General features: G+C 68.9%; 51 protein-coding genes and 2 pseudogenes (1 of these 53 cut by a window edge). 30 read left to right on the top strand and 23 right to left on the bottom strand.

The window, feature by feature from the left end; all coding sequences use genetic code 11:
• Positions 1-168 carry the 3' end of an SDR family oxidoreductase gene (locus AruCF_RS13875; protein WP_049073596.1) on the top strand. The gene continues 717 nt to the left of window position 1, outside the view, so 168 of the gene's 885 nt are visible here — the last part of the coding sequence; its start codon lies beyond the left edge, outside the window; it ends in the stop codon at positions 166-168.
• A gap of 28 nt (positions 169-196) precedes the next feature.
• Here AruCF_RS13875 and AruCF_RS13870 read toward each other — a convergent pair whose 3' ends face one another.
• Both AruCF_RS13870 and AruCF_RS13865 read right to left on the bottom strand, forming a co-directional pair.
• The gene (locus tag AruCF_RS13870) at positions 197-817 is read right to left on the bottom strand and encodes a DUF4142 domain-containing protein (protein ID WP_049073595.1); all 621 of its coding nucleotides are present in this window, start codon (positions 815-817) and stop codon (positions 197-199) included.
• A 30-nt stretch (positions 818-847) separates the two neighbouring features.
• Positions 848-1,435, bottom strand: a complete 588-nt coding sequence (locus AruCF_RS13865) for a hypothetical protein (RefSeq protein WP_049073594.1) — start codon at positions 1,433-1,435, stop codon at positions 848-850.
• 127 nt (positions 1,436-1,562) lie between these two features.
• On the opposite strand from AruCF_RS13865, the gene AruCF_RS13860 reads away from it, so the two are divergent.
• Positions 1,563-1,850 carry a DUF378 domain-containing protein gene (locus AruCF_RS13860; RefSeq protein WP_049073593.1) on the top strand — a complete coding sequence of 96 codons (288 nt, stop codon included), beginning with the start codon at positions 1,563-1,565 and terminating at the stop codon, positions 1,848-1,850.
• Between the two features lie 61 nt (positions 1,851-1,911).
• Here AruCF_RS13860 and AruCF_RS13855 read toward each other — a convergent pair whose 3' ends face one another.
• On the bottom strand, positions 1,912-2,193 hold the full coding sequence (locus AruCF_RS13855; RefSeq protein WP_049073592.1) for a hypothetical protein: 282 nt from the start codon (positions 2,191-2,193) through the stop codon (positions 1,912-1,914).
• A gap of 153 nt (positions 2,194-2,346) precedes the next feature.
• Between AruCF_RS13855 and AruCF_RS13850 the strand changes: the two genes are divergently transcribed.
• Entirely contained in the window at positions 2,347-2,742 is a 396-nt protein-coding gene (locus AruCF_RS13850; RefSeq protein ID WP_053086002.1) for a hypothetical protein, read from the top strand.
• Between the two features lie 22 nt (positions 2,743-2,764).
• On the opposite strand, the gene AruCF_RS13845 is transcribed toward AruCF_RS13850, so the two are convergent.
• Positions 2,765-4,135, bottom strand: coding sequence for a sigma-54-dependent transcriptional regulator (locus tag AruCF_RS13845; protein WP_049073591.1), 1,371 nt, complete (start codon positions 4,133-4,135; stop codon positions 2,765-2,767).
• 201 nt (positions 4,136-4,336) lie between these two features.
• Between AruCF_RS13845 and AruCF_RS13840 the strand changes: the two genes are divergently transcribed.
• Positions 4,337-5,257 (top strand): sigma-54 interaction domain-containing protein, encoded by a 921-nt coding sequence (locus AruCF_RS13840; RefSeq protein WP_049073590.1) that lies wholly within the window; start codon positions 4,337-4,339, stop codon positions 5,255-5,257.
• A gap of 327 nt (positions 5,258-5,584) precedes the next feature.
• Positions 5,585-7,024 (top strand): RNA polymerase factor sigma-54, encoded by a 1,440-nt coding sequence (locus AruCF_RS13835; RefSeq protein WP_049073589.1) that lies wholly within the window; start codon positions 5,585-5,587, stop codon positions 7,022-7,024.
• Positions 7,025-7,103: 79 nt separating this feature from the next.
• Here AruCF_RS13835 and AruCF_RS13830 read toward each other — a convergent pair whose 3' ends face one another.
• The 3 genes from AruCF_RS13830 to AruCF_RS13820 all read right to left on the bottom strand — a co-directional run bounded on the left by AruCF_RS13830 (position 7,104) and on the right by AruCF_RS13820 (position 11,443).
• A complete protein-coding gene (locus AruCF_RS13830) occupies positions 7,104-7,457 on the bottom strand; it encodes a hypothetical protein (RefSeq protein ID WP_049073588.1) in 354 nt (117 codons plus the stop codon).
• Between the two features lie 125 nt (positions 7,458-7,582).
• Positions 7,583-10,594, bottom strand: a complete 3,012-nt coding sequence (locus AruCF_RS13825; RefSeq protein WP_049073587.1) for a PAS domain S-box protein — start codon at positions 10,592-10,594, stop codon at positions 7,583-7,585.
• Positions 10,595-10,726: 132 nt separating this feature from the next.
• Positions 10,727-11,443: a DUF2325 domain-containing protein gene (locus AruCF_RS13820; RefSeq protein WP_049073586.1), complete on the bottom strand. Its 717-nt coding sequence runs from the start codon at positions 11,441-11,443 to the stop codon at positions 10,727-10,729.
• 293 nt (positions 11,444-11,736) lie between these two features.
• On the opposite strand from AruCF_RS13820, the gene AruCF_RS13815 reads away from it, so the two are divergent.
• Positions 11,737-12,039 carry a flagellar transcriptional regulator FlhD gene (locus AruCF_RS13815; protein WP_049073585.1) on the top strand — a complete coding sequence of 101 codons (303 nt, stop codon included), beginning with the start codon at positions 11,737-11,739 and terminating at the stop codon, positions 12,037-12,039.
• Here the strand turns inward: AruCF_RS13815 and AruCF_RS29160 are convergent.
• Both AruCF_RS29160 and AruCF_RS13810 read right to left on the bottom strand, forming a co-directional pair.
• Positions 12,036-12,185, bottom strand: a pseudogene (locus tag AruCF_RS29160) (VOC family protein); the annotation flags it as partial. The gene AruCF_RS13815 and the pseudogene AruCF_RS29160 sit on opposite strands and share 4 nt — an antisense overlap.
• A gap of 46 nt (positions 12,186-12,231) precedes the next feature.
• Positions 12,232-13,530 carry an MFS transporter gene (locus AruCF_RS13810; protein ID WP_049073584.1) on the bottom strand — a complete coding sequence of 433 codons (1,299 nt, stop codon included), beginning with the start codon at positions 13,528-13,530 and terminating at the stop codon, positions 12,232-12,234.
• Positions 13,531-13,635: 105 nt separating this feature from the next.
• Here AruCF_RS13810 and AruCF_RS13805 point away from each other — a divergent pair, with 105 nt between their 5' ends.
• On the top strand, positions 13,636-14,538 hold the full coding sequence (locus AruCF_RS13805; RefSeq protein WP_049073583.1) for a LysR family transcriptional regulator: 903 nt from the start codon (positions 13,636-13,638) through the stop codon (positions 14,536-14,538).
• Positions 14,539-14,707: 169 nt separating this feature from the next.
• Complete coding sequence (locus AruCF_RS13800; protein WP_049073582.1) at positions 14,708-16,354, top strand: mucoidy inhibitor MuiA family protein; 1,647 nt, start codon at positions 14,708-14,710, stop codon at positions 16,352-16,354.
• Between the two features lie 25 nt (positions 16,355-16,379).
• Here AruCF_RS13800 and AruCF_RS13795 read toward each other — a convergent pair whose 3' ends face one another.
• Positions 16,380-17,561 (bottom strand): EAL domain-containing response regulator, encoded by a 1,182-nt coding sequence (locus AruCF_RS13795; RefSeq protein WP_463666918.1) that lies wholly within the window; start codon positions 17,559-17,561, stop codon positions 16,380-16,382.
• Positions 17,562-17,804: 243 nt separating this feature from the next.
• Here AruCF_RS13795 and AruCF_RS13790 point away from each other — a divergent pair, with 243 nt between their 5' ends.
• Entirely contained in the window at positions 17,805-18,932 is a 1,128-nt protein-coding gene (locus AruCF_RS13790) for a 3-deoxy-7-phosphoheptulonate synthase (protein ID WP_083036781.1), read from the top strand.
• 64 nt (positions 18,933-18,996) lie between these two features.
• Here AruCF_RS13790 and AruCF_RS13785 read toward each other — a convergent pair whose 3' ends face one another.
• Positions 18,997-20,232: an NAD(P)/FAD-dependent oxidoreductase gene (locus tag AruCF_RS13785; protein WP_049073579.1), complete on the bottom strand. Its 1,236-nt coding sequence runs from the start codon at positions 20,230-20,232 to the stop codon at positions 18,997-18,999.
• 127 nt (positions 20,233-20,359) lie between these two features.
• Here AruCF_RS13785 and AruCF_RS13780 point away from each other — a divergent pair, with 127 nt between their 5' ends.
• From AruCF_RS13780 to asd, 7 genes are all read left to right on the top strand, one after another.
• Positions 20,360-20,962, top strand: coding sequence for a GNAT family N-acetyltransferase (locus tag AruCF_RS13780; protein ID WP_049073578.1), 603 nt, complete (start codon positions 20,360-20,362; stop codon positions 20,960-20,962).
• 128 nt (positions 20,963-21,090) lie between these two features.
• Positions 21,091-21,591 carry a hypothetical protein gene (locus tag AruCF_RS13775; protein WP_049073577.1) on the top strand — a complete coding sequence of 167 codons (501 nt, stop codon included), beginning with the start codon at positions 21,091-21,093 and terminating at the stop codon, positions 21,589-21,591.
• 379 nt (positions 21,592-21,970) lie between these two features.
• Positions 21,971-22,690, top strand: coding sequence for a response regulator transcription factor (locus tag AruCF_RS13770; protein WP_049073576.1), 720 nt, complete (start codon positions 21,971-21,973; stop codon positions 22,688-22,690).
• 10 nt (positions 22,691-22,700) lie between these two features.
• Positions 22,701-23,585, top strand: a complete 885-nt coding sequence (locus tag AruCF_RS13765; protein ID WP_049073575.1) for an HpcH/HpaI aldolase/citrate lyase family protein — start codon at positions 22,701-22,703, stop codon at positions 23,583-23,585.
• A gap of 262 nt (positions 23,586-23,847) precedes the next feature.
• Positions 23,848-25,482 (top strand): ATP-binding cassette domain-containing protein, encoded by a 1,635-nt coding sequence (locus tag AruCF_RS13760; protein ID WP_049073574.1) that lies wholly within the window; start codon positions 23,848-23,850, stop codon positions 25,480-25,482.
• Positions 25,483-25,590: 108 nt separating this feature from the next.
• Positions 25,591-26,559: a cupin domain-containing protein gene (locus tag AruCF_RS13755; protein ID WP_049073573.1), complete on the top strand. Its 969-nt coding sequence runs from the start codon at positions 25,591-25,593 to the stop codon at positions 26,557-26,559.
• Positions 26,560-26,729: 170 nt separating this feature from the next.
• Positions 26,730-27,596 carry an archaetidylserine decarboxylase gene (gene asd, locus AruCF_RS13750; protein ID WP_049073572.1) on the top strand — a complete coding sequence of 289 codons (867 nt, stop codon included), beginning with the start codon at positions 26,730-26,732 and terminating at the stop codon, positions 27,594-27,596.
• Here the strand turns inward: asd and AruCF_RS13745 are convergent.
• The 5 genes and pseudogenes from AruCF_RS13745 to AruCF_RS29915 form a co-directional block, all read right to left on the bottom strand.
• Positions 27,593-28,168, bottom strand: coding sequence for a DUF3304 domain-containing protein (locus tag AruCF_RS13745; protein WP_157809386.1), 576 nt, complete (start codon positions 28,166-28,168; stop codon positions 27,593-27,595). The two genes, asd and AruCF_RS13745, sit on opposite strands and share 4 nt — an antisense overlap.
• An 8-nt stretch (positions 28,169-28,176) precedes the next feature.
• The gene (locus AruCF_RS13740; RefSeq protein WP_167385877.1) at positions 28,177-30,336 is read right to left on the bottom strand and encodes a T6SS phospholipase effector Tle1-like catalytic domain-containing protein; all 2,160 of its coding nucleotides are present in this window, start codon (positions 30,334-30,336) and stop codon (positions 28,177-28,179) included.
• Entirely contained in the window at positions 30,333-31,199 is an 867-nt protein-coding gene (locus tag AruCF_RS13735) for a DUF4123 domain-containing protein (protein WP_049073569.1), read from the bottom strand. Before AruCF_RS13735 ends, AruCF_RS13740 begins: the two co-directional genes overlap by 4 nt.
• Positions 31,192-32,526 (bottom strand): type VI secretion system Vgr family protein, encoded by a 1,335-nt coding sequence (locus AruCF_RS29920; protein WP_254431199.1) that lies wholly within the window; start codon positions 32,524-32,526, stop codon positions 31,192-31,194. The genes AruCF_RS13735 and AruCF_RS29920 overlap by 8 nt, the downstream gene beginning before the upstream one ends.
• A 542-nt stretch (positions 32,527-33,068) precedes the next feature.
• Positions 33,069-34,064: pseudogene (locus AruCF_RS29915) on the bottom strand (type VI secretion system Vgr family protein); the annotation flags it as partial.
• Between the two features lie 440 nt (positions 34,065-34,504).
• Between AruCF_RS29915 and AruCF_RS13725 the strand changes: the two are divergent.
• Together AruCF_RS13725 and AruCF_RS13720 are read left to right on the top strand one after the other, a co-directional pair.
• Positions 34,505-35,713, top strand: a complete 1,209-nt coding sequence (locus AruCF_RS13725; RefSeq protein WP_049073567.1) for an alpha-hydroxy acid oxidase — start codon at positions 34,505-34,507, stop codon at positions 35,711-35,713.
• Between the two features lie 102 nt (positions 35,714-35,815).
• Positions 35,816-36,979: a metallophosphoesterase gene (locus AruCF_RS13720; protein ID WP_049077779.1), complete on the top strand. Its 1,164-nt coding sequence runs from the start codon at positions 35,816-35,818 to the stop codon at positions 36,977-36,979.
• A gap of 31 nt (positions 36,980-37,010) precedes the next feature.
• On the opposite strand, the gene AruCF_RS13715 is transcribed toward AruCF_RS13720, so the two are convergent.
• Positions 37,011-37,466 carry an Lrp/AsnC family transcriptional regulator gene (locus AruCF_RS13715; RefSeq protein ID WP_049073566.1) on the bottom strand — a complete coding sequence of 152 codons (456 nt, stop codon included), beginning with the start codon at positions 37,464-37,466 and terminating at the stop codon, positions 37,011-37,013.
• 92 nt (positions 37,467-37,558) lie between these two features.
• Between AruCF_RS13715 and AruCF_RS13710 the strand changes: the two genes are divergently transcribed.
• The gene (locus AruCF_RS13710) at positions 37,559-38,770 is read left to right on the top strand and encodes an MFS transporter (RefSeq protein ID WP_049077778.1); all 1,212 of its coding nucleotides are present in this window, start codon (positions 37,559-37,561) and stop codon (positions 38,768-38,770) included.
• A 7-nt stretch (positions 38,771-38,777) separates the two neighbouring features.
• Here the strand turns inward: AruCF_RS13710 and AruCF_RS13705 are convergent, their stop codons facing one another.
• Both AruCF_RS13705 and AruCF_RS13700 read right to left on the bottom strand, forming a co-directional pair.
• Positions 38,778-39,749, bottom strand: coding sequence for a GGDEF domain-containing protein (locus tag AruCF_RS13705; RefSeq protein ID WP_049073565.1), 972 nt, complete (start codon positions 39,747-39,749; stop codon positions 38,778-38,780).
• Positions 39,750-39,890: 141 nt separating this feature from the next.
• Entirely contained in the window at positions 39,891-40,712 is an 822-nt protein-coding gene (locus tag AruCF_RS13700) for a MetQ/NlpA family ABC transporter substrate-binding protein (protein WP_144419128.1), read from the bottom strand.
• A gap of 153 nt (positions 40,713-40,865) precedes the next feature.
• On the opposite strand from AruCF_RS13700, the gene rocF reads away from it, so the two are divergent.
• The gene (gene rocF, locus AruCF_RS13695) at positions 40,866-41,804 is read left to right on the top strand and encodes an arginase (RefSeq protein ID WP_049073564.1); all 939 of its coding nucleotides are present in this window, start codon (positions 40,866-40,868) and stop codon (positions 41,802-41,804) included.
• Positions 41,805-41,808: 4 nt separating this feature from the next.
• Here rocF and AruCF_RS13690 read toward each other — a convergent pair whose 3' ends face one another.
• On the bottom strand, positions 41,809-42,549 hold the full coding sequence (locus AruCF_RS13690; RefSeq protein WP_049073563.1) for an IclR family transcriptional regulator: 741 nt from the start codon (positions 42,547-42,549) through the stop codon (positions 41,809-41,811).
• Between the two features lie 185 nt (positions 42,550-42,734).
• On the opposite strand from AruCF_RS13690, the gene AruCF_RS13685 reads away from it, so the two are divergent.
• The 4 genes from AruCF_RS13685 to AruCF_RS13670 all read left to right on the top strand — a co-directional run bounded on the left by AruCF_RS13685 (position 42,735) and on the right by AruCF_RS13670 (position 46,487).
• The gene (locus AruCF_RS13685) at positions 42,735-43,955 is read left to right on the top strand and encodes an ABC transporter substrate-binding protein (RefSeq protein ID WP_049073562.1); all 1,221 of its coding nucleotides are present in this window, start codon (positions 42,735-42,737) and stop codon (positions 43,953-43,955) included.
• Between the two features lie 23 nt (positions 43,956-43,978).
• Complete coding sequence (locus AruCF_RS13680) at positions 43,979-45,040, top strand: alcohol dehydrogenase (RefSeq protein WP_049073561.1); 1,062 nt, start codon at positions 43,979-43,981, stop codon at positions 45,038-45,040.
• An 83-nt stretch (positions 45,041-45,123) separates the two neighbouring features.
• Complete coding sequence (locus tag AruCF_RS13675) at positions 45,124-45,501, top strand: DUF423 domain-containing protein (protein ID WP_049073560.1); 378 nt, start codon at positions 45,124-45,126, stop codon at positions 45,499-45,501.
• A gap of 77 nt (positions 45,502-45,578) precedes the next feature.
• Complete coding sequence (locus AruCF_RS13670) at positions 45,579-46,487, top strand: DMT family transporter (protein ID WP_049073559.1); 909 nt, start codon at positions 45,579-45,581, stop codon at positions 46,485-46,487.
• Between the two features lie 73 nt (positions 46,488-46,560).
• Here the strand turns inward: AruCF_RS13670 and AruCF_RS13665 are convergent, their stop codons facing one another.
• Entirely contained in the window at positions 46,561-47,199 is a 639-nt protein-coding gene (locus tag AruCF_RS13665) for a glutathione S-transferase family protein (protein WP_049077775.1), read from the bottom strand.
• A gap of 5 nt (positions 47,200-47,204) precedes the next feature.
• Entirely contained in the window at positions 47,205-48,383 is a 1,179-nt protein-coding gene (locus tag AruCF_RS13660; RefSeq protein WP_372364335.1) for a PQQ-dependent sugar dehydrogenase, read from the bottom strand.
• 111 nt (positions 48,384-48,494) lie between these two features.
• Here AruCF_RS13660 and AruCF_RS13655 point away from each other — a divergent pair, with 111 nt between their 5' ends.
• Positions 48,495-49,109 carry a glutathione binding-like protein gene (locus AruCF_RS13655; RefSeq protein ID WP_049073557.1) on the top strand — a complete coding sequence of 205 codons (615 nt, stop codon included), beginning with the start codon at positions 48,495-48,497 and terminating at the stop codon, positions 49,107-49,109.
• A 90-nt stretch (positions 49,110-49,199) separates the two neighbouring features.
• Here the strand turns inward: AruCF_RS13655 and AruCF_RS13650 are convergent, their stop codons facing one another.
• Positions 49,200-50,153, bottom strand: coding sequence for a LysR family transcriptional regulator (locus AruCF_RS13650; RefSeq protein WP_049073556.1), 954 nt, complete (start codon positions 50,151-50,153; stop codon positions 49,200-49,202).
• A gap of 120 nt (positions 50,154-50,273) precedes the next feature.
• Here AruCF_RS13650 and AruCF_RS13645 point away from each other — a divergent pair, with 120 nt between their 5' ends.
• The 5 genes from AruCF_RS13645 to AruCF_RS13625 all read left to right on the top strand — a co-directional run bounded on the left by AruCF_RS13645 (position 50,274) and on the right by AruCF_RS13625 (position 56,028).
• Positions 50,274-51,254: a Bug family tripartite tricarboxylate transporter substrate binding protein gene (locus AruCF_RS13645; RefSeq protein WP_049073555.1), complete on the top strand. Its 981-nt coding sequence runs from the start codon at positions 50,274-50,276 to the stop codon at positions 51,252-51,254.
• Between the two features lie 8 nt (positions 51,255-51,262).
• Positions 51,263-52,759 (top strand): N-acyl-D-amino-acid deacylase family protein, encoded by a 1,497-nt coding sequence (locus AruCF_RS13640; RefSeq protein ID WP_049073554.1) that lies wholly within the window; start codon positions 51,263-51,265, stop codon positions 52,757-52,759.
• 46 nt (positions 52,760-52,805) lie between these two features.
• Positions 52,806-53,495: a cysteate racemase gene (gene cuyB / locus AruCF_RS13635; protein WP_233639140.1), complete on the top strand. Its 690-nt coding sequence runs from the start codon at positions 52,806-52,808 to the stop codon at positions 53,493-53,495.
• Between the two features lie 95 nt (positions 53,496-53,590).
• Entirely contained in the window at positions 53,591-54,040 is a 450-nt protein-coding gene (locus tag AruCF_RS13630; RefSeq protein WP_235432651.1) for a lysozyme inhibitor LprI family protein, read from the top strand.
• A gap of 632 nt (positions 54,041-54,672) precedes the next feature.
• Positions 54,673-56,028 (top strand): IS110 family RNA-guided transposase, encoded by a 1,356-nt coding sequence (locus tag AruCF_RS13625; RefSeq protein WP_049073553.1) that lies wholly within the window; start codon positions 54,673-54,675, stop codon positions 56,026-56,028.
• Positions 56,029-56,046 lie beyond the last annotated feature (18 nt).

Raw genomic sequence — 56,046 nt, 5'->3', positions numbered from 1 at the left:
GCCGATCGCGACGCCGAGGAAATCAAGTCGTTTGGCCAGGATACCGAACTGGGTCGGCCGGCCCAGCCGGAGGAAATCTCGCCGGCCTATGTGTTCCTGGCCGCGCCCGCCTGCTCCAGCTACATCACCGGCATCGTGCTGCCCATCACCGGCAGCGCCGGCGACTGAGGCGGCGGCCGCCGCCGTTTCACTACTTCTACTTCTGCGGAGCCACCGAAGCGGGCGCGTTGCGCTCGGCCGGAGACACCGCCGGCGGCTCGCCGTGCGCGGCCGGCGGAACCTGGGTCGGATTGGCCGCGGGGTCGCGCTTGAGCGCGCGCGCCAGCGCCAGGTGGTCGGCCAGCGCGGGCTGGTGGCGGGCGGCAAATGCCCGGATCTGGGCATCGGCGGCCTGGGTGGCCGCCGTGCGGTACAGCATTTCCGCCTGGACGTGCGCGGCCAATGCGACCTGGTCGATGTAAAGCGCATCGAAGGCCGTGCCGGTCTTGCCCGCCAGGGCTTCCAGCGTGCGCTGGTCCGACGGCTCGGGCTTGGAAGGCAGCGGCACCCGCTTGTCGCCCGCCAGGCGCCTGAGATCGGCATCCAGTTCCTGGTGGCGTGCCTGCATCTTGCCCGCGAAGGTGCGTACCTCGGTGCTGCCAGCGCGTTTCTCGGCGGCTTGCGCGGCCAGCACCTGAAACGCATTGGCGGCGGCGGCGGCCTGCAGGAAATGGCTGTCCGCCGCGCTTGGCTGCGCGGCGCGGGCCGCCAGCGGCGCGGCCAGCAAAGCGAGCAGGCAGGCCGCCAACAGGCTGCGCCACAGCGTTTTCTTGTTCATGTCTGTCTCCCATCCCGCCCTGTCGGCGGGTCATTGCGCGCCGGAAGGCGCCTCGACGTGGCGCGGCGGCTTCAGGGGATCGAAGTCTTCCCACTTGCCATCCAGCCAACGGCCCTGGGCCCGCTCGATGTCGTGCCCGCCGGCATCGCGCAGGACCTGCCGGGCCGCGGCTTCACGGTCGGGCGGCACGGGCAGCGCCAGCATCACCCCGGCCTGCCGCAGCGGCGGGTGCGCGTCAGGGGCTGCGGGGGCCCTCGACCGCGGCCTGCCCCGGCCCGCCACCCGCAAGGCGCCCGCCAGCGCGCCGATATAGGCGCCGGCGCCGGCGGCCACCACGATCACCAGCGTGGCCGCGCCAGCCCACAACGCCACCAGCCCGCCGACCAGGGCGAACAGCAGGCCCAGCAGCGACGCGCCCGCCAGGGCACCCAGGTGCGCGCCGCGCGCATCCGGGTCGGCGGCGCGGTCCCCGCCGAGCGGAAATCGGGCATGCTCGCCAGCGGTGTTGATGTAGAACGTATGGATGTCGTCTTCGGAGAAGCCTTCGAGGCGCAGGCGCTGGGTGGCCTGCGTGGCTTCGTCGAACGTCTGGAAGCGCGCTGCGACAATCAGGGACATGACAATCTCCTATCGGCTTGGCCCGCCATCGGCCCTGCTCAACGGGCAGCAACTGCCATGCCCGCATGTGCCTCAAGGCACGGGGCTTGCTGAGGATTCAATGAGAACCGGGTCCCCGGGAGGGAACATGCTGACCTATGACGAAGAAACCGAGATTGCCGTGCCGGCCAGCCCGCCCTCCCTCGCGCCCCTGGGGCCGGAGGACCGGGTTGGCCTGCGCCCGCTCGATTGGGCGGCGCTGGTCGTGCTGGTTGCCGGCGGCCTGAACAGCGGCCTGATCGCCGCCGTCAACCTCGACGTGTTCGCGCTGATGCTGCCCGGCTTCGCGGGCGGCCGCATGGTCTATGGATTGGTCGGACTGGCGGCTCTGCATTGCGTCGTGCTGTTGTTCCGCCTCGCGGGCGACGAGACCTGAACCGGGCCGGCGAGCTTTAGCAAAAGCACCCCGGATCCGGACGGGTCCGCGCCAACGCGCGCTAGCGTCCCGCCGCGGGTTTGCGCGTGCCCGGATACTGGCCACCCTCTTCATACTCGGGGCCTTTCGGGTGCGGTCGATCGTCGGCGCCACGCCGAGGCTCGGCGGCGCGCTCGCGCTGCGGCTCATCCGCCCCGAACTTGCCGCTCTGGTGCGCCGCGGCGGTATCGCTGCGCCGCGCGTTGGCCTGGCCGCCTGGTTCCGCGGTCGACTTCGCGGTTTCGCCAGCCGGCCGCCTGGCGGCGTTCGCGCGGGATTCGTGGGTGTCGGTCTTGTTGGTCATGTCGTCTCTCCCTGGGCATGGGCGCCGGCGGCGGCCCGTCTTCACGATGCGGCGCGGTCCGCCGCAATTGGCGTGCCCGATCGCCGGGCACGCCAATTGCTCCGGGCAAGCGCGTGACCATTCTCCGGTCACGCCAATCCAAAGGAGTCAGCCATGAATCTGTCCAAGATCCGCCTGTCCATGACGCTCGTTCCCGCTGCCGCCGTCTGCCTGGCGGCGCTCGCCCTGCCCGTTTCCGCGCAGACGTCCTCCGGCGCCGCGCCGGTGCGCAGCAATGAGCAGATCAACGATCAGTACAAAATGGACAAGAAGCAATGCGACGCCATGAAGGGCAACCAGAAGGATGTTTGCCAGAAACAGGCGGAGGCCAATCGCGACAAGGCCAAGGCGGACGCCAAGGCGGGCAAGGAAAAGGCCGAGGCCAACCATGACGCGGCCAAGGCCCGCAACGACGCCGATTACAAGGTGGGCAAGGAGAAGTGCGACGCCATGTCGGGCAATGCCAAGGACACCTGCATGGCCGACCTGAAGACGCGCTACGGCAAGTAACCGGCCGGCGGCGGGTTTCCTGTCAGGGCGCGGCGTCCTGCCGCGCCTCGCCGGGCAGCACATAGCCCGCCGCCGCGTACTCCTCGAGCCGGTTGTAGAGCGTCTTGGGGCTGATGCCGAGCACCGCCGCGGCCTGCTTCTTGACGCCCTTGCAGCGCTGCAGCGTCGCCAGGATCAAACGCCGGTCCGCTTCCGCCAGGGTTTCGCCGACAGGCAGGCTGACCTGTCCGCCGGCAATGTCGCCACTCGGCGACACCTGCGGCGCCAGCAGTTCGGCGTCCAGCTCATCGCCCTCGGCCATGATGAAGGCGCGACGCACGAAATTCTTCAGTTCGCGGACATTGCCCGGCCACTCATACTGCGACAACGTCTGCGCCGCCCCGGGGGCGAAAACCTTTGACCGTCCCGTCTCTTCGTTCTGCGCCTGCAGGAAGCGTTCGGCCAGGAACAGAACATCCTCGCCACGCTCGCGCAGCGGCGGCAATTGCAGCGGAAATACATTGAGCCGGTAATAAAGATCCTCGCGCAGCTTGCCTTCCTGTACCGCCTGTTCAGGGTTGCGGTTGGTGGCGGCGACGATGCGGATGTCGCAGCCGATCTCTCGATTGGTGCCGACCCGCATGAACCGGCCGGTCTCCAGCACCCGCAACAGCTTGACCTGCAGGTCAAGCGGCATCTCGGTGACTTCATCCAGGAACAGCGTGCCGCCGTCGGCGCGCTCGAAGTAGCCCTTGTGCTGGCGGTCGGCGCCCGTGAAGCTGCCCCGTTCGTGGCCGAACATCTCGCTTTCGATCAGGTGTGGCGAGATCGCGCCGCAGTTCACGGCGATGAACGGCCGCTGGCGGCGCGCGCTCAATTCATGGATGGCGTGCGCGGCCAGTTCCTTGCCGGTGCCGCTTTCGCCGATCAGCAACACGGTAACGTCGGTGGGCGCCACGCGCCCGATCTGGCGATACAGCTCGCGCATGGGCGCCGAGGTGCCGTACATCTTGCCAAAGCGCCCCGGTTCCTCGAACGGCAGGCCGGCGGGCTCGCCGCCGGAGTTGGACACGATGCGCGCCATGATCTCGTTCAGGCGCTCCATGCAGATCGGCTTGACCAGATAGTCGGTCGCGCCCAGGCGCAGGGCCTGCACCGCATTGTCCAGCGTACCGTGGCCGGTCATCACCACGACCTCGGCGCTGGCGGCCGCCACGTTCTTGAAAATGTCCATGCCGCTGCCTTCGGGCAGGCGAACGTCCGTCAGCACCAGATCGGGCGCCTGGCGCTCGAGCTGGATCATGGCATCCTTGACGCTGGCGGCCAGCGCCACCGAGAAGCCGCTATCGCGGCCAATCTCGGCCAGGGTCTCACGGATCGCATCGTCGTCGTCGACGATCAGCAAGTGGGGCATGACATCTCCAGAACCGAGGGAACGAGCAGGGGCGCCCGTGCCTCTCCGGCCACGCTTGAGCATAGCGAAGCTGGCGCGTTTTGACGTAAACATTCGATACGATGCACTAAAGATTGCGATTACTTGCAACTCGTCGCATCCGTGTCGCGCCACTCCCCCTACGATGGCAACACTATGAATGTCTCAGGCTTGTCTTCCGTAATGCAAAAGCTGGCGACCCAGGTGCGCCTGGCCGCCGAGACCGACGCCAGCGTCTTCATCGTGGGAGAAAGCGGCGCGGGCAAGGAGGTGGTGGCGCGCGCCATCCACGAGGCCAGCGACCGCGCCAACCAGCCCTTTATCGCCGTCAACTGCGGCGCCATCAGCGGTTCGCTGGCCCACGCCGAACTGTTCGGCCACGAAAAAGGCAGCTTCACCGGCGCGGTGGCGCAGAACGCGGGCTACTTCGAGTCCGCCAGCGGCGGCACGCTGTTCCTGGACGAAGTCACCGAAATGCCGCCCGACATGCAGGTGCACTTCCTGCGAGTGCTGGAAACCGGCACTTACCAGCGGGTGGGCGGCACCGACCTGTTGCGGGCCAATGTGCGCATCCTGTGCGCCAGCAATCGCGACCCGGCCGCCTCGGTGGCCGACGGCCGCCTGCGCCAGGACTTTCTGCACCGCCTGCTGGTGATCCCGCTGCGCGTGCCGCCCTTGCGCGAGCGCGACGGCGACGCGACGGTGCTGGCGCGGCATTTCCTGGATGAATTGAACGGCCGCCACGCGACGCGCAAGACCATTTCGACCCGCATGCTGCAGGCCATCGCCCGCCATGACTGGCCGGGCAACGTGCGCGAACTGCGCAACGCGGTGCAACGCGCCTACATCCTGTGCGACGACGAGCTGGACGCCGAGCTGCCCCGCGCCCGCGCCGCGCCACGCGCCGAGTTCAAGGACGGCGCCCTGACCTTTCCCGTCGGCACGGCGCTGGGCAATGCGCAGCGCGACTTCATCCTGGCGACGTTGGCCCATCACGGCGGTGACAAGCGCCTGACGGCCGAGACCCTTGGGGTCAGCCTGAAAACCCTCTACAACCGGCTGGACGTCTACGAGAAAGACGCTGGTGGCCCGGCCGTCGCCTGACGGCCCGTGGCGGCCCGGCCGGGGGCAAGACCGCGCGCCAACGGCCCCGCCTGCCTGGCATCACTCGCCTGGGGTCACTCGCCTGGGGTCACTCGCGTGGGATCACTCGCCCGGCACCACTCGCCCGGCATTACTCTCCTGCCAATACTCGCCCGGCAATACTCGTCCGGCAATATTTACCGCCGCCTTGTAATCCCGTCCGCCGCGCCGGGGCGACCGCCGCCGTCGCCGCCCCGCAATGCGCGGCGGGCATGGATTTTGCATGAGTACAAGGATGTGCCGCCTTTCCGGCGGCCGCCCCTGCGGGAGAATTTCTTGGGACACCCGATGCAAGAATTGCGCCTGCGCCAGCAGATGACGCTGGCGCCGAGGCTGCAGCAATCGGTCAAGCTGCTGCAGATGTCGGCGCTCGAGTTCACCACCGCGGTGGAACTGGCGCTGGCCAGCAATCCCTTCCTGGAGGAAGCGGAAGAGCAAGCCGCGGGCCCGGCCGATATCGCCGAAGGCCGCCCCGACATGGACAGCGCCAACCCCGCCGCAGAGGCGGCGCCCGCCCCGTCTTCGTCCACCCCGACCGAAGAGGCGCCGGCCGCCGCCGCCGAATACGGCGGTGACTACCCGTCTCCAGCCCGCGCCGACGGCGAAGACCGCGACCTGGGTCAATGGGCCAGCGCACCGGTCTCGATGCGGGAAAAGCTGTCGCTGGAGTTGGGCAGCTACCGGCTGGGCGCGCGTGACCGCCTGCTGGCGGAATTCATCATCGATTCGCTGGACGAGGATGGCTACCTGCGCACCCCGACCGCCAGCCTGTGCGACGATCTGAGCCCGGACTTCTCGCCGCCGCCCGACGACGCCGAATGGCTGACGGCGCTGCGGCTGGTACAGCAGCTGGACGCGCCCGGGCTGGGCGCGCGAGACCTGCAGGAATGCCTGGCATTGCAGCTGGAAGCCGCGCCGGGACTGAGCGCTTCGCTGCGTGCGCTGGCGCTGCGCATCGTGCGCGAACAGATCGACCGGCTCGCCAAGAATGACAGCGCCGGCCTGCGACGCGCCCTCAATTGCTCCGATGACGAACTGCGCGACGCCTGCGCGTTGATCCGTGGCCTCGATCCCAAGCCCGGCCGCCGCTACGACGCCCAGGCGCCGGTCTACGTGGTGCCCGACGTGTTCGTCGACAAATGGCGTTCGCGCTGGCGCGTGGTGCCCAACCGCAGCGCCATGCCCCAGGCCCGACTGCACCAGGTATACGCCGACCTGTTCCGGCGCGCGCGGCTGGACGACCGTAGCCCGATGGCGCAGGAACTGCAGGAGGCGCGTTGGCTGGTGCGCAACGTCGAACAACGCTACACCACCATCCAGCGCGTGGCCGAGGCCATCGTCAAGCGCCAGCAGACGTTCTTCGAATATGGCGAAGTGGCGCTGCGGCCCCTGATGCTCAAGGAAGTCGCCGACGACCTGGACATGCACGAATCCACCGTCTCGCGCGCCACCGTCAGCAAGTACATGGTCACGCCGCGGGGCGTCTTCGAATTCCGCCACTTCTTCTCGCGCGAGCTGCCCACCGATTCCGGCGGCACCTGCTCGGCCGCCGCGGTGCGGGCGCTGATCAAGGAACTGATCGAGGCCGAGGATCCCGCCATGCCCCTGTCCGACGTGGCGCTGGCGCAGCAATTGGCCAACAACGGCATCGTGCTGGCGCGTCGCACTGTCTCCAAGTACCGGGGCCAGCTGCGCCTGCCGCCGGCGGAATTGCGACGCGAACACTGAGCCCAAAAAACAACTCCCTCCGGCGGCACATGGAACGTCCGCCGGAGGGAGCGCAGGAGCGGGCTTCAGCCCGCGCCGATCACTTGCTGCCGCCCGTGTTGGGATAGCCCGGAGGCGGCGTGGCGCCGGCCGCCGGCGTGCGCGGCACATTGTCGTTGGCTTCTTTGTGACGGTTGGACATCTCGCCGCTGCGCTTGTCGGACGACGGCGCGTTGTGCTTGTCCAGATTGGGCGGCGTGCTCGGCGTATTCGGCGCCGCATTGGGCGCCGGCGCGGCCTGGCCCGGCGGCACCGGACGGTTGGGTTGCACCGCCGTGCCATCATTGGGCGTCGTCGACGGAGCGGTGGGACTGGCGGATTGGGCCCAGGCGGCGCCGCTTCCGCCCAGGCTGGCGGCGACTACGATGGCATAGGTCAAGGCACGGATTTTCATGGGTACACTCCTTGTTGAGGTTGCCCTGCCATGACAGCAATCGCCGTGCCCGCGTCGCTTCGCCCCGCGCGCCCCGCCGCGCATCGGCAATATTTACCGCCCTTTGCAACCGGGCGCCATTCGGATCAGGACCGCGGCGCCGCGACCCGCGCGTCGCCGACGCCGATGCCGGCGGGCTCCAGCATCCGCAGCACGCGCTCGGCCAATGTGTCGAGCGCGAACGGCTTGACGATCAATTCCATGCCGCTGTCCAGGAAGCCCGAGCCGCGCGCCGCGCTTTCCGCATAGCCGGTCATCAACAGCACTTTCAGGCCAGGATGAATGGCGCGCGCGGCGTCCGCCAACTGGCGGCCGTTCAGGCCCGGCAGGCCGACGTCGGTCACCAGCAGATCGAGAGCGCCGATCGTGCGCAAGCGTTCCAGCCCGGCGTCGCCGTCGCTGGCCGTGAGCACCCGCATGCCCTGTTCGGCCAGGAACTCGCGGACCATCTCGCGCACATTGGCGTCGTCCTCCACGACCAGCACCACCGCCTCGCGCGACGGCTCCGCGCGCGCACCGGACGGCGGCGTGAGCACGGCGGCGCTGGCGGGCACCCCTTCATAGCGTGGCAGGAAGATCCTGACCGAGGTTCCTTGGCCAACCCGGCTGTCCAGCGTCACAACGCCGCCTGCCTGCTTGGCAAAGCCATAGATCATCGACAGGCCCAGGCCGGTGCCCTCGCCCAGCGGCTTGGTGGTGAAGAAGGGATCGAAGGCATGCGCCAGCACGTCGGGCGTCATGCCACAGCCCGCGTCGGTCACGCGCACTTCCACGAAAGCGCCCGCCTGCACGCCCGGATACGGCCGCAGGAAGGCCGGATCCAGGCGCGCGTTCAGGGCCGCGATGGTCAACAGGCCGCCGTCGGGCATGGCATCGCAGGCGTTGATCACCAGGTTCAGCAAGGCATTCTCGAACTGGTTGCGGTCGCAGCGCACCGGCCACAAATCCGCCTCCAGGTCGAAGGCCAGCGACACGCCCTCGCCGGTGTAGCGATGGAACAGATCGATCATGGACTGCAGCGTGGTGGCCACCGAGAAGGGTTGCGGGTCGATCGGCTGGCGCCGCGAAAACGTCAAGAGGCGCTGCGTCAGGTGCGCCGCGCGATTGGCCGAATCCATTGCCACGCCGACGAAGCGCACGGCCTGTTCCGGCACGCCCGCGGCCAGCTTGCGTTGGATCAGGTAGAGCGCCCCGGTGATCCCTTGCAGCATGTTGTTGAAGTCATGCGCAATGCCTCCCGTCAGGCGCCCGACCGCCTCCATCTTCTGCGCCTGCCGCAAGGCGTTCTCGGTTTCCAGCAGTGTCTCGGCCTGCAACTTCAGGTCGGTGTCGTCGCGCCCGGCCATGTACAGGCTGTCCTGCGCCCACGACATGCTCCAGGTGATCCAGGCATAGCTGCCATCGCGCTTGAGGATGCGGTTCTCCAGGTGCCGCACGCCCTGCGGGCCGTCGGCGCGGCGGGCCTGCGCCAGGGCCTCGCGGGTGGCTTCGTAGTCGTCCGGATGGATCTGCTGACGCAGTCCCATGGCCAGGAACTGCTCCTGCGTCCAACCCAGGATCGCGCGCACGGCGGGATTGACGCTGGCATAGCGTCCCTTCGCGTCGACCACCGCCAGCAATTCGGGCGACAGGCGCCAGATGCGGTCGCGCTCGGCGATCGCGTGCTCGACCCGCTGTTCCAGCATGCGGGCGTACTGCGAACGCTCGACCGCGCCGCACAGGCGCTCGGCCACTTCTTCGATGCAGGCCACGTCACCGCGCTTGAGCCGGGAGCCGGCCGCCGGCCGCACCACCAGCGCCCCGTCCGGGCGGCCCCAGCGGGCCGTCGGCACCACGATCGCCGAAGGCAGGATGTCGCCATTGGCCCGTCCCAGCAACGGCTCCAGAAAGATCGTGCGGGCTTCCGACAGCGTCTCGCGGATGCGGCCCAGCAAGTCGGCATCCAGATCTTCGCCGCCGCCATTGCCCTGCGCCTGCCAACACGAGGAAACCTGCGGCCCGCTGTCCCCGCCTGGCCAATCCACCACCGCGACCAGGCCCAGCGCCAGATGCTGGCCCAGGCTTTCGCATGCCAGTTGCTCGATCGCCGCCTGCTGCTGCAATTCGCGCATGCGGTCGCCCAGCGCCAGCACGAAGTTCTTGCGGTGCTGGCCTTCCCACAATTCCGCCTCGGCGGTCTTGCGCGCCGTGACATCGAGGAACAGCGCCATCATCTGGTTTTCGCCTTCGCGCCGCGCGCGCGCCTCGTACCAGGCCGGCTGCGGCGACGGCACCGCGAATTCGAACTGCGCCGGCTCGCCGGTTTCGACCACCTGCGCGAACGTGTCGAGAATCTGGTCGGGCACCCCGGGAATCATCTCGCGCAGGGTGTGGCCCAGCGTATCGCCCTCCTTCATGCCACTTTGCCGCTCGAACGCGGGATTGACCTCGATGAACCGGAAATCGACGATGCGGCCCCGCGCGTCACGCAGGGCTTCGCTCAGGAAGAAGGCTTCCTGCATGCCGTCGAACATGGCGCGCCAGCGTTCGCCGCTGCGGCGCAGCGCCACTTCGGTCAGGTGGCGTTCGATCGCCAGCGCGGCGCTGCGCGTGACCACCGCGATGGCGTCGATATCGTCGGCCGACGGCGTGCGCGGCGCGCCGTAGTAATTCGAGAACACCCCCAGCAGGCGTCCATCGGGGGCCTTGATCGGCGTTGACCAGCAGGCTCGCAGGCCGTGCGACAGCGCCAGGTCGCGCCACGACGCCCAGGCCGGGTGACTGGCAATGTCCTCGACATAGACGGGGCTGCCGGAATCCGCCGCCCTGCCCCACGAGGCCATGTCCGGGCCGATCGGCGCATGGTCGACAGCGCTATTGAAATCGTGCGGCAGGCTGGGCGCCGCGCCGTGGCGCAGGACCTTGCCGCTGTCATCGACCAGCGCGATCGAGGCGCGCAGTTCGACGCTGGACTGGGCTTCTATGGCGTGCAGCATATGGCCCAGCACCTCGGCCAGCGGCACGCCGGCGGCGATGCGTTGCAACATCACGCGCTCGTCTTCGAGCCGCGCAAGCGTATCGGTCCAGGGGTGGGGCACACGGTCTCGCTGGGTCAGCATGGAATCTCCTGCAGGCTTCCCAGACTGTATTGCGGGCGCGGCGCGACAGCCGCAACCCTCGGTAACTCGGCATTACACCTTGCCGCCGGTTCCGAGGCCGTCCCGGGCTGACAGGCGTCGCCTGTCTGGAACTCAGCGCGGCACGTCGACGCTTTCGCGCGCCAGCCCCAACGCCGTCAGCGCCTCGGGCTTGTCCACCAGCACGCACTGCTTGCCGGTGCGGGTGCAGTGGTCCTTGACGCGCCAATAGGCGCCGTGACTGACGCAGCCAGTCTGGCAGATCACCAGGTCGGCCGCCACCAGGCTGGCTTCGAGCGTGTCGCCGTCGCTGCCTTCGCCGCCGCAATGGCCGAGGTAGCGTCCCCCAGCCATTTCCACCACCTTGCGCGTCAGCATCAGGGCCATGGCGTCCTCGCCCACGCACAACACCGATTTCTCGCGCAGCGTGGCCGCGGCCACCACGGCGGGCGCAACGGCCGGTTCGGCCGCGGAATCGAGCGGACGGTCGCGCGCCTGGACGGCGGCGCGGTCCTGCCACGCCAGGCGCTCGCGCATCAGGCCCTGCACCCGCTCCATCAACTGCGCCACGCGCCGCGCCAGCGCCACGCGCCTGGGCAGGCCGGGGATCGCGCCTTCGAGCGCGGCGCGGTCTTCACGCGCCCAGGCCAGCGCCGTATCGCGTTGGATCACCGCCGCGCGCAACTTGAACACCTCGGTTTCCAGGCACTGGATGCGTTGCGCCTGCGCGCTCAAGAGCCGGCTGCAGCGCGCCTGGGCCTGGCCGTAGGCGGCCAGCAGGGCCGCGTGCTCTCGGTGCAGTGAATTGGGGGCCTGGAAAGCTAGGGACATCGTGGGCCTCTCGGGATGGCGGGCAACGCGGCGCCCGCACGCGCGGGCACCGTTCGGCATGCGAGGCATTATAAATGAGAATGCGTCTGGTTACTTATATATCGATATGACCCGCCGGGGCTCCGGGAAATCCATTACTGACGGCCCCGGATCGCTTAAATATGATCGACAGACCATACCGGCACACAAGCCCGCCCGGGCTTGATCAGACGCCCATTCAGGACGCTCGCGCCTTGCCTGTTCCTGGCCCGGCAGCCGCCTGGCCGCGGATTCAATGAAGTGAGGGGCACCCGATGCCGCAACCCACCGAACTTCTGCGCGATATCCACGAAACCAATCTCATGTATCTGCTGCTGCTGCAGCGGATGGCTCGCACCGGCAACCTGCCGGCGCTGGCCGGCATGCAGATATCCGCCCAGGCCTGCCGCTGGCTGGCCGACCTGAAACCCGACGACCTGGCACGGCTGTCCCGATGCAGCGTGGTGCTGGCCCAGTTGACCCTGGACCCGCGCCTGCTGCTGGCGGCGCTCAGCCAGGGCATCGATGCGACCCTGGCGGCCGAGGCGACGGCGCCGGCCCTCCGGACCCCGGCCTAGCTTCCGATGGCGGCGTGGCCGGCCCGCTCTCGGGGCGCATGGCAGACCACGCACAGCTTGTTGCCGTCGGGGTCGCGGAAATAGGCGCCGTAGTAATCGGCGTGATAGTGCGGCCGCCGCCCCGGGGGGCCGTGATCGACATCGCCGACGCCAAGGTAGACATGCAAGAACATCAGCGACCTGCGCAGTGAATCACAGGCCCGATGATGACGCGCCCCGCCCCACCGCCGACGCCTGCGGCGGGCGCGCGGTGCGCCAGTACAGCGCCGCGCTGATCGCCAGCGCCAAGGCCAGCAGGCTGCCGGCCATCGCCGCCACGCCGGGCCAGCCGCCACCGGTCCAGAACTGGCCGCCCAGCGCCCCCAGCACGCTGGAGCCAACGTAGTACACCAGCAGGTAGAGCGAGGCCGCCAGCGCCTTGTAGCCGCGCGACATCTGGCCGACCCAGCCGCTGGCCACCGCGTGCGCGGCGAAAAAACCGAAGGTGAACACCACGATGCCGCCGATCAGCACGGGCAAGGCCTCCGACAGCGTCAGCAACAGCCCCGCCAGCGCCAGGCCGGTGGCCGCCGCCAGCATCGCGCCGCGTCCGTGCCGGTCCGCCAGGCGGCCGAAATAGGTCGAGGCGAAGATGCCCACCAGATACACCACGAAGATGAAGCCGATGAAGGTCTGGCTCAGCGAGAACGGCGGCGCCAGCAGGCGGAAGCCGACGTAGTTGTAGACCGTGACGAATGCGCCCATCAGCAGGCCGCCCATGGCGAACAGGCCGCACAGCGGGCCGTTGCGCAAGTGGGCGCCGATGCCCGCGCGCACGTCGCCCGCCACCCCGGCCCAGCCACGCGAGCGCCGCGGCGTGAAACGGCGCGACGCCGGCAGCAGCCACACAAACAGCAGCGCCGCGGCGATGCCCAGCAGGCCCAGCGTGCCGAGCGCCGCGCGCCAGCCGAAATGATCCGACACCAGGCCGGTGATCACCCGCCCCGACAGCCCGCCGAAGGCGCTGCCGCTGATGTAGAGCCCCATGACGAAGCCGAGCGTGTCGGGCTCCACCTCTTCGGCCAGATAGGCCATGGCCACGGCCGGCACCCCGCCCATGGCCACGCCCTGCAAGGCCCGCAGCACCAGCAGGCTGTGCCAGTCGGGCGCCACCGCCGCCGCCGTGCCCAGCACGGCCGAGGCGAACAGCGAAAGCGCCATGATGCGCTTGCGCGGCAGCGCCTGCGAGAACAGCCCCACCAGGAAGATCGCCACGGCCAGCAGGCCGGTACAGAGCGACAGCACCAGGCTGCTCTGCGCCGGCGACACGCCGAAACCATGGGTGAACAGCGGCATCAACGGCTGCACGCAGTACAGCAGCGAAAAGGTGGAAAAGCCCGCGGCGAACAAGGCCCATTGGGCGCGACGCAACGCTGGCGTGCCGCGCGCCAGGTAGTCGGACTGCGGCGCGGCGGTCGGGGCGGAGGGGGAAACGGCTGAGGCGGAAGACATCGGGATTCTCGAAAAAGCGGCGGGCAATGGCCCGTGCGATCAAGGTAGACTTTTCCCCTGCATATGTCCAATATATGAAACCGGCACTCGCTATATTTATTAACGATGGAACTGAGACACCTGCGCTATTTCACCGTGGTCGCCGACGAGCTGCATTTCACCCGCGCCGCCGCGCGGCTGGGCATCGGCCAGCCGCCGCTCAGCCAGCAGATCCAGCAGCTGGAGCGCGAGATCGGCACGCCGCTGTTCCTGCGCCTGCCGCGCGGCGTCGAATTGACCGAGGCCGGCGCCCAGTTCCTGGAGGACGCGCGCGCCATCCTGGCCAGCGCCGACCGCGCCATCGATACCGCGCGCCGTCTCGGGCGCGGCGAACATGGCGCCATCACCGTGGGATTCACCGCGTCGGCCGTGTTCCATCCGTATCTGCCGCGCGCCATCCGCGCTTTCCGCGACCGCTATCCCGACGTGCGCATCAGCCTGACCGAAAGCAATACCGTCAGCCTGCTGCGCGGGCTGCGCGAAAACCAGGTGGACGTGGCGTTCGTGCGGCCGCCCTACGTGCTGGACCCGGAGTTCGAAACCGAACGCGTGCTGGACGAGCCGATGCTGATCGCCCTGCCCCCCGACCATCCGCTCAGCCGCAAGCGCAGCGTGCCCATCGCGGCGCTGGCCGACCAGGATTTCGTGCTCTATCCCCGCCCCATCGGCGCCGGCCTGTACGATGCGATCCAGAACGCCTGCCTGCGCGCCGGTTTCTCGCCCCGCGTGATCCAGGAGGCGCCGCAGATGGCCTCCATCGTCAGCCTGGTGGCCGCCGGCGTCGGCATCTCGATCGTGCCCGCGGCCATGCGCCACATGGGCGCCCAGGGCATCGAGTACCGGCCCATCAAGGGCGACGCGCCGCATGCCCTGCTGGATATGGCCTACCGCCGCCACGACCGGTCTATCGCCGCGCGCAACGCGGTCCAGATGCTGCGCGCGCTGGCCCATCCGGAAGCGGCGGGATGACAGGTGCAAGCCCCGGCCCCGAGCGGGAAAAGGGCCCGGTATCGGCCTGTCGCGTTTGTCACCTTCTGTAAACCCGACGGCTGCCGCCGCCTGTAAATTGTCGCGCTATCGCCTCGCCACTCCCCCGCGAAAGGGGGACGGCCGGCGCAACCCGCTCAAAGGTGCACACGTGCAACGTACTCTCCTGGCTGTGGCCATCGCCACGCTTCCCGGTCTGGCCGCGGCCGCCGGACTGGCCTCCTCCATCAACGCCGTCACGGTCTACCAGGATCGCGCCGTGGTCACCCGCGCCGCCAGCAGCGAACTGGCGGCCGGCGAGCACGAACTGGTGCTGGAAAAGCTGCCGGCCAGCCTGCAGGAAAACTCGCTGCAGGTATCGGCCAAAAGCAGCGGCCAGGCCACCTTGCTGGACGTGCGGGTGCGCGACGCCTTCCAGGCCGATACGGCCAACGACCGCGTCAAGCAGCTGGAAGAACAGATCCGCAAGCTCCAAGGCCAGCAGTCCGCGCTCGAGGACGAGGCAGCGGTGCTGGACAACCAGCGCGAACTAGTGGCGATGATGCAGCGAGGCGCCACCGAACCGGCCAAGGACGGCCCGCGCCCGACGCTGGAAGAACTGAAGGCGATCCAGTCGCTCAGCGCCGACACGCTCAGCCGCGTGCTGGCCGGCCTGCGGCATGTCGCCGAGCAGCGCGAGGACCTGGAGCGCCAGTTGTCGGCCGCGCAGGGCGAATTGGACCGGTTGCAGGGCCAGATCAATCGCCGCACCAAGACCGTGACGCTGCGCGTCAACCTGGCGCGCGCCGGCAAGCTCGACCTGAACGTTTCGTACGCGGTGGCCGGGGCGCGCTGGACGCCCGCCTACGACGCGCGCCTGCGCCCCGCCGATCGCAGCGTCGACCTGGGCTACTTCGGCGTCATCCGCCAGAACAGCGGCGAGGACTGGAACAACGTCAAGCTGACGCTGTCGACCGCGCGCCCGGCCCTGGGCGGCGGCGCGCCCAAGCTGAACCCGTGGATCATTGACGTGGCGGCCCCGCGGCCGCCCATCATCCCGGAGCCGGCGGCGGCCCCCGCGCCGGTCATGCGCAACGATACGCGGGTGCGCGCGAGCCCGAAAGCCAGCGCCGAAATGGCAGCCGGCGACGCGGCGTATGCGCTGGAGGATGTGAAGGAATCGACCGCCGCCGTGCAGGCCGAGGCCACCAGCGCTTCGTTCCAGATCCGCGCGCCGGCCACGCTGCCGTCGGACAACAGCGTGCAGCGCGTCGCCATCACCACCGCCAAGCTGCCCGCCACGCTGCAATACCAATCGACCCCGGCGCTGCGCGAGGCCGCTTTCCTGACCGCCCTGGCCAGCAACGGCACCGACTACCCGTTCCTGGCGGGCACGCTCAACACCTTCCTGGATGACGCCTTCGTCGCCGCCTCTTCCATGAAGACGGTGATGCCCGGCGAAAAACTCGAACTGGCGCTGGGCGCGGACGACGGCATCTCGATCAAGCGCCAGCTGGTCAATCGCTTTACCGAAAGCACCGGCTTCTCCGGCAACGGCAAGCGCGTGACCTACGAGTACAAGATCACCGTCAAGAACAACAAGACCACCAAGGAACAGGTCACCTTCAAGGACCGCCTGCCGATCTCGCGCAACGAGAAGATCGAGGTCAAGCTGCTGTCGCCCGCCGAGCGCGACATCAAGCGCGAGGATGACGGCGTGCTGGTCTGGAATTGGGACATGGAACCCGGCAAGTCGCGCGACGTGGTGCTGAAGTTCTCGATCGACTATCCGGGCAATATCGACGTGTCCGGCATCTGACGCATCGCCCTGCCGCCGGCTGGCCTCACTGCCGGCGGCAGAAGGCGATGAACTCGTCCGGCGATAGCGGCATCGAGATGCCGTAGCCTTGCGCCACGGTGCACCCCAGCTCGCGCAGCAGCTGGATATCGCGTTCCTGCTCGACCCCTTCGGCCACCACGCGCCGGCCCAGCGCGCGGCCCATTTCGATGGCCGCGGCCACCACCGCGCGCGACGCCGGCTCACGATGCATGTGGACGATGAAATCGCGGTCGATCTTCAGCTCGGTGAACGGCATCGCCGAGAACAGGCGCATCGAGGCGATGCCCGCGCCGAAGTCGTCCATGGCCAGCTCGAATCCCCGCACCCGCAACAGGTTCAGCGCCGACGACAGGGCCAGCCAGTCGGTCACCGGCTCGTCCTCGGTCAGTTCCACTTTGACCAGGCGCGCCGGCAGGCCGGCCCGGGCCACGCGCTGCTCCAGCTCGCCCGGCAGGCCGGGCGCGCACAGCGTCGAGGCCGACGCGTTGATGGCGATCGGGACCGCGATGCCCTCCGCATGCATGCGCACCTGGACTTCGATCACACAATCCGCGACGCGGTTGAACAGAATCTGGTCCATGCCCAGCCGATGCGCCGCCGGGACGAAATCGACGGCGGGGATGGCGCCCAGCTTCGGATGATGCCAACGCGACAGCGCCTCGGCCGCCACCGCGCGCCGCGAGTCCAGGTCCACCTGCGGTTGCAGGACCACGCTCATGCCCTCGCCCGACGTCAGCGCATGGCCGAGTTCGGCCTCGATTTCGTCGCGCCGCACGACCGTCTGGCGCGGCGAGGCCGTGTCGTCGTCCAGGCTGTGCAGGGCCGCCTTGATGGCATGCTGCATGGCCGAGCGCGACACCGGCTTGGACAGGGCCTGCGCCGACGGGCAGCCGCCCTGCAATGCCAGCCGCACGTGCGACTGCAGCAGTTCATCGGAAAGGCTGCTGATCCAGATGATGGGCGGCATGCGCTTGAGGCGGCCGGCGTCCACCATCTGGCGCAATTCGTTGGGCAGGCGGGTGCCGTCGCCCTCGCCCATGACAATGTCGCTGATCACCACGTCATAGGATTGACGCGCCAGCGCGCCCACCGCCTCGGTGCTGCTGCCCACGCCGGCCACCCGTCGGTAGCCCAGCGCCAGCAGCAGGTTCTGCAGGTAGGCCCGCTCCACGGGGTGGTCTTCCACGAGAAGGATCCGTCGACTGGCACCGGCATCGGTTTTGGGCATCGTGCGCGTCCTCGGGGTGTCGGCATGTAGCTCAATGCTAAGGCATGTTCCCCCGACTGTACGCCACCCAGGACGGGCTAGGCCCGATTTCGGCGGGGCTGCCGCCGATCGGCCTAGGGCCCGGGGGACATCGCCCGGACGGACGAGGCCCGCCGGTGCGATAATGGCGGTCTTTCCCGAATCCATGGCACGGAGCTTCCCTTGACCCGCATTGACGATCCCCTGCACGACCGCGAGGTCGGCGCGGCCGACGCCACCCAGGACAACACCCGCACGGACGATACCCGCATCAGCGCGGTGCGGCCCCTGATTTCGCCCGCCCTGCTGCAGGACGAACTGCCCGTCTCGGCCGAGATCCAGACGCTGGTCGAGGACAGCCGCGCCCGCATCGCCGACGTGCTGCATGGCCGCGACGACCGCCTGGTGCTGGTGGTCGGCCCCTGCTCCATCCACGACCACGGCCAGGCCATGGAATACGCGCGCCAGCTGCGCGCCGCCGCCGACCAGTACCGCGACGACCTGCTGATCGTGATGCGCGTGTATTTCGAGAAGCCGCGCACCACCGTGGGCTGGAAGGGCTACATCAACGACCCGCGCCTGGACGGCAGCTTCCGCATCAACGAAGGCCTGCGCCGCGCCCGCGAACTGCTGCTGGACATCAGCGGCCTGGGCCTGCCGATCGCCACCGAATTCCTCGACCTGCTCAGCCCGCAGTACATCGCCGACCTGATCGCCTGGGGCGCCATCGGCGCGCGCACCACCGAAAGCCCCTGCCACCGCCAGCTCAGCTCCGGCCTGAGCTGCCCGCTGGGTTTCAAGAACGGCACCGACGGCGGCGTGCAGATCGCGGCCGACGCCATCGTCGCCGCCAGCGCCAGGCACGCCTTCATGGGCATGACCAAGATGGGCATGGCCGCCATCTTCGAAACCCGCGGCAATGCGGACACCCACGTGATCCTGCGCGGCGGCAAGCAAGGCCCCAACTACGACGCGGCCAGCGTCGACGCCTGTTGCGCGGTGCTGCGCGCCGCGGGCCAGCGCGAGCAGGTCATGATCGACTGCTCGCACGCCAACTCCAACAAATCGCACCTGCGCCAGGTCGACGTGGCGCGCGACATCGCCGCCCAGTTGTCCCAGGGCGACACGCGCATCACCGGCGTGATGATCGAGAGCCATCTCGAAGAAGGCCGCCAGGACCTCAAGCCCGGCCAGCCGCTGCGCCATGGCGTGTCGATCACCGACGCCTGCCTGGGCTGGGCCCAGACCCTGCCGGTGCTCGACATGCTGGCCCAGGCGGTGCGCCAGCGCCGCGCCAGGAACGGCGCCTGATGCCGTTCCCCGCCGCCGGCCGCCTGCCCGGGACGCCGGCGCGCCCCGCTCCCCGACGGTTCAGCTAGCGGTTCAGCGCATAAGGCGCCGGATCCATGTCCGGCGTCTCTCCCGTCACCAGGCAGGCCAGCAGCCTGCCCGTCACCGGCCCCAGCGTGAAGCCATGATGCGCGTGGCCAAAAGCCAGCCACAGGCCGGGATGGCGCGGCGCCGGGCCGATCACGGGACGCATGTCCGGCATGCACGGCCGGCAGCCCATCCACGGCGTTTTCTCGACCGCCGCGCCCAGCGGCAGCAACTGCCCGGCAAGCGCTCGCGTGCGCGCCACCTGCACCGGCGATGGCGGCGCGTCGCGCGCGGCGAACTCGGCGCCCGTGGTCAGGCGCAGGCCCAGCGTCATGGGCGACACCACGAAACCGCTGTCGATATCGGCCACCGGCCGCGACAACGCCGCGCCGTCCTCCAGCGCGAAATGCTGGTGGTAGCCGCGCTTGACCGCCATCGGCACGCGGTAGCCCAGCGGCCGCAGCACGTCGGGCGACCACGGCCCCAGCGCCACCACCGCCTCGCGCGCCTCGATCGGCCCGGTCACGCCGCGCACGCGCCAGCCGCCGGCCACCGCCTCGAGGCTGCGCGCATCGCCCCGCGCCAGCGTGCCGCCACGCCGCTGGAACAGCGTCGCGTAGCCGCGCGCCACCGCGCCCGGATCCGACACGTTGACCGGATCGCGCCAGTGGATCGCGCCCACCAGGCGCGGCGACAGCGACGGTTCCAGGGCCGCCAGCGCCTGGCGGTCCAGCACCTGGTAGTCCAATCCATAATCCCCCAGCGCGGCGGCGTCGGCCGCGGCGCGGTCCAGGCTCTGCTGGCTGCGCATGCCGTCGATCCAGCCGTTGCGGCGGAACAGGTGGCCGATGCCGGCGGCGTCCTTGAGCGCGTCGTGTTCCGCCACGCTGCGCTCGATCAGCGGCAACATGGCGGCGGCCGCGCGCGCCAGGCGCGAAGGCGCCGAATGCCACCAATAGCGCAACAGCCACGGCGCGATGCGCGGCAGGAAGCGCGGGTGGTAGCGCACGTCCGGGGCGCGGTTGCCGGCGTAGCGCAACAGGCTGCGCCAATCGCGCGGAAAGGCATAGGGAATGACGCTGGCGCGTTCGATCAGCCCGGCGTTGCCGTAGCTGGTTTCCTCGCCCGGGCCGCGCCGGTCCAGCAGCGTCACCGAGCGCCCGCGCGCCTGCAGGTGCAGCGCCGCGCTCACCCCGATGATGCCCGCGCCCAGGACGACCACGTCTGTTTTCATGCGCCGCATTCTGCGCCCGCGGATCGGGTTCGGCAAGCACCCGAGGCGGGCGTAGAATCTGTCGGCGCCCAAGGCCGGCCGATGGCGGCCCGCGCCCGACCGCGGCGCACTCGCGGAGCCTCGTCCCATGCCTGCCCTCGCCCCCCTGCAACCCGTCACCCTGGAAGGCGCGATCGTACGCCTGGAACCCTTGTCGGCGGCCCACGCCGGCCCGCTGGCCGAGGTCGGCCTGCATCCCGAACTGTGGCGGCTGCAACCCGAGCCGGTCGACAGCGCCGACGACATGCGCCGCTATGTCGAGCGCGCGCTGGCCGGCCAGGCGGCGGGCGCCTGCCTGCCCTTTGCCATCGTGCGGCGCGATGACGGCCAGGTAATCGGCACCACGCGTTATATGGATATCGCGTTGGCACACAGGCGGCTGGAGATCGGCGCCACCTGGCTCACCCCCGCCAGCCAGCGCAGCGGCGCCAACACCGAGGCGAAATTCCTTCTATTGCAGCACGCCTTTGAAACAATTGGTATCATGCGAGTCGTGTTCAAGACGGAGGCGGCCAATCTGCAATCGCGCCAGGCCATTCTCCGCATCGGCGGCGTCGAGGAAGGCGTGTTCCGCAAACACTTGATCGCGCAGTCCGGACGGACCCGCGACATGGTCTATTTCGCCATCCTCGACGAGGATTGGCCCACCGCCAAGGCGCGCCTGCTGGCGCGGCTGCGGCGCGCGCCCTGATCCGGCGCGGCGTTCGTTCTTTTTGTTTTTCATCATGGCCGGCGCTCAAGTTCCCGCAACTGGAGGCCGTTAATGCGGTATCCGGGGCAAGCCCGCCATCGGCCCGCCCCGCTCATTTCAAGTCAGGTATGGATCGTTCTCCCCTCGCCCCGCCCGCGCCGGTCGGGCACAAGCGCCCCAGCATCTTCATCTACACCGAAGAACAACGGGGCAACCAACTGGTCGAATCGCCGGTCATCGGCATGCTGTCGGACGTGTCGGGCTCTGACAAGCTCGTCGTGGCGCAGGATCCCTTCAGCGGCATCAAGTTCATTTATCGCGTCGACCACGAAAGCAGCAACCTTGATGCCGCGGCGATCACCGAGCAGGACGAGTCCGCTTTCAATGGCAAGAACTCGGTCCAGATCAACGCCATCTCCTACAAGTTGGGAACCGCCGAGAACGCGATGAAGCTGCTGCGGGGCAAGAGCCAATGGATCCAGGACAAGGGCGCGGTGCTATCGGTGCTGTTGCAGAACGCGGCGGCGCGCAAGACGCGCTTCGCCCCGCCCCGCATCGAGCGCGACCGCGTGCGCAAGGTGCCGCCGGGCGTGCCGGTGGAGTATTTGGAGACCGCGCCGGCGCCCTGATATCCGGCAAACGGTGCACAACTTTCGAAGGAATTTCTTATCCACAGTTTCTGTGGATAAGAAATCGGCAGACACACGATTGCTGGCCTTCGTGGCGCCATGACAGAGGCTGATCAATTTTTGATCAGGCCGCCATCCGTCACCCGCGGAGCGGCCGGCCGATTTCCTGGCATCACGCATTGCCGCGCCGCCGCAACGGCGATAATGATATTCTCCGCGAAAGCGCCGCGAGGGGATCACACTGCGGATGCAGCGTCCCGGCCCCGCGCTTGCGCCAGGCGGACTCCTCCACACCAATAAGAAGCCTTAGCATGAAAGGAGCGGAAAGCGTGTTTGCCCTTGGAGCGCCTCGCGCGCAACCGCCAGCTCGTCCGGCCCCGTGACCATCATCATCGTCGACGATCACGGGGACTGGCGCGACACCATTGCCGAATTCATCCATGACCTCGGCCTGGGCGAGGCCATCCTCACAGCCGGCTCGCTGTCCGAACTGGATCAACTGCTGCTCAACGTCACGCCCGGCATCCTCGTGCTGGACGCCATGCTGCCCGATGGCGACGGCCTGGCGCGGGTCTCGCACCTGCGCACCACCTATCCCTCGATGGGCATCATCATGCTCACCGGCCGCCTCTTGAGCGAAGACAAGGTATCCGGATTGAGCCTGGGCGCCGACCACTACCTGACCAAGCCAGTCAACCTGGCCGAACTGGGCGCGACCCTGGTGGCGCTGTCGCGGCGCCTGCGCGTCGTGCCGGCCGCCGATCCGGCCGCGCCGACGGCGGAAATCTGGCGCTTCGATCCCGCCCGCCGCCTGCTGGTGTCGCCCAAACGCATCCAGGTGGACATCACCGATACCGAAAGCCGCCTGATCGGCGCGCTGGTCCAGGCCGCGCCGCTACCCTTGTCGCGCGGTCGGCTGGTCGAGGCCCTGGGGGCCAGCGCCGAGGCCTACGACACCCATCGCCTGGACGCCCACATGCACCGCCTGCGCCGCAAGCTGCGCGCGCAAGCCGGCGGCGACATGGGCATCCGCACCGTCTATGGTGTCGGCTACGTCTGCACCATGCCAGTGCAGATCGTCGGCAACACCAAGCATTGAACCGATTGCCATGGCCCTGACCGTTCCCCGTCCTCGCCGTTCCGTCCTCTACATGCCCGGCGCCAACGCGCGCGCGCTCGACAAGGCCCGTGGCCTCGATGCCGACACGCTGATCCTCGACCTGGAGGACGCCGTCGCGCCCGATGCCAAGGCGCTGGCGCGCGACCAGGTGGCGGCAGCGCTGCGCGCCGGCGGCTATGGCGGGCGCGAATGCGTGGTGCGCATCAACGCGCTGGACACTGCCTGGGGCCTGGACGATGTGGGCGCCATCGCGCGCGCGGGCGCCGACGCCGTGCTGCTGCCCAAGGTGCAGTCCGCGGCCGAGCTCGAATCGCTGGCGCGGGCGCTGGACGCGGCCGGCGCGCCCGCCGCGCTGCCCTTATGGGCGATGGCCGAAACGCCGCTGGGCTTTCTGCGGCTGGACGCCATCGCCGGCGGTCATCCGCGGCTGGCCGCCATCGTGGTAGGCACCTCAGATCTGGTCAAGGACCTGCACGCGCGCCACACGCCCGAGCGCCACGAAACCCTGCTGGCGCGCTCGATGGCGGTGCTGGCGGCGCGCGCCCACGGCCTGGCGGTGCTGGACGGCGTACACCTGGACCTGGACGACGACGCCGGCCTTGCCGCCGCCTGCCGCCAGGGACGCGACCAGGGCTTCGACGGCAAGACACTGATCCACCCCAGGCAGATCGCCGCCGCCAACGCGGCCTTCGCGCCCACCGAAAGCGAACTGGCCAGCGCGCGCAAACGCCTGGACGCCTGGCGCGAGGCGCAGGCGGCCGGCCAGGGCGTGGCCGTGGTGGATGGCGCGCTGGTCGAAAACCTGCACGCGCGCGAGGCCGAGCGCCTGCTGGCGCTGGCCGCCGCCATCGCGGCGCGATCGGCCCCCGGCTGAACGTCGCCGCGCGCGGACGCCGGCCGGATCGCGGCGCGAGGCGGGCAGTGACGCGCGCGTCCAGCTACAATAGCGGCCGCGATCGGTTGGGCATCCGCCCCATCCGCCTGCCGCGCCCGGCGCGGTCCGCGTGTCGCGCCGCCGGCGCGTCGCCTCTCCGGTTCCATTTTTTTTTGGCCGCAACCTGTGGCGGGAGCCTTGTCGCGCGTACGTCGCGCATCCCTTCGCGCGCCCCTGTCGCGCCACCCCAGCCACACGATTCATGATCCGCTTCCAACAAGTTTCACTCATGCGCGGCGTCAAGCCCTTGTTCGACAAGGTCGACCTGCTGCTGAACCCCGGCGACAAGATCGGCCTGATCGGCGCCAATGGCGCCGGCAAGTCGAGCCTGTTCGGCCTGCTGCGCGGCACGCTGCACGCCGACCAGGGCGACCTGGACTATCCCGCCAGCTGGCGCATGGCCTACGTGGCGCAGGAAACGCCGGCCCTGGACCGCCCCGCCATCGAGTACGCCATTGACGGCGATGTCACGCTGCGCAAGCTCGAAGCCGAACTGGCCGCGCTGGAAGCGGAGCCCGAGAGCGCCGAGAACGGCCTGCGCATGGCCGACATCTACGCCGCGCTGGCCGACGCCGACGCCTACACCGTGCATTCGCGCGCCGAACAGCTGCTGACCGGCCTGGGCTTCACGCAGGCGCAGATGCAGCTGCCGCTGACCAGTTTCTCGGGCGGCTGGCGCATGCGCCTGAACCTGGCCCAGGCCCTGATGTGCCCGTCCGACCTGCTGCTGCTGGACGAACCCACCAACCACCTGGATCTGGACGCCATCATCTGGCTGGAAGACTGGCTCAAGCGCTATCCGGGCACGCTCATCGTGATCTCGCACGACCGCGACTTCCTGGACGGCGTGGTCAACGTCATCGTCCACATCGACGAGCGCAAGCTCAAGCGCTACTCGGGCAACTACTCGTCGTTCGAGCGCCAGCGCGCCGCCCAGCTGGAACTGGCGCAGGGCATGATGGAAAAGCAGATGCGCCAGCGCGCGCACCTGCAGTCGTTCATCGACCGCTTCAAGGCCCAGGCCAGCAAGGCGCGCCAGGCGCAGAGCCGCATCAAGGCGCTGGCCCGCATGGAAGAAGTGGCGCCGCTGCGCGCCGCCGCCGAGTTCTCGTTCGAATTCCGCGAACCGCTGCGCGCGCCCAATCCGCTCCTGACGATGGACAAGGTCAGCGCCGGCTACCGCAACACCGACGAGGATAGCGGCGTCACGTCCGACAAGATCATCGTGTCGGGCATCGACTTCTCGCTGCAGGCGGGCCAGCGCCTGGGCCTGCTGGGCATCAACGGCGCAGGCAAGTCGACCTTCATCAAGACCATCGCCGGCGAGCTGCAATCGCTGGCGGGCGAGACGCAGTTCAACAAGGGCCTGTCGATCGGCTACTTCGCCCAGCACCAGGTCGAGATGCTGCGCCATGACGAATCACCGCTGTGGCACATGACCAAGATCGCGCCCACGGTGCGCGAGCAGGAACTGCGCAATTTCCTGGGCAGCTTCAATTTCAACGACGCCATGGCCACCAGTTCGATCGCGCCGTTCTCGGGCGGCGAGAAAGCACGCCTGGCGCTGGCGCTGATCGTCTGGCAGCGCCCCAACCTGCTGCTGCTGGACGAGCCCACCAACCACCTGGACCTGGAAACCCGCGAGGCGCTGACCACCGCGCTGGCGCAGTTCGAAGGCACGCTGGTGCTGGTGTCGCACGACCGCCACCTGCTGCGCGCCACCACCGACCAGTTCATCATCGTGGCCGACGGCCGCTTCAGTCCGTTCGACGGCGACCTGGACGACTACAAGGACTGGCTCTACAAGACCAAGCTGTCGGCCAAGGCCGCGGCCTGACCGCGCGCGCCGAACCGGCATAGAATCTCAGGCATGTCCCGCCGCCCCGGCGGCGGCGCTCAGTGGGGCGGCCCTTCCGGGCGGCCCGCCCTCCTTCCCAGGGAGCCCATGGACAGTCTCAGCCAGCTTCTGTCGGCCGTCGAACCCGCGGGCACGGTGGACCTGCTGTGCCGCTACGGCGGCCGTTGGCGCGCCGATCATCCGCGGGCGCCGGCCGGCCATGTGCCTTATCACGTCATTCTGCAAGGCGAAGGCGTGGCCCGCGTCGGCCGCGACGAACTGGCGCTGCGGACCGGCGACATCCTGCTGCTGCCGCACGGCGCCTCGCACCTGCTGCGCGGCATCGACGAGCGCGCGCCGACCGCCGCCGCGCCGCCCGACATCCGCCACAATGGCGTCCTGACCGAACTGACCCAGGAGGGCGCGGGTCCGGGACTGGAAATGCTGTGCGGCGTGTTCACGCTGGGCCGCGCCGGCAGCCTGCTGCTGATGGCGCTGCCGCAGGCGATGGTGCTGCGCGCCGCCACCCTGGGCGACAACACCGCGCTGGCCGCGCTGCTGGCGCTGATGCGGGCCGAGGCCGGACAGCCCCGGCTGGGCGGCGCGGCCATCATCAACCAGCTATCGACCGCCCTCTTCACGCTGGTGCTGCGCGCGCTGGTGCACGACGGCCGGCAGACGCGCGGCCTGCTGGCGCTGATGGCCGATCCCAGGCTGGCGCCGGCCGTGCAATCCATGCTGCGGTCTCCCTGCGAACCGTGGACACTGGCGACGCTGGCCCAACGCTGCCATTTATCGCGCGCGACCTTCGCCCGCCAGTTCGTGCGCGCCAGCGGCCTGACACCCCTGCGCCTGCTGACCGCGATCCGCATGGAGCATGCGGCGCGCCAGCTGGAGCGGCTGAAGGAATCCGTGGCTCGCGTTGCCGCCGGCATCGGCTACCAATCGGAGGCCGCCTTTGCCCGCGCCTTCAAGCAGCACTTCGGGGTTGGGCCGGGCACGTATCGGCGCCATGGCGCCGCGCCGGCAGGCGCGCCCGCCGCCATTGCCGACCCGCCGGCCCGGGCGCGCGCCTAGTGCGGCAAGAAAGCGGTCGGCGCCGTGGTCCATTGGCGGCCGGACGCGTTACAATCCCGCGAATTGCACGTCCGGGCGCGATCTTCGACGCCACCTTCAACGGCACCCCGGGCGCGACAACCTCCAACCACGTCCCGCTGCAGGCGGGACGCGTTTTTTAGCGCTCCTAGATGCCGATCAAAGACCAACTTTTCCTCGCCAGCCAGTACCTTGCGCCGCATCACCTGGTGTCGCGTTTCTTCGGATACGCCTCGGACTGCCGGGAACCCGCGGTCAAGAACTGGATGATCTCGCGCTTCGTGCGCAAGTATGGCGTGGACATGCGCGAAGCCGAGCAGGAAGACGCGCTGGCCTATGATTGCTTCAACGATTTCTTCACCCGCGCCCTCAAGCCGGACGCCCGGCCGCTGGACGATGAACCCGGCGGCGTGCTGTGCCCGGCGGACGGCGCCATCAGCCAGATGGGCGCCATCGAGCATGGCCGCATCTTCCAGGCCAAGGGCCACAGCTATGGCCTGGCCGACCTGCTGGGCGGCGACAGCGAGCGCGCCGCGCCGTTCCAGGGCGGCGAATTCGCCACCATCTACCTGTCGCCCAAGGACTACCACCGCGTGCACATGCCGGTGGCCGGCACATTGCGCGAGATGATCCACGTGCCGGGCCGCCTGTTCTCGGTCAATCCGCTGACGGCGCGCAACGTGCCGCGCCTGTTCGCCCGCAACGAACGCGTGGTCTGCATTTTCGACACCGAGCACGGCCCCATGGCCCTGGTGCTGGTCGGCGCCATGATCGTCGCCTCGATCGAAACCGTCTGGGCCGGGCTGGTCACGCCGTACAAGCGGCGCGTCAAGGCCGTGCGCTACGACGACGCGGCGCGCGCGCCGATCCAGCTCGCCAAGGGCGCCGAGATGGGCCGCTTCAAGCTGGGTTCGACCGCCATCGTGCTGTTTGGCCCGGGCAAGGTGCGCTGGGCCGATACGCCCTCGGTGCGCGGCCCGGTGCGCATGGGCGAATTGCTGGCGTTGCCGCGCGGCTAGCGCGGCGGCGCCACGGCCGGTTGCGGCGGGTTCTTTTCGACGAAGCGCCGCAGATCGGCCGCTGTCTCCTGGCCAGGCGGCGGCAACCCCTGCAGGAACCCTTCGGCGCCCGGGCGCGCCGCGGACGGTTGCAGATACACTTCGCCGCCGGGCAGGAACACCGCCCAGATGTAGCCGTCGTGGAATGGCTCGAAAGGCAGGATGGGCGCATCGCGGCTGACCATCTGCTTCTCACCGCGCTCAAACATGGTGTCCGTGCGCCATTCAACCCGCATCGTCATGCCCGGCTTCCACTGCGTAGGGATTGACACGCAGCAGGTGCCCGACGTGTAGGCGTGCCCCCGGACGCCGGCGGCCCAGCCTTGATTGATATACACGGGCGCCACGCCTTCACTCAGGTAATTGATGATACCGAGCCGCACACCCAGCGTCTCGGGAATGGGCTCGGCCTGGGCCCTTGCGCAAGTGGCTGCCAGCAACGGGGCCAGCAGAAAAAGACCCAGGATCAGGCGGCCGCCTGATCGAAGCCGGTCAGCAAGCATGAACAGGCCGGAGCGCGGATTCGTTGACATTCGCATGGCTAAAACCGGGGCAAGGCGTTGAAATTCATTGGCATGTTCTGCAAGGCCCGCTGCGTTTCCTCGCGTTCCTTCTGCGCTTCGCGTTGTGCCCGCACCTGGGGATTGGCGTAGACCGACCGCCAACGCAGATAGCCCCACTGCCAATAGAACTCCCGCCCGTCCGATTGCAGCACCAGATCATTCGCATTGGCACGGTAGCGCGCCAATTCGGCCTGTTCCTGTTTGTTGGGCCGCGCGATCAGGGCCAGGTCCGGCCGGCCGATGGCGACATATTCTTCCGCCTCTTTCTCGCGCTTTTCCAGCTGCTTGATACGGTCCTGTTGAATCGCGATCCAGACATCATCGTCCTTGCCCAGTGGCTTGAACCAGGCGCGAGAATCATGCACGAAGTTATCCAGCAAATCGATTACCGCGGCGGCGGGCCTGCCCGGCAGGTTCCAGACCGTGCGAAGCTGCTCGAGCCACATCTTCTCCTTGTTCCCCCGCAGCATCATCATGATGCCGTCATAAATGCGGGCCCCTTCGCCACCAGGAGCGGACATGGTCATCGGCGTCGTGGCGCGCTCCAAGGCATTGTCCATGGTCAGCTTGCGAACTTCCAGCAGGAGTTCATCATTGGCCCTTATCAGGTCTTCGTAGTCCTGCGGGTAGTTTGCCCTGGCCCGCAGCGCGCTGGGCGTGGCGCCGATCCACTCGGGACCGCGCTCGGCGCGCAGACGCCGCCAACGCAAATACTGCACATAGTGGTTGTACAGGATGCGCGTGGAAGATGTCTGCTTCAGTGAAATTTCGCGGGTTGCCTCCACGTAGGCATTGAAAGCCGCCCGCAGTTCGGCCGACACCTGGAATTGGCTTTGGAATTCGGCGGGGGCAAGGTGCAGCCGCAACGGAACACCCGCCTGCACCGCCTCTCGATACATATCGCACAATGGAATCTGAGACAGCTTGTCGCTGTCCTTGGTGCCGCGTCCTTGCTCCCCCGGCTTGTAGCCGCCGCCGACGTCCGAGTGCACGCCCGGGTAGACGATTTCCTCGTAGTTCGCCCCATCGATCAGATCCAGCGGAAAGGACCCGCGCACCTCGTGCGCGCCGACCATATGGACGCAGCGCGATACTGCGTTGGGGATCTCCATGTCCTTCTTGCGCGCCCAGGCGCCGTGTCCGTCCCACACCTGCTCGCTCACGCTCTGCGCGATGCCGGCGGACGCGACCGTGTCGAAAATTCCCATGAAATCAAGGTCCACCTTGATGCCCGCCAGGCGCAGCACGCCATCGCCGCGGGGGGAATAGAACGATATGCCCTCCGGCGGATCGCAGGCGTCCTTGAGCCAGTTGGCGAACACCCGCGCCTCGGCCGCGCCTCGCGAGAAGCCGAAGATGGAGACGCGAATGCGCTCGATCTTCGGATTGGTGTCCAGGTAGCCGGCCAGCAGCGTCCGCAGATCCCGGTTGCGCCTTGACAGCACCGTGTAGCGGGCCACGTCCTTCGGTTCGGTGTTGTTGACCTTGCGCACCCGCAAAAGGGTATCCACGAAACCTTGCGTGCGCCGGGCCAGCACATCGGCCGTATCGCCTGGCTTCATTCCGGTGTACGCGGCCAGCGGGATCTTGGCCGCCTTCGCCAGCTCTTCGATCTGCAGGCCTGACAACGATATGTCCGCGCTCATTTCCCGCACCAGCGTCGTCGCGCGCTGGCCTAGCGCATCGGTCAACGTCCTATTGGGTACGAAATGGCTATAGAGATTATTCTGGAACTCCAGCAAGGCCCAGTTGATGCGCGCTTCCCCTCGCCAGCCGGCGGCGGCGCCGGCCTGCGCATGGGCCCCCGTGCCCGGGTCGCCCACCTTTTCGACGCAAGGCGTGCCCACCCCTTCGACATAAGTACGGAAACGGTGTTGCCGCGCGCTGTAGCTGGGATCGATCGTGTCGTCGAACACGGAATACAGGCGCGCCACATTGGTCTGCGTGTGATTGCCGGCCTTCTCCGACATATACATGTTGTTGCGCGTGCCATCGAAGAAGAAGCCGAAAAACAATTCGATCGAACAATCGGTGCCGGCCTTTTCACCCATGCGCTGGCAGGCCTTGCGTTGTTCGCGGAAATCCAGCTCCGAGGGAATCGGACGACAAGGACCGGCGAAGCGGAATTTGAAGGTCATGAGGACAGCTCCGTACTGGAATCGGCAAGCGCCGGTAGCGTGCTGACCGGCGCCAGCATGCCGTGGCGCCGCAACCGGGCGAAACCATGGCGGTACGCCAGCGCTTCGTTGTCCAGGCCGCGGCGCGCCAGGCGCCGCACGCCCTCCAGGATGCATTGGTACGCCGCCGATGGCGGGCAGGTCAGCGCGCCGAACAACGGCGCGCGCAGTTGCACAAAGCGCAAGATGGCGTCCGGCAGCGCCAGCCATTGCAGATGGCGCTGCTGGTCCGCGGCGATCACATAAGGCTCGGCGCCGGCCTCCGGATCGAAACGTTGATCACCGTCGACCCCCCGCCAGGCGCCCGAGCGATCCACGTATGACCAGCGTTCGATGCCCGCCAGCAAGCGGTGGCGCTGCGCCGGGGCGAATACTTCCAGGAGTGCGGCGAAGGAGCGTGTGTCGGCCAGACGCAGCAGATATGCCTTGCCCTCGGCGTTCACCGCCTCGATCCGCCGACCCAGGTGATCCGCCAATTGGTCGAACGACGCCGACGTGGTCAGCAGGCTCAGCATCGGCTTGCCCCGCGTCAGCTGCAAGAGTTTGTCGCACAACGGCGCGCGCAACGCCGGCACCCAGGGCAGCCGCAACAGGTACGGCGCCACCTGGTCCAGGCCTTCGCCCTGGTAGCGGCCGGCGTAAAGCGAGCGGTAGTCATCCGCATCCAGCCAGCGCGCCAGCCGTTCGGGCAGGCGCGCGGAGAAAACCGCGTCGAGCAAAACATATCGCTGCGGCCCGTCCGGGTGGTTCCAGGCCGCGTCGTACAGGGCGTGCGCCACCTCGGGCGCGGCCGGATCGATCCAGGTATCGCGATCCTCAAGCATTCTTCACCGTCATGGCGGAACCGCCCGCGGCCGCTTCCACCGCGCAACTGACGCAGACGCTCTGCGGAAACTGCGGGAAAGGATAAGGCAACTGGTCCGGCCCGGCGAACTGCTTGTTGCCGGTCTTGACGTCGATGCGGCCCGGCGCGGTGACGGTGATGTTGCCGCCTTCGAGCACGATGCTGGCGCCGGCCGCCGTGGCGATGCGGATGCGCTTGGGCGCGGCGTATTCCACCGCCGTCTGGGCGCTGCCGATGGTGATGTCCTGCTGCGCCTGCACCCGCAGGATGTCGTGCTGCGCCTGCACGTCCACATTGCCCTTGGCCGAGATCAGATCCAGCCCCGACTGCGCTCCGCCCTGCTGCAGGCCCGCCACGATGCCCAGGCCCTGCCCCGCATGCAGGCGCAGCGCGCCCATCACCGCCAGGTTCTGGTCCTTGCCCGCCGACCAGTGCAGCGCCTCGCCGGCGGTGTACTGCAGGTGCTGGCCGGCCACCTGCGCCAGCCCGGCGCGCGCGGCCATCAGCACCACCGGGTCGGTGGCGTGCGGCACCTTGCCTGGCGCCGCGTCGGTATGTTTGGCCGAGGCATCGCCCCGCGCGCCTTCCACGCTGTCGCCGGCCACCGTGCCCGAGACCGCGCGGTGCATGGCCGCCAGCGGCGCCTTCTCGCCATCGAGCACGCTGGCACCCGGGCCCCGGGTGCCCTGCACCGTCGCCAGCCGCAGGCCCTGGTGCGCGCCCGCCACCCCGTCCAGCGAACGCGCCATCTGGTCGGTCTGGCCCGCCAGCGCCTGCACCGCGGCCGCATCGCCGATGGCGCCGGCGTGGGCGCCGGCGGCCGTGTAGGTGCTCAGCAGCACGCCCGCGCCGCCCCGCACCGCGCCATAACCGTCGGTGCGCAGTTCGGCGCCCACGCCGCGCAGGCCGCCACGGTAGTTGCCCGCCTGGTGGATCAGGTGGCCCAGGTTCAGCTCGCTGGCCTGCGCGCTGCTCTTGATCTGCAGGCGCAACTGGCTGTCGGTGTCGTCGAACACGATCTGGTTGTAGCCCGCGCCGCCAAACTCCTTGCTCTTGAAGCCGCTCAGGGCGGCCGCGTTGCGGTGGTTCTCCTCGCCCGCCGCCGCGCCGTGCCAGGCCGGCGCGTTGCCCGCGGCCAGGTTGGCCTGGGCGCTGGGCGCGTGGTCGCGCGCCGCCGCGTAGACCTGCGTGTCGGCCTTGGCGCCCGCGCGCCCGCCCGGCGTGGCCGGCGTGCCGCCCTCGCCACGGCCGTTGTACAGCGCGCCCACCACGATGGGCTGGTCGATGTCGTCGTCCACAAAGCGCACCAGCACCTCCTGGCCGATGCGCGGCACGAAGCTGATGCCCATGGCCCGCGGCCCGACTGACGCTGCGCCACCCGCGCCCAGCGGCTGGCCGCCAGGCCCTCGCCGCCTGCCTGCCAGTGAAACCGGATGCGCACGTCGCCGCGCTTGTTGCGCAGGATCTCGTCCTGCTCGCTGGGCTGGGTGCTGCCCTCGGCGTCGGTCACCACCGCCGTGTGCACGCCGTGCACCGACGGCGCTCCGCTCAGGCGCGCTCCGCGCGCCTCGGGCAAGCGCGGCCGCCAGGGACGATCGCAGCGCACCGCCTCGAAGCGGTTGGCGTAGCCGACCTCGCGCGCCTTGGCCAGCACGGCGGCATCGGCGGTCAGGCTGGCCGCCTCGTCCGGCCGGGCCCCCGGCGCGGGCAAGGCATCGATATCCAAGGCCAGGTGCGCGTCCAGGCCGCCCAGCCGCTGGGCCAGCGCGGCCCGCGTCTGCGGCGGCAGGTTGTTGATGCCGACGTGTTCGACCCGGTCCAGCGCGAACTCCGGTTCGAAGCCGGCCTCGTCCGCCGGCCCCAGCGGCGACAGGTCCTGCAAGGTGAAGCGCGTGCCCGAGCGGAAGGTGCGCACCACCCCCAGGCCGGCGAAGGTCTCGGCGCGCGCCCGCAGCGCTTCGGTCGCCAGCTCGGCCTGGCGACGCGCCTGCGCCGGGTCGGCAAAGCCGCCATGGCCGGCCACCTCGTACCAGTCCAGCGCCGCCGCTTCGTCCTGGCCGCTGGCCGGGTTCACCAGCGCCTGCGCCGCCACCGCCCGCTTGCCGCTGTCGTGCCAGCCCAGCAGCGTGATGCTGTCGGGCACCCGGCGGCGCTGGCGCGCCAGCCGCTGCACGGTGTCGCGCGATTCGGTGGCCGCGGCGCGCTGGAAGCGGATGCCGCCGCCGGCCGACTCGGCGTCCTCGGCCAGGTTGCGGCTGTCGGCGAACAGCTGCACCACGTGGCGCGCCGGCACGCTCTCGTCTTCCAGCACCGTCCAGCCCAGCCCGGCCTCGGCCAGCAGGCGCGCCAGGAAGTCGTAGTCGGTCTCGCGATACTGGGTGGTGTAGGGGCGCGGCGCCAAACCGGCCAGCGCCGGCTCGACGTCGGCGGCAACGCGGTAGACAAAGCCTTCGTAGCCGTCCAGCACCTGGCGCACGATGTCCAGCACCGGCTTGCCCTCGAACACGCGGCTGGCGCGCCGCTGCGTGGCCAGCCACAGCCACGGCACCACCGTCAGGCGGTAGCGCGCCAGGCCCGCGTCGCCCGACAGCAGCTCGGCCTCGCGGATCACGCCGCTGCGCCCGGCCTGGCTGCCGTCGGCGCGCGTGGTCCACAGCGTCACCGGGCGCGAGATCATGTCCTGCAACGCCAGGCCGGCATCGTCGGACAGCGCCACCACGCGCAACTGGCCCACGCCGGACAGCGCCTCGCGCGCGATCCAGCCTTCCACGTGCAGCGACGCCAATGCGCCCTCGCCTTGCAGCCGGTAGAGCCGGGTGTCGGAATTGAACAGGCCGGCGCTCATGGCTGCCGGGAACGCTGAAACGGGGTTGATGACGGCACAGTCATGGGGTCTCCAATGCACAGTCGTACAGCGAAGCCACCGACAAATAACACGCCGCCCGCCCCGTCGGAAATTCAGCCAGCCGTAATATGCAACCAAACATTGGCGCACTGGGCTAGCGGTATCCCGGCAGAACGACACGCGGTTGCCACGGCCATTGAGGCTACGGATTGCACCAAAAGCATGAGAAAGCACGCCGATGATGCGATTCATCACAATTCATCAGATTCAGATAAGGACAACGACAGGAGGCAGACCGGTTGCCTGTGTTGAGCGAGGGTCGCGGCGGCCACCCCAAGCGCCGCGACTCATTTCTATAAAGCGAACAAGAGTTTTCCTATTTATTCGCTTTTCGCGATGAAGCGAGGTGCGTAGATTGGAGTTTTTTTTCGCGCCCGCCCATGTCCACGACCGCCCTGCCTGCCGCCAACGCCGCCGCCCGCACGCCCTCCCGCCCATCCCGCGCCCTGGCGCGCATGCTGTCGCTGGACGACTTCGAAGCCGCTGCCCGCCGCCGACTGCCGCGGCCGATCTTCGGCTACGTGGCGGGCGCCGCCGAGGACAACCAGTCGCTGCGCGCCAATCGCGACGCCTTCGGCCGCTACGTCTTCCAGCCGCGCGTGCTGGTCGACGTGTCGCGCCGCAGCCAGCATGTGGAACTGTTCGGCCGGCGCTACGAATCGCCGTTCGGCATCGCCCCCATGGGCATCAGCGCCCTGTCCGCCTATCGCGGCGACATCGTGCTGGCGCGGGCCGCGCGCGAACAGGGCATTCCCGCCATCCTCAGCGGCACCGCGCTGATCGCGCTCGAAGACGTCATCAAGGAAGCGCCGGGCACGTGGTTCCAGGCCTACCTGCCCGGCGACCCGGCGCGCATCGACGCGCTGGTGGCGCGCGCCGCGCGCGCCGGCTACGAAACCCTGGTGCTGACGGTGGACATCCCGGTGTCCGCCAACCGCGAAAACAATGTGCGAACCGGGTTCTCGACGCCGCTCAAGCCCAGCCTGCGGCTGGCATGGGACGGCCTGACGCGGCCACGCTGGCTGGCTGGCACGTTCCTGCGCACGCTGCTGGCCCACGGCATGCCGCACTTCGAAAACTCGTTCGCCACGCGCGGCGCGCCGATCGTGTCGGCGTCGGTGCTGCGCGACTTCAGCGCGCGCGACCACCTGAACTGGGAGCACGTGGCGCGCATCCGCCGCCAGTGGCCGGGTACGCTCATCATCAAGGGCATCCTGCATCCCCGGGACGCGCGGCTGGCGCGCGAGCACGGCGCCGACGGCATCATCGTGTCGAACCATGGCGGTCGCCAACTGGACGGCGCCATTTCGCCGCTGCGCGCCCTGCCGGGCGTGGTCGCCGCGGCCGGCGCCATGCCGGTGATGATGGACAGCGGCGTGCGCCGCGGCGGCGACGTGCTCAAGGCGCTGGCGCTGGGCGCGCGCTTCGTGTTCGTGGGCCGGCCCTTCAACTACGCCGCCGCCGTCGGCGGCCAGGCCGGGGTGGCGCACGCCATCGGCCTGCTGCGGGCCGAGGTCGACCGCAACATGGCCATGCTTGGCATCAACCGCCTGGACCAGTTGGACGCCGACCTGCTGGCGCCGGCCTGAGATCGCGCGCGTCGATCCGCCCCGCCCATGACGGCCGGATACGATCCGGCAGGGCATAGAATGGCGGTTCCTCCGCTCTCGCCGGCCCCCGCCCCACCGCCCGTGTCCCTGCGCCAATCCTCGTTCTTCCTGCGTTTCCTGACCCTGGGCGCGCTGGCCCACGTCTACGTCGGCGCCCGCCTGATCCCCGACGCCGGACTCTCCGATCCGGGCAGCGCCGGCGCCATCCTGCTGCTGATCCTGTCTTGCATCCTGATTCCGCTGGGCATGCTGGCGCGCTCGTCCGTGCATCCGCCCTGGGGCGACCGCATCGCCTGGGTCGGCCTGATCGCGATGGGCCTGTTCTCGTCACTGTTCGTGCTGACGGTGCTGCGCGACGTGCTGCTGCTGGTTGCGTGGCTGGTCGACCTGGCCACGGGCCTGGCGCCGCCCTGGCTCGCGCTGCGGCGCGCCACCGCGCTGGCGGTGGCCGGGTTGGCGCTGGCGGCCACGCTGGTGGGTTTCTACAACGCCCGCCGGCGCGCCCGCGTGGTCACGATCGACGTGCCCGTGCGCGGCCTGCCGGCCGATCTCGACGGTTTCACCATCGCGCAGATCAGCGACATCCATGTCGGCCCCACCATCAAGCGGCGCTACGTGCAGGCCATCGTCGACGCGGTCAACGAACTGGCGCCGGACATGATCGCCATCACCGGCGACGTGGTCGATGGCAGCGTCGAGCAACTGGCGGCCCAGGCCAGCCCGCTGGGCACCCTGCGCGCGCCCTTCGGCGTGTACCTGGTGACGGGCAACCATGAATACTATTCGGGCGCGGCGCCCTGGGTGGCGGAATTCCGCCGCATGGGCCTGCGGGTGCTGATGAACGAGCACGCGGTCGTCCATCCGGCCGGCCTGCCGCTGGTGGTGGCCGGCGTCACCGACTACAGCGCCGGCGCCTTCGATCCGCGCCAGCGCAGCAACCCGGCCGCGGCGCTGGCGGGCGCGCCGCCCGACGCGGTCGCGCGGATCCTGCTGGCGCACCAGCCGCGCAGCGCGGCCGCCGCCGCGCCGCTGGGTTACACCCTGCAGCTGTCCGGCCATACGCACGGCGGCCAGTTCTTTCCCTGGGGGTTTTTCGTGCGCTTCCAGCAACCCTACACCGCCGGCCTGCACCGGCTGGGCGACATGTGGATCTACATCAGCCGTGGCACCGGCTATTGGGGCCCGCCCAAGCGGCTGGGCGCGCCGTCGGAAATCACCCGCCTGCGGCTGCGCCCGGCGCGCTGACCGCCCGACGCGCCATGGCTGGCGGCGCCGTTCAGGCCGCTTCCGGCAACGGGCCGCGCTCCAGGTAGCTGGTCAACGCGATATCGCTGGTGGTGTTGGTAATGCCTTCGATCTGGTGGATGCGCGCCAGCAATGCCTCCAGCGCCTGGGTATCGCGGACACGCACCTTGAGCAGCATCGCGCTCTTGCCCGTGATGGTGTGGATCTCCTCCACCTCGGTCAGTTCGGCCAGCCCCAACACCTGCTGGGTGATGCTCCAGTTGTTGGTATCGACATGCACGAACGCCAGCAGCGGACGGCCGATGCGGGCGCCATCGAGCTTGGCGGCAATGCCTTTGATCAGGCCATCGCGCTTGAGGCGCTTGACCCGTTCATGCACGGCGGGCGCCGACAGGTTCAGCAACTTGCCCAGATCGGCATAGCTCGGCGAGGCGTCCTCGGCCAGCAGCGTTAATAGTTTTCGGTCACGGTCGTCGAGATCTGGCATCGGAATCAGGTTCTGCCTAACGGCATTCGAACTTTTACGGGATAAGGGAATATCGGTATTAACCCTTATTTTATTCCAATAAAATGCCCGGCATGCAGAACCGCGACACCGCGCAAGACACATCGCGCAATTCCCCCCTGCCGGCCGCCATCCCGGCCCTGATGTTCGCCGTCAGCGTCGTCGGCTCCAACGGCCTGGCCCTCAGTCCCATCCTGTCCGACGTGGCGCGCTCGTTCGCCAGCACGCCCCTGACCGTCAGCACCGCGATTTCCGCCTATGGCGCCGCCACCGCGGCCAGCGCCTTCCTGCTGGCGGCCCGCATCGACCGCTGGGGCATTCGCCGCGCGCTGCTGACCGCCATGACGGTGCTGATCGCCGCCCTGCTGCTGTCGGCCAGCGCGCCGCACTGGATCGTGCTGACGGTGGCCCAGGCCCTGGCCGGCGCCGCCGCCGGCGTGATCCTGCCGGCCGCCTATGGCTCGGCCACGCTGGTGGCGGCCGCCGGCCAGGAAACCCGGTCCCTGGGCCGCGTCATCTCGGGCTGGTCGGTGTCGCTGGTGGCCGGCGTGCCGCTGTCGGCGCTGATTTCCGACGCCATCGGCTGGCGCGCCACCTACGGCGTGCTGGCGCTGTGCGCCGCGGTGGCCCTGGCCGGCCTGCGCACGCTGCCCGAACGCCGCAACACCCATGCCGCGCCGCCGCGACTGTCGCGCCTGCTGGCGCCGCTGTCGTACCGCGACGTACCGGTGCTGCTGTTGGGCTGCCTGGCGTTTTCGAGCGCCTTCTACGGCGTCTATGCCTTCCTGGCCGACCACGTGCGCACGCTGCTCGGCCTGACGGCGGGCCAGGTGGGCTTCATCGCCTTCGCCTACGGCGCCGGCTTCCTGCTGGCCGGCCTGGCCGGCGCGCCCCTGATCGAGCGCCTCGGTCCGCGCCGCGCGCTGCCGTTGGCGCTGGCGACAATCACCGCGGTCTACCTGGCGCTGCTGCCGGCCGCGCATGCGCTGGCGGCGGTGCTGGCGATTGCCGTGCTGTGGGGCGCCGCCTCGCAGTTGAGCCTGAACCTGCTGGTGTTGCTGCTGTCGCGGGCCCGCCCCGACGAGCGCGGCGCGGTGCTGGGGCTCAATACCTGCACCACCTACCTGGGCGCTAGCGTCGGCACCGCGGTGGCCGGCACGCTGTACACCCACGCGGGCTTCGAGGTCCTGGGCCTGGCCGCGGCCGCCGCCGTGGCGCTGGCCGCGCTGACGCTGCATTGGCGCCTGAACGGCCGCCGCGCCGGCGAGCGCCGCGCCGCCGCCTGAGGCCGCCTCAGCCCGGCAGCACCACCGCGCAATCGCGTCCGGCGCGCTTGGCCTGATAGAGCGCCTGGTCGGCGCGCCGCAGCACATCCGACATGCTGGCGTCGGTCTCCAGGAAACGCGTGATGCCGCCACTGGCCGACAATACCAGCGCGTGGCCGTCGATCTGCGCGGGATGCTGGCGCAGACCGCCGCGCAACCGGTCGCAGATCGCCAGGGCCACGTCCTTGTCGGCGTCGGCCAGCAACACCACGAATTCCTCGCCGCCCAGGCGGCCCACTGCATCTTGCTCGCGCAGGCACGCGCGCAGCTGGTCGCAGAAATGGCGCAACGCGGCGTCGCCGCCCAGATGCCCGTAGCGGTCATTGACTTGCTTGAAATGGTCCAGATCGAGCATCAACGCCGTGTGACAGGCGCCGCGCTTGGCCGATTCCAGCAGGCCTTTCATACGCTGCAGGATCTCGGCCCGGGTCCAGCAGCCGGTCAGGCCGTCGACCTTGGCCATGCGAGCCAGGGCGGCCTCGTTGCGGCGGTTTTCGGTCATATCCATGCCGATGTTGATCACACTGCCGTCCGGCAGGCGCACGTTGGACCACATGACGGAAAGGCGCTCGCCGTCGCGCGCGAGCGGCTGCCATTCGCGGAACGACGGGTGCGGCGCGCGGCCCACGCTGTCGATGACGCGGGCGCGGACCTCGGGGTCGGGATAGAACAGGGCCAGCGGCTCCGCGTGGCGATTGATCTCGTCGCGGGTCCAGCCGAAGCGGCGCTCGCAAGCCTCGTTCCAGAGCAGGCACTTGCCTTGTTCGTCAAAGGCGTTGATCAGCACCGGCGCATTCTGGAATAACGCCTGATACTGCGCGACCATTTGGCGCAGGTGCGCGAGCTCGGCATCGCGCGGATCCGGCACGCCGGCGGGTTCGTGGCTGGCGCCTCGCTGCTGCGAGGCAATCAAAGCGTCATTCGAAGAGACGAGTCGCATGGGGTCGCAGGCGAAAAGGCGGCGCGGCCCGGGCCGCCGCTGCGGGCCGGGGCGTGAAAGGCGCGGCCAGTATACGTTCAAGCCCGCCCGGCAATTGCCAAGAAGCGTCAAGTCGCGCCCGCCTACGCGCGGGCAGGGTCGCTACCAGGGGAACGTGATCAGGTCGCCGTACAGGCTGCGCAGCTTGGCCTTGACCTCGGGCGACTGCTGATAGATGGAGATGAACTTCAGCAGCCGCGGGTCCTGCGCATGATCGGGCCGGGTGACCCAGCGAATGGCGTAGCGGCGCACGTTGGCCGGATCGGTGTTGTCGAATGCCAGGCCGTCCTTTTCGTCCAGGCCGGCCTGCTTGGCGAAGGTGGTGTAGGTGACCGAGGCCGTCACGTCGTCGAACACCCGCGCCGACTGCGAGCCTTCGATCTGCACGAATTTCAGGCGCTTGGGATTGTCGGTCACGTCCTCGAGCGTGGCCTGGTGCGCCACGCCGGGCTTGAGCTTGATCAGGCCGATGGATTCCAGCAGCAGCAAGGCGCGGCCGGTATTGACCGGATCGTTGGGCACCGCCACGGTGGCCCCTTCGGGCAGCGGCTGGCCCTTCTTGAGCTTCTTGGAGAACAGGCCGATGGTGGTGGAATAGCCGTAGGCGATGGGCGTCAGGTTGGCGCCGCGGCGGGCATTGAACAGTTGCAGGAACGGTTCGTGCTGGAAGAAATTGGCGTCAACCGAGCCATCGGCCACGGCGATGTTGGGCAGCACCCAGTCGTTGAATTCGACCAGTTGCACCTCCAGCCCGGCCTTGCGCGCCTCGGCGACCGCGATTTCGGTGGCGGCGTTGGCCACGGTCGGAATCAGGCCGATGCGCAGCGGCTTGTCGGCAGCCAGCGCCGCGGTGGCGCTGGCCAGGCCGAGGACGGCGACGACCAAGGTGCGCGCCAGGGACGGAAACACGGAAAGCAAGGACATGGAATCATCCACTCGGAAAACGGTCGACATCGCGTATTGTGCCGCAGCAGGCTGCCGCCATGGCCAAAGGCCGCGCGCCCGCCGTGGCAATCGCGCGGCGCCACGGCGCTACACTGGCCCCCGGCACTGAAACCCTGCATCACGGAGCCCGCCTTGCAAAACACCGTTACCCTGCCCACCCATGTCACCCTGATCGGCGCCCCCACCGACATCGGCGCGGGCGCGCGCGGCGCGTCGATGGGCCCCGAGGCCTTGCGCGTGGCTGGCATCGGCCCGGTCATCGAAGCCCAGGGCTTCACCGTCACCGACCGTGGCAATCTCTACGGCCCGGCCAACCCGTGGCAGCCCCCGGTCGACGGTTACCGGCACCTGGACGAAGTGGCCGCCTGGAACCAGGCCGTGCACGACGCCATGTACGAGGCCCTCGCCCAAGGCACGCTGCCCATCCTGCTGGGCGGCGACCATTGCCTGGGCATCGGCTCGATCAGCGCGGTGGCCCGCCATTGCCGCGCCGTCGGCAAGAAACTGCGCGTGCTGTGGCTGGACGCGCACACCGACTTCAACACCAACGCCCTGACGCCCACCGGCAATATCCACGGCATGCCGGTGGCCTGCCTGTGCGGCCACGGCCCGGCGCAGATCACCGGCATGTCGGGCCAGACGCCCGACATCGATCCGTCCTGGGTGCGCCAGATCGGCATCCGCAGCGTCGACGAGGGCGAGAAGCGCCTGGTGCACCAGGCCGGCCTGGAAGTCTTCGACATGCGCTACCTCGACGAAATGGGCATGCGCGCCACGATGGAAGCGGCGCTGGCCGGGCTGGACGAGGACACTCACCTGCACGTCAGCTTCGATGTCGATTTCCTCGATCCCGAGATCGCCCCCGGCGTCGGCACCACGGTAATGGGCGGGCCGACCTACCGCGAAGCGCAGCTGTGCATGGAGATGATCGCCGACACCGGCCTGATGCGCTCGCTGGACGTGGTGGAACTGAACCCCGCCTTCGACGTGCGCAACAAGACCGCCGACCTGGCGGTGGACCTGATCGAGAGCCTGTTCGGCAAGTCGACACTGGTGCGGCGCGGCGCCTGACGCGTCAGGCTTCGCCCTCGCGGCGGATCGCGCTGGCCGCCGCCGCCAGGCATCGGACATGCTCGTCGCGCCGCGCCCGCACCCGCGGCGTCGGCCCGGCCAGGCATAGCGCATACCATTCCCCCGCGCGGTCCAGCGCCACCGCCAGGCCGGTCAGGTCGGCCACGCTTTCGCCCGCGTTCTCGGCCCAGCCGCGCGCCTCGGCTTCGGCCACGTCGGCCAGCAGCGCCGCGCGCGTGGTGCGCGTATGGTCGGTGTAGCGGCGAAAGTCGGCCGCCGCCAGCACCGCGTCGCGCTCGCCGGGCGCCAGGCGCGCCAGGATCGCCTTGGCCACCGCGCTGGTATGCAGCGGCCGGCGCTCGCCAGGCCGGGTGGCGTAATGCACCGGCTGCGCGGATTGCGCCACCTCCAGGAACAGCACGCCGCCGTCCTGGATCTTGCCCAGCATCACCGTTTCGCCGGTATCGTCGCGCAGCGCCGCCAGTAACGGCCGCACCCGTTCCAGCCACGGATCGCCCGCCTGGATCAGGCCGCACAGCGCCTGCAGGCGCGGCGTGGGGTAATACCCGCCGCGCCGTCGCACCTCGTACAGATAGCCGCGTCCCACCAGCGTGCGCACCAGCGCCAGGCAGCTCGACATGGGCGCGCCCAGGCCCTGCGCCAGCTCGGTGAGAGACAGCGGACGGCGCGCCTGCGCGTACAGCTCGATCAATTCCAGGGTGCGGACGACCAGTTTCACTTCCATCGTGGAGACCTCGTCAATGGACGTTGACTTTTCGTATCTGTGAACATAAATTCTTGCACAGGAATTTTTATTCACCAATAAGAATAAATTTTCAGCCGGATGGAGAACCGGCGCCCGGCCCCAGCATTCGCGTCATACCCAAAACTCGATATTCGGCTCGCCCGACGGGCCGTGGAGACAAACCGATGCGTATCAAACCCCTGTTGGCGGCCGCGGCCGCCACGCTGGCCGCCGTGGGCGCGCCGACCGCTTCCGCGCTGGCCCAGGATGTCGTGAGGCTGGGCGTATCCAATGACCGATCCGGCATCTATTCCGACCTGGGCGGCCTGGGATCGGAAATGGCCGTGCGCATGGCGGTGGAGGATTTCGGCGGCAAGGTCGCCGGCAAGACGGTCGAAGTGGTCGGCGCCGACAACCAGAACAAGGCCGACGTGGCCTCGGCCCTGGTGCGGCGCTGGTTCGATACGCAGCAGCTGGTGGCGGTGGTCGATGGCGGCGCCAGTTCCGCCGGCCTGGCGGCGCAGGGCGTGGCACGCGAGAAAGGCGGCACCGCCCTCATCAGCGGCGGCTTCGCCGGCGATTTCAGCGGCAAGCAATGCAGCCCGCTCAGCACCCAATGGGCGCCCGACACCTACGCGCTGGCCAATGCGGTGGTCAAGAGCGTGGTCGAAAGCGGCGGCCAGTCCTGGTACTTCATCACCACCGATTACGTTTTCGGCAAGTCGCTGGAGGCCAACGCCAGCCGCTTCGTGCAGGCCGCCGGCGGCAGGGTGCTTGGGAGCACGCGACACCCGCTGGGCGCGATGGACTTCGCCTCGTTCCTGGTGCAGGCGCAGGCTTCCAAGGCCGACGTGGTGGGCCTGGCCAGCGCCGGCGGCGACCTGGTCAACCTGATCAAACAGGCCCAGGAATTCGGGCTGACCGGCGGCAAGCAGCGCCTTCTCACCTTCCTGACCTTCATCAACGACGTGCAGGCCATGGGCCTGCCGGTGGCGCAGGGGCTGACCTTTCCCACCGGCTTCTACTGGGATGCCGACGACGATACGCGCGCGTGGGCCCGCCGCTGGCAGCAGAAGATGGGCGTGACGCGGCCGCCGTCGATCGTGCAGGCCCTGAGCTACGTCGCCACCACGCATTACCTGCAGGCCGCGCAGGCCGCCGGCAGCTTCGAGGGTGCGGCTGTCAACCAGAAGATGCGCGAGTTGCCCATCACCACCAAACTGATCAAGAATGCCCGCATACGCCCCGAAGACGGGCGAGTCATCATGGACCTGTATCTGGTGGAAGTGAAAAAGCCCGCCGAGTCCAAGTACCCCGGCGACTTCTACCGCATCCTGTCCACGGTGCCTGGCGAGAAGGTGTTCGTCTCGCTGGCCGACAGCGAATGCCCCCTGATCAAGAAATAAGTCCATCCCGGAGGAGACATCCCATGAAGTGCTATTGCGTCGTCAATTTCCGCGAACCGCTGCAGGAAATGGAGCAGGCCACCCCCACGCCGCAAGGGTCGCAAGTGCTGCTGAAGGTACGCGCGGCGGGCGTCTGCCACAGCGACATTCACTTGTGGGAGGGCGGCTACGACCTGGGCCAGGGCCGCACCCTGTCGCTCAAGGAGCGCGGCGTCTCGTTGCCCCTGACGATGGGCCACGAGACGGTCGGCAGCGTGGTCGCGGCCGGCCCCGATGCGCAAGGGGTGCAGTCCGGCCGCAACTACCTGGTCTATCCGTGGATCGGTTGCGGCGCCTGCCCGACCTGCCTGTCGGGCCAGGAAAACCACTGCACCGCGCCCGCCTGCCTGGGCGTGCATCGGGCTGGCGGCTACGCCGACCACATCCTGGTGCCGCACCCGCGCTACCTGATCGACATCGGCGACCTGGACCCGGCCCGCATCGCGCCCTACGCCTGCTCGGGCCTGACCACCTATTCGGCGCTGCGCAAGATCGGCGAAGCCGTCTACCGCGAGCATCCGGTGGTCATCTTCGGCGCCGGCGGACTGGGCCTGATGAGTCTTACGCTGATCAAGGCGTTGGGCGGCAAGGGCGGCATCGTGGTCGACATCGACCCGGCCAAGCGCCAGGCCGCGCTGGAGGCCGGCGCCCTGGCCGCCATCGACGGCGCCGCGCCCGACGCCGCCCAGCAGGTCATCAAGGCCGCGGGCGGCAAGCCGCTGCAGGCCGCCATCGACCTGGTGGGCGCGCCGTCCACCACCGCCCTGGCCTTCGACTTCCTGACCAAGGGCGGCAAGCTCATCATCGTCGGGCTGTTCGGCGGCGCTTCGTCGTGGCCGATCGCGCTGATCCCGATGAAGGCCATGTCCATCATCGGCAGCTACGTCGGCAACCTGGCCGAGCTGCGCGAGCTGATGGACCTGGTGCGCGCCGGCAAGGTGCCGCCGATGCCGGTGCACCGCCATCCGCTGGCCGAGGCCGACAGCGTGCTGGCCTCGCTGCGCGCCGGCAAGGTGCTGGGCCGCGCGGTGCTGACGGTGGAGTGAGCCGTGTCGGCCGGCGGGGGAATTCGATTGGGCCTATCATAGACGCCAGTCTCCCCTTCCCCCGCCCGAACAAAGGACCTCGCATGACCGACCGCCAGCTCACCATTCTCGCGGCCATCAACCTGCTGATCGCGGTCGGCGCCGGTGCTTTCGGCGCCCACGGCCTCAAGCGCCTGGTAACGCCCGAGCTGCTGTCGGTCTGGCAGACCGGCGTCATGTACCATCTGGTCCATGGCCTGGGCCTGTTCGTCATCGCGCTGCTCGGCGCGCGCTACGGGTCGCCGCTGCTGTCGGCCGCCGGCCTCGTAATGTTCATCGGCATCGTCCTATTTTCAGGTAGCCTGTACGTCCTGACCCTGACCGGCACCCATTGGCTTGGCGCGATCACGCCCGTGGGCGGCGCGGCCTTCCTGGCCGCCTGGGCGATGGTGGCGCTGGCCGCCTACCGCGCCCAGGGCTGAGCCCTCGCCGGGCCGCCGCCCGGCAACCCCGCATTACCTTTCTTGGCGGCTTCGGCCGCCTTTCCCGCTGAACCCCGATGTCCTCCTCTACCGTTTTTCCCGCCGCGCGTGACCATTCCGCCTTCGCAGGCATCGCCTGTGTCGCCGGTGGCATCTTCTTCCTGACGCTCAGCGACGCCAACGCCAAGTGGCTGGGCACCACCTACAACCCGCTGCAGATCCTGTTCCTGCGCGCGCTGATCGCGTTGCCGTTCGTCACCGCGCTGGCCGTCTGGCTGGGCGGGCGCCGGGTGCTGCGCACCGCCCATCCCGGCCTGCACCTGACGCGCGGCGCCATCAACGTGGTCTCGGCCTGTTGTTTCTACCTGGGGTTGCGCGCGCTGCCGCTGGCGGAGGCCACCGCCATCGCGTTCGCCGCGCCGTTGTTCGTCACGGCGCTGTCGGTGCTGATCCTGAAGGAACGCGTCGATGGCCGCCGCTGGCTGGCGGTGCTGGCAGGGTTCGCGGGCGTGCTGATCATCGTGCGGCCCGGCACCGACGCGTTCCAGGCCGCGACCCTGCTGCCGTTGACCACCGCCTTCCTGTACGCCGTGATGATGATCACGGCGCGCGGCATCGGCCGCGGCGAAGGCATGCTCACCACCACCTTCTACATCGTCGCGGGCCAACTGGTTTGCAGCGCGCTGGCGCTGCCCTGGGTCTGGCACGCGCCGGCTCTGGCCGACCTGCCCTATTTCGCGGCGGTGGCGCTGTTCAGCACGCTGGGGCTGGCGCTGATCACGCAGGGCTTTCGCATCGCGCCGGCCTCCGTGGTGGCGCCGTTCGACTACACCGGCCTGATCTGGGCCACCCTGCTGGGCTGGATCTTCTGGCGCGAGGCGCCCGATGCCTACGCCTACCTGGGCGCGCTGTTCATCGCCGGCAGCGGCGTCTACATCGCGCTGCGCGAGGCGCGCGGGTCGCAGAAACGGCGCGCCACAGCCTAGTGCGCCGTGGCGCGGTCAGCCACAAACCGGGTCAGCGATCGCGCCGCGCCCGTCGCCAGGCGCAGCGCAATGCCTACTCCGTCGGCGGCGGGAAATTGCGCTTGAGCACGCGCGCCACGTTCGGTTCCTGGGCGGCCTGGCGCGCCACTGCCGTCAGCGCCGGACAGTTGGCCTCGAACCAGGCCTGGCCCGGCCGCCAGTGCGTCATCACCGTCACGTACAGGTCCAGCGCGGAAAAACGGCGGCCCAGCATGTGCGGCGCACCGGCCTGGCGTTCCAGCTCCAGCCACAGCTCGGCGCGCCGCGTATGTATCCGCTCGCGCAGCAACTCGGCCGGGGCGCCTGGGGAGGTCCATTGCGGCGGGTCGTCGCCATACGTGAAAGTGGGATAGATCGCCGCCACCAGGCGCACCAGCAGGTTCAGGAAGCGCGCCCGCTCAGGCCGCGCAGGCTCCGGCGCCAGGCCCGCCTGCGGCGCGACGTCGTGCAGGTGCAGCACCATGGCCGCGCTTTCCGTCATCACCTCGCCGTCCGGCGTGATCAGCGTCGGCACCTGCCCCAGCGGATTCAGGTGCAGCAGCCGGTCGCGTTCGGGACCGGGCTTCAGGTAAGGCACGTCGGTCAGCGTATGCGGCACGTTGGCCAGCGCCAGCGCCATTTCGACCACGGCCGAGCCGCAGCCCTGCGAGCCGATCAGTTCATACGTCTTCATGATGGTCACCCTCCCGTTTGCGCCGGCGCCAGCCGCAGCAACTCGCCCGGCGAAGCGTCGGTCAACACATAGACATAGCCGTCGAGCCCCTGCCGCACGTCGCGGATGCGGGCCTTGCGCTCGCCCAGCAGGCGTTCCTCGGCCACCACCTTGTCGCCATCCAGCGTCAGGCGGATCAGGTCCTGGTCGGCCAGCGCGCCGATGAAGAGCGAGTGGCGCCAGGCCGGGAAGCGGTCGGCGTCATAGAACGCCATGCCGCTGATGGCCGGCGACTTGGCCCACCAGTACAGCGGCGGCTCCATGCCTGGCAGCGTTTCGCCCTTAGCCTCGGGTATCGGCTGGCCGGAATAGTTGATGCCATACGTCGCCAGCGGCCAGCCATAGTTCCTGCCCGGCAGCACCAGATTGATCTCGTCGCCGCCGCGCGGGCCGTGTTCGTTCTCCCACAACGCGCCAGTCCAGGGATTGCGCGCCATGCCCTGCGGGTTGCGATGCCCGTAGGACCAGATCTCGGGACGCGCGCCGGCCTTGCCGACGAAGGGATTGTCGGGCGGCACCGAGCCGTCGACCTTCAGCCGCACCACCTTGCCCTGCAGCTTGTCCAGGTCCTGCGCGGTGGGGCGCTGGTTGTTCTCGCCCAGCGAGATGAACAGGTAGCCCTTGCCGTCGAAGACCAGGCGCGAACCGAAGTGCAGTCCCTGCGACAGCTTGGGCGTCTGGCGGAACAGCACCTGGAAATCCTCCAGCGCGCTGGCATCGGCCGAGAGGCGGCCGCGGCCGACCGCGGTGCCGCTGCGCGAACCGTCGGATTCGGCATACGAAAGATAGACGTAGCGGTCCTGCGCGAAACCCGGCGACAGCGCCACGTCGAGCAGGCCGCCCTGCCCTTGCGCGGCCACCTTGGGCACGCCGGCCAGCGGCTTGGACAGGCCCCCCGGCGTGCGCAGCAGGCGCAGGTTGCCCGGCCGCTCGGTGATCAGCACGCCCCCTTCGGGCAGGAAGGCCATTGACCACGGATGATCCAGGCCGCCCACCACCACCGTCACCTGCGCGCGCGCGGCGGGCGGCTGCTCGGGGCTTTTCTGCGGCGTGGCCCAGGACGCGGCCGCGCATAAGGCGACGCCGGCGAAGGCGATCAGGGACGAGGCGCGACGGATCGCGGACGGGCGTGACGGCATGGACATCTCCGGCGGCTGGGTGGGCGCGGCGGCGCTCGGCGGCGCCGCGCGGGTGGCGTACCATAGGAGCCAGCGACGGGTGGCCTCCCGTCCATTTCTCTCAGGAGACTCCCTTACATGAAACTGTACTACATGCCCGGCGCGTGCTCGCTCGCTTCCCACATCGTGCTGGAATGGATCGGCAAGCCCTACGACGCGCACAAGCTCAGCCGCGACGAACTCAAGGGCCCCGCGTTCCTCAAGGTCAATCCGCTGGGCGCCGTGCCCGCCCTGGACGACGACGGTTTCACGCTGACCCAGAACGTCGCGATCCTCGAATACCTGGCCGAACAGGCGCCGCAGGCCAAGCTGCTGGGCGACGGCTCGGCCCGCTCGCGCGCCGACGTGCGCCGCTGGCTCGGCTTCATCAACTCCGACATCCACAAGACCTTCTCGATGATCTTCGGCGCGGGTCGCTTGCTCGCCGAGGAAGCGCCACAGCAGGAACTGGCCGCCTCCGCCTCCAAGCTGCTGACGCGCCTGTTCGCGCTGCTGGACGCCCAGCTGATCAACCAGCCCTACCTGGGCGGCGAAGCGCCGTCGGTCGCCGACGCCTACCTGTACGTGGTGCTGCGCTGGGCCCATGCCAAGCAGGTCGACCTGTCGGGTCAGGACCACCTGGCCGCGTTCTTCAAGCGCATGCAGGACAACGCCGGCGTCAAGGCCGCGCTCAAGGCCGAAGGCCTGGAGTAAGCCCGCCAGGCCGGCATGACCGGCCGCCCCGAACGCCCCGCCGCCCTTGCGCGCCGGGGCGTTTTCTCTTGCGCGCCGGCCTGATTGCCCTCAGCCGCCGGCCAGCGCCGGCGCCGCGCTTTCCAGGGTCTTCCTGACCGCCGCCAGGAAGCGCCGCGCCAGCAGCGGCGGCGCGCTCAGGTTCGAATGCGTGGCCCAGATTTCGACGCTGGCGCCCGGCGCGATCGGCCGCAGCACCATGCTTTCGGTCTGGTCGGGCGACACGCACCACGCGTCCACCAGCGCCGGCCCCAGGCCCTGCTGCACGAAGGAACAGGCCGTCACCGGCGAATGCACCTCCACCGCCGCCGCGCAGGCCGGCGCGCCGCCGAAGAACGATTGCAGCGCGCGGCCCAGCGGCGTGTCGTGCGGATAGCCGATCCACGCCGCCGAAGCGAAATCCTCCGGATGCACCACCTCGTGCGCGGCCAGCGGATGGCCCTTGGGCAGCACGCACACCACCGGCACCGTCGCCAGCCGGACCGACGTCAGGTTGGGATGGTCGGGCGGCCGCATCGAGATGCCGATATCGGCCTGCCCCGACAGGAAATAGGCCGCCAGTTCGTCGAACGTGACGCTGCGGTAGTCGACCCGCGCCGCGCCGTTGCGATCGCGAAAGCGCCGTAGCGCCATCGGCACCAGCCGCTGGCCATAGCTGGCGCTGGCCACGATCCTGAGCATGCCGGCGCCCGATTGCCCGAGGCTGGCCGCGAGATCGTTGACGCGCTGGATGCCGCCATAGACCTGCTCGACCTCGGCATACAGGCGCCGCGCCTCGGCGGTGGGCGACAGCCGGCTCCTGACCCGCTCGAACAGGCGGTAGCCCAGGCGCGTCTCCGTCAGCGCCAGCACCCGGCTCACCGCCGGTTGCGACACATGCAGCATGCGGCCGGCGCCGCTGATCGAGCCGGCCATCATGATGGCGCGGAATACCTCGATCTGGCGCAGGTTCAGCGGCCGGCCGGCGCTGGGCCCGACCTCGTCGGCGTAGGCCTGCTCATCCATGTTGGTTCCCCTTGATCAATAACGGCGGATTATAGGTTTTCGACATTTTTCGATGACGCAGTGCCGCAATCCCGGTGCTAATCTGCCCGCCTCCACACAACAAAACAAGGGGAATCCAGCATGCAACGCACCTTTTTCCGCAGCCTCGCCGCCCTGGCGCTGGCCGCCACCTTCAGCGCGGGCGCGCAGGCCGCCGGCGCCTATCCCGACAAACCGATCACCTTCATCGTGCCCTCGGCCGCCGGCGGATCGCCCGACGTGCTGTCGCGCCTGATCACCACGCAACTGGCCAAGGACACCGGCGCCACCCTGGTGGTGGAAAACCGCCCCGGCGCCGCCGGCAACATCGGCATCGCGCTGGTCAAGCGCGCCGCGCCCGACGGCTACACCGTGGGCTACGGCAACATCAACACGCTGGCCGTCAACCGCTCGCTGTTCAAGCGCCTGCCCTACGACGTCGACCAGGACCTGACGCCCGTGGCGCACATGTTCGACCTGTACAACGCGTTGATCGTGCCGGCGGATTCGCCCATCAAGAGCGTGCAGGACCTGATCGACCGCGCCCGCAAGGAGCCCGGCCGCCTGTCGTATGGCGCCTCGGGCGTCGGCACCACCGGCCACATGGGCGGCGAGCTGTTCAAGAGCATGGCCAAGGTCGACGTCATGTTCATCCCGTACAACGGCGGCCCGGCCGCCATCCAGGATCTGCTGGGCGGCCGCCTGGACTACCTGTTCGTCAACACCTCCGAGGCCACCCCGCTGGTCAAGAGCGGCAAGGTGCGCGCCATCGGCGTCAGCAGCCTCAAGCGCCTGGCGCTGATGCCCGACGTGCCGACGCTGGACGAAGCCGGCCTGAAGGGTTACGAAACCGTGGCCTGGGGCGGCGTGGTCGCGCCCAAGGGCACCCCGGCCGAGGTCGTGGCCAAGCTCAATGCCGACATCCAGAAGGCGCTGCGGGCGCCCGAAGTGCGCACCGGCCTGGAAACGCTGGGCGCCGTGCCCGCCAGCGGCACGCCGGATGAATTCAAGCAGTTGATCGATCGCGAAACCGCCAAATGGAAGCAGATCATCGACACCGCCGGCATCGAGAAACTGGACTGAGCCCCGCCATGACGGACCGCAGCACCCGGATGACCTCCGCTCCGCAAGCCGACTTCATCGTGGCCGGCGCCACGCTCATCGACGGCAGCGGCGGGCCGTCGCGCCAGGGCGACCTGGCGGTGCGCGATGGGCGCATCGTGGCGCTGGGCGATTTCGCCCACGCGCCGGACGTGCCGGTGATCGATGCGCGCGGCCTGGCGCTGGCGCCCGGCTTCATCGACTCGCACACCCACGACGACGGCTACCTGCTGGCGCATCCGGACATGCTGCCAAAGGTGTCGCAAGGCATCACCACGGTGGTCACCGGCAACTGCGGCATCAGCCTGGCGCCGCTGTCGCGCCGGGAGGTCCCGCAGCCGCTGGACCTGCTCGGCCCGCCGGATCTGTTCCGCTTTGGCACTTTCCGCGCCTGGCTCCAGGCCCTGGCCGACACGCCCGCCGCGGTCAACGTCATCCCGCTGGTCGGCCACACCACGCTGCGCGTGGCCGTCATGGACGACACCGGCCGCGCCGCCACCGACGCCGAACGCCAGGCCATGCGCGTCCTGCTCGACGAAGCGCTGGCGGCCGGCGCCTTCGGCGTCTCCACCGGCACCTTCTACCCGCCCGCCAGCGCCGCGCCCACCGACGAGATCATCGACGTCTGCCAGCCGCTGCGCGGCCGCGCCGGCGCGATCTACGCCACCCACCTGCGCGACGAAGCCGATCACATCGTGCCGGCCATGGAAGAGGCGCTGCTGATCGGCCGCGAACTGGACTGCCGCGTGGTGTTCTCGCACCACAAGCTGGCTGGCGAACGCAACCACGGCCGCAGCCGCGAAACGCTCGACATGATCAGCCGCGCCGACGCCACGCAGCGCGTCTGCCTCGACTGCCATCCCTACCCGGCCACCTCGACCATGCTGCGGCTGGACCGCGCCCGCCTGGCCAGCCGCACCATGATCACGTGGTCAAAGGGCTACCCCGAGGCCACCGGCCGCGACTTCAGCGAGGTCATGGCCGAACTGGGCCTGGACGACGAAGCCGCCATCGCCCGGCTGGCACCCGCGGGCGCCATCTACTTCCTGATGGACCCGGCCGACGTCAACCGTATCTTCAGCCATCCGTTGACCATGGTCGGCTCGGACGGCCTGCCGTTCGACCCTCATCCGCACCCGCGCCAGTGGGGCACCTTCACCAACGTGCTGCGCACCATGGTGCGCGAACAACGGCTGCTGTCGCTCGAAACCGCCATCCACAAGATGACCGGCCTGGCGGCGGCCCAATACGGCCTGACCGAGCGCGGCCTGCTGCGCGAGGGGTATCATGCTGATCTGGTGCTGTTCGATCCCGCCAACGTCACAGACACGGCCACTTTTTCAGCTCCCATTCAGGTCAGCCAGGGCATCCACGCCGTGTGGGTCAATGGCAGGCAGGTGTGGGATGGGGAACGGACCGGCGCCGAACGCCCGGGCCAGGTACTGGCGCCCGGTGATGCAATACCTTGGAGTCAACAAAGTGAATAGCTATTCCCAGGGCTGTTACCTGGGTGTTTTGGGCGGCATGGGCCCCATGGCCGGCGCCGCTTTCGCGCTCCGCCTCGCGGCGCTCACGCCCGCCGACGCGGACCAGCAGCACATTCCCACCCTGCTTCGCAACGATCCGCGCATCCCCGATCGTTCCAGCGCCTACATGGCCGGCGGCGAGAATCCCCTGCCCTACATGGTCGAAGGCGTGCGCTTCCTGGAACGCGCCGGCGCCCAGCTCATCGCCATCCCCTGCAACACCGCGCACCTCTGGTACGACGACATCGCCGCCGCCACCCAGCGGCCCGTGCTGCACATCATCCAGGCCGTCATCGACGACCTGCGCCGCCTGGGCCTGCAGCAAGGCCGCATCGGCCTGATGGGCACCGCCGCCACGCTCAAGCTCGGCCTCTACCAGCGCCACCTCGAAGCCCAGGGCTACGAATGCATCGTCCCCGACGACGATGAAGTCGAACGCTACTGCATGGCCTCGATCCGCGCCGTCAAGGGCAACCAGCTCGAAGCCGCCTTCGCCCCCGCCGCCGACTGCATCGCCCGCCTCAAGGCCCGCGGCGCCGACGCCGTCGTCCTGGGCTGCACCGAGCTGCCGCTGGCCGTGCCCCACGCCCTGCGTCCCAGCCTCGGCATCACCTTGACCGACTCCATCGACGCCCTGGCCCGCGCCGCCATCGCCCACTACCTGGCCGACCAGCCCGAGCAACGCATCGCGGCATAGGCAAGGCCCGCGAGTTGCGCGACCGCGCGACAACCGGGAGAATCGATCCGTGGGCCACCCTGTCGGTGGCCCCGGACTATCCAGGAGTGAAGGACGTGCGCAACCCCGTTCTCGCGGCAATGCCGACCGGCATCATGAAAGGCCGGCGCCGGCAAAGCGCTCAAGGCAAACATGCGATCCTGCACGCGGCAATCTGCGCCGTCCTCGCCAGCGCCCCGTTCCTGCCAGTCAAAGCCGCCCACGCCGCCGGCTTCGACTGCAAGGCCGCGAAAACCCATGTCGAACATCTGATCTGCGCCGACCCATCGCTGTCCAGGCTGGACGATCAGGTCAAGGATCTCTACGACAAGATCCAGTCCGAAACCGCAGGCCGTGACGGCGAAACCGGTGAATGGCGCGATCCCGTGGCAAAGGAGCAGACCCAATGGCGCACCACCGTGCGCGACCATTGCCCCGACACTGCCTGCCTGAAATCCGCCTACGAGGCCCGCATCGCCGCCATGAAAAAGAACTGGGCAGAAGCGCTAGGCCCCGCGGACAAGTAATACGCGACGCGCTCCGGCGTCGTCGAATCCTGCTATTTGAAAGCTCAGGCGCCCCGATCCCAGTGCCAGAGATTGAAGGCCGCTAGCCGTTGAATTCGATATCGTCCGCGCTCCATGCTTGGTGCAGTTCGGCATATCCCTCTCTCTCTCCTCCCCAGCGGGTCACCCCCTCCCCCAGCGCGCAGCGTCATCCTTCCGGCGCAACCCCACCGCGTATGCAAAGATCGGCCGCCCGCGCGGCCGATCTTTGCGGGCCCCGCAAACGTCGTCCCTTACCCCACGCTCCAGCAGCGCGACAAGCCTCGCAATCCGCAGCCCGAGGCGGGTGGTGCCCTGGCGAGGCGCGCCGTCGATGCGCCCGAGGGAATCTGAAGCCCAATAGTCGTCATTCACGACGCCCGTGACGAAGAAACTGTCTTCGTGGCTGCACCTGTGGCAAGGTGGAATGCCGCTCAGGTAAAGACCGACCTTCCAATGGTGCGTGTTTGCCCACGCCCGTACTGAAGCATGGCCCCGGGTGACGTCACCGACATTGGTGAGCACATGCTTAGCGCGTGCATCCCGTTTGAGAGAGTGAGTACAACGACGTACCCATGCCTGGCGGCATTCCGTTAGCGATGATGGAGCAAGCCATGTCACCTCGCAAGTCCGATGCAACCCTAAGCCTGGCCCATCCCGATGCCGCGGGCATCGACATCGGGTCGGCCAGCCACTTCGTCGCCGTGCCTCATGACCGCGACGACCAACCTGTCCGCGAGTTCAAGAGCTTTACGGCCGATTTGTATCGCCTAGCGCAATGGCTCAAGGACTGCGGCGTTACCGCCGTGGCCATGGAGTCCACCGGCGTTTACTGGATCCCGCTTTATGAGCTGCTCGATAGCCAGGGTTTCACCGTTTACCTGGTCAACGCCCGTCACGTGAAGAACGTCTCGGGCCGCAAGTCCGATGTCCTGGACTGCCAGTGGCTGCAACAGCTCATGAGCTATGGCCTGTTGGCCGGCGCCTTCCGTCCCTCTGACGAGATTTGCGTCTTGCGCGAGTTCTCGCGCCAGCGCGAGATGCTGCTTGCTTCGCAGGTGCGCCACGTGCAGCACATGCAGAAGGCACTTGCCCAGATGAACATTCAGCTCACGCAAGTGCTGTCGGACGTGGTCGGGGTCACCGGTCAGGCCATCATCCGCGCCATCGTCGGTGGCGAGCGCGACCCGCATGCACTGGCCCGCCTGAAGAAGCGCCAGGTCAAGGCCAGCGAGGACGATATCGCTGCCGCGCTGCAAGGCAACTGGCGTCACGAGCACTTGTTCGCGTTGCGGCAAGCGCTGGCCCTGTACGACACCTATCAACAACTGCTCAACGATTGCGATCAGCACATCCAAGCCGAACTGCACAAACTGCACCGCCATGACGGCGATCCGGGCAAGTCGCAGCGCCGCTGGCCCAAAAAGGCCATGGCCTTCGATCTGCGCACGCATCTATTTGCCATGTGCGGCGTGGACCTGACCCGCATCAACGGCATCGACGAGATGACTGCCTTTACCGTTCTGGCCGAGGTCGGTCCGGACATGAACCGCTTCCCTTCGGCCAAGCACTTCGCTTCGTGGTTAGGCTTGTGCCCGGGCACACGCATCTCCGGAGGCAAGGTTCTGAACGGCGCCACCAAACGCTCACCCAACCGCGCCGCACAGGCCCTGCGTCTGGCGGCAATGGCGCTACGTCACAGCCAGTCCGCTTTAGGCGCCTACTACCGAAGGCTGTGCGCTCGCCTGGACAAGCGGCGCGCCATCACCGCAGCCGCGCACAAACTGGCTCGACTGATTTACACCCTACTGACCAAAGGGTCCGAATACGTCGACCAAGGTGAGCTGTACTACGAAGAACGCCACCGCCAACGCGTCCTGCATCACCTGACAAAACGTGCAGAGACCATGGGCTACAGCTTGGTGCCGTTAACCGCCTCAGGAGAAACCAACGAGGTATCAATGACTTAAGTGGAGTTTCTTGAGAGG

Source organism: Achromobacter ruhlandii (genome assembly GCF_002082135.1).
In the GTDB taxonomy this organism is placed as follows: Bacteria; Pseudomonadota; Gammaproteobacteria; order Burkholderiales; family Burkholderiaceae_B; genus Achromobacter; species Achromobacter ruhlandii.
This window is presented reverse-complemented; position numbering and strand designations above follow the sequence as displayed.

Coding starts and splice junctions, on each gene's coding strand:
- AruCF_RS13870 (WP_049073595.1), bottom strand. CDS start 817: ATGAACAAGAAAACGCTGTGGCGCAGCCTGTTGGCGGCCTGCCTGCTC.
- AruCF_RS13865 (WP_049073594.1), bottom strand. CDS start 1,435: ATGTCCCTGATTGTCGCAGCGCGCTTCCAGACGTTCGACGAAGCCACG.
- AruCF_RS13860 (WP_049073593.1), top strand. CDS start 1,563: ATGCTGACCTATGACGAAGAAACCGAGATTGCCGTGCCGGCCAGCCCG.
- AruCF_RS13855 (WP_049073592.1), bottom strand. CDS start 2,193: ATGACCAACAAGACCGACACCCACGAATCCCGCGCGAACGCCGCCAGG.
- AruCF_RS13850 (WP_053086002.1), top strand. CDS start 2,347: ATGAATCTGTCCAAGATCCGCCTGTCCATGACGCTCGTTCCCGCTGCC.
- AruCF_RS13845 (WP_049073591.1), bottom strand. CDS start 4,135: ATGCCCCACTTGCTGATCGTCGACGACGACGATGCGATCCGTGAGACC.
- AruCF_RS13840 (WP_049073590.1), top strand. CDS start 4,337: ATGCAAAAGCTGGCGACCCAGGTGCGCCTGGCCGCCGAGACCGACGCC.
- AruCF_RS13835 (WP_049073589.1), top strand. CDS start 5,585: ATGCAAGAATTGCGCCTGCGCCAGCAGATGACGCTGGCGCCGAGGCTG.
- AruCF_RS13830 (WP_049073588.1), bottom strand. CDS start 7,457: ATGAAAATCCGTGCCTTGACCTATGCCATCGTAGTCGCCGCCAGCCTG.
- AruCF_RS13825 (WP_049073587.1), bottom strand. CDS start 10,594: ATGCTGACCCAGCGAGACCGTGTGCCCCACCCCTGGACCGATACGCTT.
- AruCF_RS13820 (WP_049073586.1), bottom strand. CDS start 11,443: ATGTCCCTAGCTTTCCAGGCCCCCAATTCACTGCACCGAGAGCACGCG.
- AruCF_RS13815 (WP_049073585.1), top strand. CDS start 11,737: ATGCCGCAACCCACCGAACTTCTGCGCGATATCCACGAAACCAATCTC.
- AruCF_RS13810 (WP_049073584.1), bottom strand. CDS start 13,530: ATGTCTTCCGCCTCAGCCGTTTCCCCCTCCGCCCCGACCGCCGCGCCG.
- AruCF_RS13805 (WP_049073583.1), top strand. CDS start 13,636: ATGGAACTGAGACACCTGCGCTATTTCACCGTGGTCGCCGACGAGCTG.
- AruCF_RS13785 (WP_049073579.1), bottom strand. CDS start 20,232: ATGAAAACAGACGTGGTCGTCCTGGGCGCGGGCATCATCGGGGTGAGC.
- AruCF_RS13780 (WP_049073578.1), top strand. CDS start 20,360: ATGCCTGCCCTCGCCCCCCTGCAACCCGTCACCCTGGAAGGCGCGATC.
- AruCF_RS13775 (WP_049073577.1), top strand. CDS start 21,091: ATGGATCGTTCTCCCCTCGCCCCGCCCGCGCCGGTCGGGCACAAGCGC.
- AruCF_RS13765 (WP_049073575.1), top strand. CDS start 22,701: ATGGCCCTGACCGTTCCCCGTCCTCGCCGTTCCGTCCTCTACATGCCC.
- AruCF_RS13760 (WP_049073574.1), top strand. CDS start 23,848: ATGATCCGCTTCCAACAAGTTTCACTCATGCGCGGCGTCAAGCCCTTG.
- AruCF_RS13755 (WP_049073573.1), top strand. CDS start 25,591: ATGGACAGTCTCAGCCAGCTTCTGTCGGCCGTCGAACCCGCGGGCACG.
- asd (WP_049073572.1), top strand. CDS start 26,730: ATGCCGATCAAAGACCAACTTTTCCTCGCCAGCCAGTACCTTGCGCCG.
- AruCF_RS13745 (WP_157809386.1), bottom strand. CDS start 28,168: ATGTCAACGAATCCGCGCTCCGGCCTGTTCATGCTTGCTGACCGGCTT.
- AruCF_RS13740 (WP_167385877.1), bottom strand. CDS start 30,336: ATGACCTTCAAATTCCGCTTCGCCGGTCCTTGTCGTCCGATTCCCTCG.
- AruCF_RS13735 (WP_049073569.1), bottom strand. CDS start 31,199: ATGCTTGAGGATCGCGATACCTGGATCGATCCGGCCGCGCCCGAGGTG.
- AruCF_RS13725 (WP_049073567.1), top strand. CDS start 34,505: ATGTCCACGACCGCCCTGCCTGCCGCCAACGCCGCCGCCCGCACGCCC.
- AruCF_RS13715 (WP_049073566.1), bottom strand. CDS start 37,466: ATGCCAGATCTCGACGACCGTGACCGAAAACTATTAACGCTGCTGGCC.
- AruCF_RS13710 (WP_049077778.1), top strand. CDS start 37,559: ATGCAGAACCGCGACACCGCGCAAGACACATCGCGCAATTCCCCCCTG.
- AruCF_RS13705 (WP_049073565.1), bottom strand. CDS start 39,749: ATGCGACTCGTCTCTTCGAATGACGCTTTGATTGCCTCGCAGCAGCGA.
- AruCF_RS13700 (WP_144419128.1), bottom strand. CDS start 40,712: ATGTCCTTGCTTTCCGTGTTTCCGTCCCTGGCGCGCACCTTGGTCGTC.
- AruCF_RS13690 (WP_049073563.1), bottom strand. CDS start 42,549: ATGGAAGTGAAACTGGTCGTCCGCACCCTGGAATTGATCGAGCTGTAC.
- AruCF_RS13685 (WP_049073562.1), top strand. CDS start 42,735: ATGCGTATCAAACCCCTGTTGGCGGCCGCGGCCGCCACGCTGGCCGCC.
- AruCF_RS13680 (WP_049073561.1), top strand. CDS start 43,979: ATGAAGTGCTATTGCGTCGTCAATTTCCGCGAACCGCTGCAGGAAATG.
- AruCF_RS13675 (WP_049073560.1), top strand. CDS start 45,124: ATGACCGACCGCCAGCTCACCATTCTCGCGGCCATCAACCTGCTGATC.
- AruCF_RS13670 (WP_049073559.1), top strand. CDS start 45,579: ATGTCCTCCTCTACCGTTTTTCCCGCCGCGCGTGACCATTCCGCCTTC.
- AruCF_RS13665 (WP_049077775.1), bottom strand. CDS start 47,199: ATGAAGACGTATGAACTGATCGGCTCGCAGGGCTGCGGCTCGGCCGTG.
- AruCF_RS13660 (WP_372364335.1), bottom strand. CDS start 48,383: ATGTCCATGCCGTCACGCCCGTCCGCGATCCGTCGCGCCTCGTCCCTG.
- AruCF_RS13655 (WP_049073557.1), top strand. CDS start 48,495: ATGAAACTGTACTACATGCCCGGCGCGTGCTCGCTCGCTTCCCACATC.
- AruCF_RS13650 (WP_049073556.1), bottom strand. CDS start 50,153: ATGGATGAGCAGGCCTACGCCGACGAGGTCGGGCCCAGCGCCGGCCGG.
- AruCF_RS13645 (WP_049073555.1), top strand. CDS start 50,274: ATGCAACGCACCTTTTTCCGCAGCCTCGCCGCCCTGGCGCTGGCCGCC.
- AruCF_RS13640 (WP_049073554.1), top strand. CDS start 51,263: ATGACGGACCGCAGCACCCGGATGACCTCCGCTCCGCAAGCCGACTTC.
- cuyB (WP_233639140.1), top strand. CDS start 52,806: ATGGCCGGCGCCGCTTTCGCGCTCCGCCTCGCGGCGCTCACGCCCGCC.
- AruCF_RS13625 (WP_049073553.1), top strand. CDS start 54,673: ATGTCACCTCGCAAGTCCGATGCAACCCTAAGCCTGGCCCATCCCGAT.